This is a genomic window from Pseudomonas sp. G7(2022) (genome assembly GCF_052660475.1).
In genome coordinates this window covers 4864250-4920754 of the sequence record NZ_CP109659.1, presented here as the reverse complement: position 1 = coordinate 4920754, position 56505 = coordinate 4864250, and the positions used below count along the sequence as shown (strand labels likewise).

Sequence of the window (56505 nt, the reverse complement as noted above, 5' to 3'; positions counted from 1 at the left end):
CTGGCCGAACTGCTCGACGCACCGATGGCTCTGACCATCAACGCCAAAGGCATGCTGCCGTCCAGCCATCCACTGCTGATCGGTTCGACCCAGAGCCTGGTGGCGACCCGCGCCCTGGTGGCCGATGCCGACGTGGTGCTGGCGATCGGCACTGAACTGGCGGAAACCGACTACGACGTGACCTTCGCCGGCGGCTTCGAAATCCCCGGCAAGTTGCTGCGCGTCGATATCGATCCCGACCAGACCGTGCGCAACTACCCGCCTTACGTGGCGCTGGTGGCCGACTCGCGCAACGCCGCACAAGCGCTGCTCAGCGCGCTGTCGCACAAACCGCTGGCCGAGCGCCGCAACGACTGGGGGCAGGTCCGCGCCGCGCGTCTGCGTGAAGACCTGGCCGCAACTTGGGACGCGCCGACTCTGGCCCAGACCCGTTTCCTCGAAACCGTGCTGCACGAACTGCCGAACGCGGTGTTCGTCGGTGACTCCACGCAACCGGTGTACACCGGCAACCTGACCTTCAACCCGGAGCGTCCGCGCCGCTGGTTCAACTCGTCCACCGGTTACGGCACCCTCGGTTACGCCTTGCCGGCGGCGATTGGCGCATGGCTTGGCGGCAACCTCGAACGCGGCGCTCGTGCGCCGGTGGTGTGCCTGATCGGCGACGGCGGTCTGCAATTCACCCTGCCGGAACTGGCCAGTGCTGTGGAGGCGCGCACGCCGGTGATCATCCTGCTGTGGAATAACCAGGGTTACGAAGAGATCAAGAAATACATGGTCAACCGCGCCATCGAGCCGGTGGGCGTGGACATCTACACCCCGGACTTCATCGGTGTGGCCAAGGCACTGGGTTGTGCAGCAGAAGCGATCAGCTCGGCCGAACATCTGCGCGGTGCACTGCGCGCCGCCACCGATCGCCAGGGCCCGACCCTGATCGAAATCGACCAGACCCAATGGATGAAGGCGGTGGCCCAATGATGAATTTCCCGACCACACTCGACGGCCTGTACATCAACGGCCAATGGTCCGCCGGCCGAGAACACCTGCGCGTCATCAACCCGGCCACCGAAGCGCTGCTGACCACGGTCAATGGCGGCGACGAAAGCGCCGTCAATCAAGCGGTAACGGCAGCGACCGAAGCCTTCAAGGGCTGGTCGAAAACCACCGGTGCCGAGCGCGGCGCGATCCTGCGCAACATCGCCAACGGCGTGCGCAACGGTCGTGATCACTTGATGAAGTTGCAGTCGAGCAACAACGGCAAACCGCAGTTTGAAGCGGGCATCGATGTCGACGACGTGATCGCCACGTTCGAGTACTACGCCGAACTCGCCGAAGGCCTCGACGCCAGACTCGACAGCAACGTGCCGCTGCCCAGCGATGACTTCAGCGCACGTCTGCGCCGCGAGCCGTGCGGTGTGGTCGGGCTGATCGTGCCGTGGAATTTCCCGATGGTCACCACCGCGTGGAAACTCGCCCCGGCCTTGGCCGCCGGTTGCTGCGTGGTACTCAAACCGTCGGAAGTCACGCCGCTGCCGGAACTGGAGCTGGCGGCCATCATCGCTGAATCCGGTCTGCCAAAAGGCGTGTTCAACCTGGTGTGCGGCACCGGTCTTGCGGTCGGTGCGCCGCTGTCGGCGGACCCGCGCATCGCCAAGGTTTCCTTCACCGGCAGCAACGCCGTCGGTGTGCAAGTGATGCAACGCGCCGCTGAAACCGTGAAGGGCGTGAGCCTGGAGCTGGGCGGCAAATCCTCGCTGCTGATCCTGGAAGACGCCGACCTGGATCTGGCGGTGGAGCTGGCCTGCGGTGGCGGTTTCTTCAACGCCGGGCAGATGTGCTCGGCCACCAGCCGAGTGCTGGTTGCCGATGAAATCGCCGATGAATTCCTGATTCGCTTGAAGGCCCGCGCGGAAAAAATCCGTGTGGCCGACCCGTTCGATCCGGAAGTCGAGATGGGCGCGCTGGTCAATCAGGCGCAATACCAACGCGTGCTCGGTCATATCGACCGTGGATTGAGCGCCGGTGCCAAGTTGATCTGTGGCGGCAATCGTCCCGCCGATCTGCCGCGCGGCTATTTCTTGCAACCGACGATCTTCACCGAAGTGCCCCTCGACAGTGCGCTGTGGTGTGAAGAGATCTTCGGGCCGGTGATCTGCGTTCGCAGTTTCGCTACGCAAGCCGAGGCGATTGCCCTGGCCAACGACAGTCAGTTCGGTCTGGTCGCCAGCGTGGTCACGCGTAATGCCGAGACCGCGGATCGGGTCGCCAACGCCTTGCAGGCGGGGCTGGTGTGGCTCAACGCGCCGCAGGTGATCTTCCCGCAGACGGCGTGGGGCGGCTACAAGCAGAGCAGCATCGGCCGCGAGTTGGGGCCGTGGGGCCTGGCGGCGTTCCAGGAAATCAAGCACGTGATCCGCGCGCTCTGAATGCCCGAAAAAGGTGAGTGCATGCCTCGCAACGAGGCATGCGCCGGCGTCATGGCTTCAATGAGTTTTTATCGATAGTCAGGTGTTTTGCACGACCTCAGGATGAACCCGCAGACCACGCTCAAGCCCTTTGAAACCGGGCGCTTGAGCAATTCCGGTCACGCAGATGCAAGGGTTGCGATCAGTCTCATACTTACAAAAAAATGGGAGTCCTAAATGGGCGAGCACGATCTGAACAGGCGTCAATTCATCAAAACCGTCGGCGTGGCCTCGGTGGCTGCGGCGGCCATGAGCATGCCCTTCATCCGGGCCAGTGCCAGCGACACCCGCTTTGCCGGCAAAACCCTGCGCCTGTTGACCTGGTCCGATGACACGGGCCTCGCCGCACTGCGCAATATCGCCGCAACGTTCGAAGCCAAGACCGGCGCCAAAGTGATTGCCGACCGCACCGGCAGCACTTCGGAAATGGTCGCCAAACTCAAGGCCGGCGGTGATCGTCCGCAGTACGACATCATCACCCTGGCCGGCGTTGGCGCCGAAGGTCTGGCCGCTGCCGGGCTGCTGGAAAAACCCGATCTCAACCGCATTCCCAACCTGATCGACGTTCCGGAGAAATACCGCACCGGGGCCAACGGTCACGGCATCGGTTACCTGCTGTGGTGCAACAGTCTGGTCTACAGCACCCGCACCCAGAAGGAAGCGCCGGACAGTTACGCTGCGCTGTGGGATGCTGACCTTGCGCCGAACATTTTCCTGCCGCCGCCGAACTGGACCGAGGCGATGGACCTGATCATCATCGCCGCCAAACTGGCCGGTGGTGACGAGCACAACATCGAGCCGGGCTTCAAGAAACTCGCCGAACTGAAAGACCGCGTGGTGACCCTGGGCGAAAACCCGAACCAGATCGCCGAGCTGTTCCGCACCGGCTCCCTGGACATGGGCGGCCTCTACGCCCCGGCGTTTTTCCCCAAGCAGATCCGCGACCCGAACTATGGCCTGGGCGCCACGTTCGGCATGAAGGAAGGTTTCTACACCGACCTGATGCTCTCGGTGATGCCGAAGAACCGTCCGGGCGACACCGACCTGGCCTACGCCTTCATCGACCACTCCCTCGACCCGCTGGTGCAGGGCAAGATGGCCGAAGACATCTTCAACGGCCCGGTCAACGCCAAGGCGATCATCTCCGCCGAAGCGCGCAAGAGCCCGTTCATCCTCACCCCGGAGCAGATCGCGGAGAAGGCGATCATGCACGACAACGCCTTCCTGGCGACCGTGCATGACCAGTGGATTCGTCGCTACACGGAAATCTTTTCTTCCTGACGCCGTACTTCCAGACACCACAGAAACCTTGTGGGAGCGGGCTTGCTCGCGAATGCAATCTGTCAGTCGCTTCATGGGTTGACTGACCCGCCGCTTTCGCGAGCAGGCTCGCTCCCACAGAGGGCCAAGGTGAGCTTGAAGCCGTTGTTTTTCCATTGACGAGATCATTGCTATGGAACATCAATCCCTGACCCAACCGGTCGGCGCGGGTGACGTGCGCTCGGCGCGCGGTCTTTCGCCGACCGCCCGGGCGTGGTTTTTTCTCACGCCGTCGATGCTGTTTCTCGGCGTGCTGATTGCCGCCAGCCTGCTGGTGCTGCGCATGAGTGTCGGCACCAAGGGCGCGGAGTGGTCCGGTTTCAGCCTGGCCAGTTATGCCCAGTTGCTCGAACCCTACTACCTCAAATCGTTGCTGCTGACCTTGCGTCTGGCGCTGATCAGCGCGGTGATCGCGGTGGTGCTGGCGATCCCGGTGGCGTACACCATGTCGCGCCTGACCTCGCCATTCGTGCGGCGGATTTTTCTGGCGGCGGTGTTGTTGCCGCTGCTGGTCAACCTGCTGCTGCAAAGCTATGGCTGGCTGGTGATCCTCGGCCCCGGCGGCATGCTCAACCAGACCCTGATGGGCCTCGGTCTGATCAAGCGCCCGATCATGTTGCTGTACAACCAGAACGGCGTGCTGATGGGCCTGGTGCAGACCGCGTTCCCGCTGGCCGTGCTGCCGATTGCCAGCGCCATGCGCGGTGTCGCCCGCAGCTACGAAGAAGCTGCCGCGACGCTGGGCGCCAGTCGCTTTCAAGTGTTCCGCCAGGTGGTGTTGCCGATGAGCCTGCCGGGGATCATCACCGGCGCGACCCTGGTGTTCGCCTACAACGCCAGCAGCTTCGTGGTGCCGTTGCTGCTCGGCGGTCGGCGCGTGCCGATGCTCGCGGTGATGGTGCATGACCAGATCGCACCGCTGATGAACTGGCCCGCCGCATCCGCCGCCGGGGTGGTGCTGATCGTCACTACGCTCGCCATCATGACCTTGTCCGAATACATCACCGGCCGCCGTCGCCGTCTGCTGGAGGCTTCGCAATGAGTGCCCTGATCAAGAAGCGTCAGTCGCTGCTGCCGGGCGACACCGGCAAGTTTGCCGGCATCCTCTCCGGGATCATTTTGTTCCTGGCCGTGCTGCCGATCCTGACCATGATCGTGATGTCGTTCAGCGGTGCGTCGAACCTCGACTTCCCGCCGAGCAGCTACAGCCTGCAGTGGTACAAGGCGGCGTGGCACACCTTTGTCTCGCCGGACGCCAGCGATGTGCTGAGCCTCGGCCAGGCCATGGGTACCAGTTTGCTGGTGGCGTGCCTGACGATGATTTTCGCCACGCTGATCGCGGTGCCGGCGGCCTACGCGCTGACCCGTTGCGAGTTCCGTGGCAAGGGCGTGGCGCTGCAACTGATGTCGTTGCCGCTGGTGTTTCCGATGGTGGTGCTGGGGCTGGCCTTGCTGCTGGTGTTCGACAGCCTGCCGTTCCACATGACGACTTCGCGGCTGGTCATTGCCCACGTGATTCTCGCGCTGCCCTTCGTGGTGAAGAACTGCACGGCGGCCATGCTTTCCATCGGCAGTGAAGTCGAAGAGGCCGCGCAGATGCTCGGCGCCTCGCCGCTACGGGCCATCGTCGACGTGGTGGTGCCGTTGATGAAATCGGGGATTCTGGCGGGGATGCTGCTGGCGTTCATCGTCTCGTTCAACGAATTCACCGTGACCTATTTTCTCTACACCATCGACGTCATGACCGTGCCGATCTGGATGTACAGCCGCACCGTGTCATCGCTCGACCCTACCGTGTTCTCGTTTGCCGTGCTGATCGTGCTGATCGACTTCGTCCTGATCTGGGCGCTGGAGAAGCTGGTGGGCGAGGGTGGCGTGTCCTTTTGATTTCTTGAGGTGATTTTATGTCTGGTCTGATTCTGGAAAACGTCGAGAAACACTACGGCTCGGCCTGCGCGGTAAAAGACGTCAACCTGCATTTGCCCGAGGGCAAACTGGTGTGCTTCCTCGGCCCGTCGGGTTGCGGCAAGACCACGTTGCTGCGAATGATCGCCGGGCTGGAAACCCTCACCGGCGGCGAGATCCGCCTGGACGGCGAGGACATCGGCCACACCCCGGCGCACCTGCGCAACTTCGGCATGGTATTCCAGTCGCTGGCGCTGTTTCCGCATATGACCGTGGGCGAGAACATCGCCTACCCGCTGAAACTGCGCGGCGTGAGCAAGGCCGATCAACAGGCGCGGGTGGTGGAATTGCTGGAACTGATCCAGCTGCAACCGATGATCGACCGTCCGGTAGCGAAACTCTCCGGTGGCCAGCGTCAGCGCGTGGCGATTGCCCGGGCGATTGCCTCGCACCCGAAAATCCTTCTGCTCGACGAACCGCTGTCGGCGCTGGACGCCAAGTTGCGCGAGTCGATGCAGGTGGAAATCCGCCAGCTGCAACAACGCCTGAACATCACCACGATCATGGTGACCCACGATCAACGCGAAGCCATGACCATGGCCGACATCGTGGTGGTCCTCGGTGAGCATCGGGTGCAGCAGGTGGGTACGCCGATTGAAATCTATCGGCATCCGGCCAACGAATTCGTCGCGGACTTCATCGGTTCCGGCAACATCTTCCCGGCCACCGCGCTGGGCGATGGCAAGGTCGTGCTGCCGGGCGGCGATGCCCTGCAAGTGCCGATCTGCAGCAGCATCGTGGTCGGGCAGAAGGTGAAAATGCTGATCCGCCCCGAAGACCTTCAACTGTCGGCGCCCCAGGCCACGGCGGGCAATCGCCTGCTGGGCAAGGTGACGTTCGTTCGGGATATCGGTGCGACGATCGAGACTACGGTGGAATGTTCCGGGGTGACCTTTACGGCGCTGAGTACGCCGTGTCAGGGCATCGGGCTGGGGATCGGGCATCCGGTGTCGGTGACGTTGCCGAGTGAGGCGTGTCGGGTGTTGGGCGCCTGATCCAGATTTGATGCTGGCTCTGCCGACCTCTTCGCGGGCAAGCCCGCTCCCACAGGTTATTCGTCGTACACAAGCTTTGTAGTAGACACCAGTCACTGTGGGAGCGGGCTTGGTCCGGGCGGCGATCCGACGAAGAGGCCAGTAGCCGCGACGCAATAATCCAGATCAGACGGTCAGCCGCAACCGCGCCAGATCCCTTAGCGGCGGCGCGCCAAACAACCGGCTGTACTCACGACTGAACTGCGACGGACTTTCATACCCCACCCGATACCCCGCCGCCGAAGCCTCCAGCCCCTCAGCCAGCATCAACCGCCGCGCCTCTTGCAGGCGCAGCTGCTTCTGATACTGCAACGGACTCATCGCCGTCATCGCCTTGAAGCGGTGATGCAACGTCGAGACGCTGAGGTTCACTTCCTTCGCCAGATCATCGATGCGCAGCGGCTGTTCGAAGTTGCCGTTGAGCCATTTGATCGCCTGGCTGATGCGGTGGCTCTGGCTGTTGGCAATGGCGATTTCATACAGCCGATGGCCCTGCGGACTGCGCAACAGGCGATAGAGAATCTCCCGGCGGATCAGTGGCGCGAGCATGGCGATGTCTTTCGGTGCGTCGAGCAGGCGGGCCAGACGCAGCACCGCATCGAGCATGGCGCTGTCGATTTTCTCCACATACAGACCACGCCCGGTCGGCCGGGTCGGCACGCCCATCGGGCCGGCGTCGGCGATCAGCGCGGTGATTTCCGCCGGATCAATGTCCAGGCGCACGGCGAGGATCGGCTCTTCGGGCGAGACATTCACCACCCGACCGCTCAACGGCATCGAAACCGATACCACCAGGTAATTCAGCGGATCGTAATTGAAGAATTCGTCCGCCAGCCGTACCTCTTTGCGACCCTGGGCCATGATGCACAGCGCCGGTTGCGCGAGCACCGGGGCGAAGTCATGGGATTTTGTGTGGCGCGACATGAACAGCGAGCCGACGGCGGTGGCATAGCTGCCATCTTCGCAGGTGTTGCGGCGAATGATCGCCGCCAGTTCCTCGCGCTGCTTTTCCATGTCGGCATCGGGCGGCGTTTGAAAACGATCGAATGACGTCATGTGCGGCATCCTCGGCAAAGTCGGTGGAATGGGGCAGAGCATAAGTTTGTGCAAGCGCAAGCGGTAGACACATCCTGCGAAATGCTTGCCTGATCCTGCATTGGGTTGTTGGCTCGCCCAGCCATAGCAGGACGCAGGTCGTCAGAATTGCCCGAAACCGGTGTGACAGGACGGTGACAGCAATTCACGACTGGTTACAGGTGTGCAAGACAGTCTCGCAGGATTGTGCAATGCGACGGCAGGAATCGACTAACGGTGAGCGCTGCCCGGCCCTTAACCTTGGATCCTGTCGCAGCCCGTCCCCGGCTGCCACGCGACTCCCTGGGAGGGTTGAACATGTCCAAGCAGATTCCCGTCAGTCATATGGCCTTCGTTCGAGCGCGCGCCGGACGCTCGGCGGAACTCGGTATGCGCCTGAGCGCATTGATCGAGCCGTCTCGTGCCGCCGCCGGTTGCCTGAGCTTTTCCTTGCAGCATTCGCAGTGTGATCCCGAGCTGTGGCTGGTCTCCGGTTTCTGGAGCAACCAACAGTCGATGACCGCCTATTTCAGCAGCCCGTCGATGGAAGTCTTTGCCGAGCTGGTGCAGGACCTGGTGGTCAACAGCCTGGATTTCCACACGTTTAAAGACGTGTCGGCGGCGCAGGCGCTTGGTCAAAGTTGCGCGCCGATACACAAACTCGCCGGTTGAGGGTTTAATGGCCAGCCTATTTGACTGAGCCAGGACCTGCGACATGGCACGTAAAGAGTTCGAACACTTCGAAGCGGTATCCGCTGTAGTCCCCGTCGAGTTGGGCAGCAACAAGGGTTATCACGCGGCAATCGCGGTCAAGGCCCTGGTCGACGGCGGTGCGCCACGCTTTCACAAGCTGTTGAATGACCAGGTGTTCCCTGGCGCCATTGCCGCCGATGAAGCGGCTATCAACGAGCTGGACAAGCTCAAGGGTGTCACTGATGACGCCGAGCTGATCTGGTAATCGCGTTTACTTGACGGCGCCCGGGCGCCACATCTTGAACAATGCCTCCGGCCCCAGCTGGAAGTAGTCCGCCGGCCCGCCGCCCCGCAGAATCGGTTCTGCCGCGGCGGTGTCGTAGATCCCGTCCTTCAACAGCCATTTGGCGATATGCACGGCGACCACTTCGCCCAGCACCAGCCAGCTCGGCACGGTCTCGCCGTCGGCGCGCTGCAACTGAATGATCTGCGTGACCTTGCACTCGAAGGACACCGGGCTTTCGGCCACGCGCGGCACGGCGATCACTTTCGACGCCACCGGCGTCAGCCCTGCGAGTTCGAACTCGTTGACCTCGGGCGCGACCATCGCGCAGCTCTGGTTCATCTGCTCGGCCAGCGGTCGGGTGGCGAGGTTCCAGACGAATTCGCCGGTCTGCTCGATGTTGTTCAGGCTGTCTTTGCGACCGACGCTGGAGAACCCGATGATCGGCGGAATGTAGTTGAACGCGTTGAAAAAGCTGTAGGGCGCCAGGTTCAGCCGGCCCTCGGCATCCTGCGAAGAAATCCAGCCGATGGGACGCGGGCCGACGATGGCGTTGAACGGATCGTGAGGCAGGCCGTGGCCGTTGGCCGGTTCGTAGAAATGGATGTCATCGGGCATGGCGGGTGTTCCTGGAAACGGCTGTCAGAGAGCGGCCATAGTGCAAGGACGGGCAGCTGATTTCCAGTCCTCCAGACATGACTAAGCCCGGCCGAAGCCGGGCTGTGGTGTGTGTATCCAGCGATCAACTGATGGCTGCAGCAGTACCGGTTTTATCAAAGCCGTCGGCGGCGATGGCGTTGGCAGTGCCGGTTTTATCGAAACCATCGGCAGCCACGGCTTTGCCGACGTTGGTCTTGTCGAAACCGTCAGCAGCATAGGTGCCGGTGTGGCTGGTTTCGATGGCAGCGCTGGCGCCGGAAATGAAGTCGGCGGATTTGGTTTTGTCCGAACCGTCGGCGGCAAAGGTGTTGGCGGCCAGTACGGACAGGGTCAGGGCGAGGATCAGTTTGGTTTTCATGGTCGTTCTCCAGATTCGAAATTCGTTGGCGATGTGTTTCGCATGGGATTCATGCTACGCCAATTAAATTGATTAAAAAGCGCAAGATAATGCTAAAAACAATCGATTAACTTGATATTAAGGGCGGCGCATTCCATTCGCTTTCGTCGTCGGAGCGAGCGTCGCGCAGGTCATCGATCAGGTAGGTGCAGGATCGCTTCGGCGAATTAACCAGCGATTAATCGCCAGGAACCGCTGATCGGCCAACGAAAAAAGGGGCAGACCCGTGAAGGTCTGCCCCTTTTTTGATTCGCGTTGCCGGATCAGTCAGTGACGATGCGCGAATGTTTCTGGGTGTCTTTCATGGTGATGTACACCAGCAGGGACACCGCGATGCAGGCGGTTACGTACCAGTAGTAACCGGTTTCCATGCCGATGCTCTTGAACCACAGCGCGATGTATTCGGCGGTGCCACCGAAGATCGACACGGTCAGTGCGTACGGCAGGCCGACGCCCAGTGCGCGGATTTCGGTCGGGAACAGCTCGGCCTTCACCACGGCGTTGATCGAGGTGTAGCCGCTGACGATGATCAGTGCCGCCATGATCAGGAAGAACGCGCCCCACCAGGTCTGGATGGTGTGCAGGGTCATCAGGATCGGCACGGTGAAGATCGTCCCCAGCACGCCGAAGGCGATCAGGATCGGACGACGACCGATCTTGTCGGACAGGCCGCCGATGATCGGTTGCAGGCACATGAACAGGAACAGCGTGGCGGCGGAAATGGTGGTGGAGTCGGAGATGCTCATGCCGACGGTGTTCACCAGGTATTTCTGCATGTAGGTGGTGTAGGTGTAGAACGCCAGCGTACCGCCCATGGTCAGGCCGACCACGGTGAGCAGTTCCTTCGGATGACGGAGCAAGGTGCGCATGGCGCTTTCCTTGGACTTCTCTTTCTTGGTGAACGACTCGGTTTCTTCCATGCCACGACGCAGGTACAGCGCCACGATTGCGCACAGTGCGCCGATGGCGAACGGAATACGCCAGCCCCAGGCATACAACTGTTCGGTGGTCAGCATGTTCTGCAGCACGATCAACACGCCCAGCGCGATGAGCTGGCCGGAAATCAGGGTCACGTACTGGAAGCTGGAGAAGAAGCCGCGACGCTCCCTGGTTGCCATCTCCGACAGGTAAGTGGCGGAGGTGCCGTACTCGCCGCCGACCGACAGGCCTTGCAGCAGACGGGCGAACACCAGCAGGATCGGCGCGCCGATGCCGATGGTTTCGTAGTTCGGGCTGAGGGCGATCAGCAGGGAGCCGAAGCACATCAGGTACACCGAGGCCATCAGCGCTTTTTTACGTCCGACCTTGTCGGCGTACAGGCCCATCAGCCAGCCACCGATCGGGCGCATCAGAAAACCCACGGCGAAGATCGCGGCGGTGTTCATCAACTGGGCGGTGGTGGAACCGGCGGGGAAGAAGGTCTTGGCAAAGTACAGCGAGAAGGCGGCATAGACGTACCAGTCGTACCACTCGACCATGTTGCCGACGGAACCGCTGAAGATCGACTTGATGCGACTGGCGGTGGTTCGTTCTTTGGCCGGCACGGCTGCCGACCCCAGAGGCAGGGCGTTGGAGTTATCCATTGAAGGATCCTTCGTTTAATTGTTTTTGTGGAGCGCGTTGAGACGCAGCCTGCGAGGGCTATAGCAGGACCTGTGCCAACGGAGGGAGGGCCGGTTTAGAGGGGCTGGGAAGAATGGATGAGCGGAAATCCGCTTATGTATGAGTTGTATTGAGCGGAAATTCGCTCACCCTGGCGGATAGGTCATTGTTGTCTGTGCCGGCCTCTTCGCGGGCAAGCCCGCTCCCACAGTGGTCGGGAGTGTTCACAAATTCTGTGTTCACAAAAATCCCTGTGGGAGCGGGCTTGCCCGCGAAGGGGCCCGATCAGGCACTGTAAAAATCAACTACCCTGCACAAACATCTCCCGGGTCAAACCATGGCGCTGCATCTTTTCATTAAAGGTTCGGCGCGGCAGTTGCAGCTCTTCAAGCACGGCTTTCACATCACCCTTGTGCCGGGTCAACGCCGCCCGCAGACACTGCGCTTCAAACGCTTCCTGCTGCGCCGCCAGCGACTGGCCCGGATCGATACCCTGCACCGGTTCATCCAGCCCCAGCACCTGCCGCTCGGCCACGTTCGCCAACTCGCGCACATTGCCCGGCCAGTCGTGACTGAGCAGGTGGCTCAACTGCGCGCCACTGAGCGGCGGAAAGGTCCGGCCCAAACGCTGGGCGGCGCTCTGGGCGAAGGATTCGAACAACAACGGAATGTCTTCGCGACGATCACGCAGCGGCGGCAATCGCAGCTCAGCGACGTTCAGACGATACGCCAGGTCTTCGCGAAAACGCCCGGCCCGCGCTTCATCCAGCAAGTCGGGTTTGGTCGCCGCGACGATGCGCAAGTCCACGCGAATACTCTGATTCGACCCCAGCCGCTCCAGCTTCTGCTCCTGCAACACCCGCAGCAGTTTCACCTGCTGGGCCAGCGGCATGCTTTCGATTTCATCGAGAAACAGCGTGCCGCCATCGGCGTATTCCAGTTTGCCGATGCGCTTGCCCGAGGCGCCGGTGAACGCGCCGCTTTCATGCCCGAACAACTCGGCTTCGAACAGTTGCTCGGGGATCGCCGCGCAGTTCAGCGCCACGAACGGCTTGTCGGCGCGGGGGCCGAAGTCGTGCAGGCAACGGGCGACCAGTTCCTTGCCGCTGCCGGTTTCGCCACGGATCAGCACGTTGACCGGCAGCGTCGCCAGGTCCAGTACCTGCCGGCGCAGGGTCTGCAAACTACGGGACACACCCAGCAGTGTCGCATCCAGTCTGGCGCGGTTGTCGGCCTGTTCGTGCAGGGCGCGGTTTTCCAGCACCAGCCGACGCTTGTCCAGTGCCCGGCGCAGGCTGCCGAGCAGGGTCTCGGGGCTGAAGGGTTTTTCCAGAAAATCGTAGGCGCCGTCGCGCATGGCTTCGACCGCCATCGGCACATCGCCGTGGCCGGTCAGCAGAATTACCGGCAGGTCGGCATCGCGGCGCTGCACTTCGGCCAGCAGCTCAAGACCGCTGAGGCCGGGCATGCGCACGTCGCTGACAATCACCCCGGCAAAATGCGCCGGCAAAGCCGCCAGGCATTCCTCGGCGCGGCTGAACAGCTGCACCTCGAACCCGGACAGGCTCAGCCATTGTTCGACGGCACTGCGAATGCTGCTTTCGTCATCGACCACCATCACCGAATTGAGCATCAGATGTGCGCCTCCAGATCGATAGGCAAGGTCAGGCTGAACACCGCGCCGTTGTCGCCATTTTCGGCGCACAGGCGTCCGCCGGATTCATGAACGATGGCGAACGATACCGCCAGCCCCAGACCCAGCCCGTCACCCACCGGTTTAGTGGTGAAGAACGGATCGAATACCTGCCCCAGATGTTCTTCGGCGATGCCGCCGCCGTTGTCGATGACGCTCAGGCGCCACAGTTGCTCGTCGGTTTCCAGGCGGATTTCCAGACGCTTGCACGGTTTGCCCTGCATCGCATCGAGGGCGTTGCGCAGCAGGTTGATCAGCACCTGTTCGAGACGGATCGCATCGCCGCGCACCCACGCCGGCCGGGTCAGGTGCAGCACCAGACTGACCTGTTCGTCGCGCATTCTGGCGTCCAGCAACTGCAAGGCCTGATCGACCACCGTCGCCAGATCCAGCCGTTCGCGCAGGCCGCTGGGGCTCTTGCGGGCGAAGGTTTTCAAATGACCGGTGAGGGCCGCCATGCGCGTGAGCATGTCATCCACCGGTTTGAGCGCCTTGTAGGCGTCATCGACGCGCCCATGATCGAGCAGCAGGCGCAGGGTCGCCAGTTGCATGCGCTGGGCGGTCAGCGGCTGATTGATTTCGTGAGCCAGCGCCGCCGACATCTGCCCCAGTGCCGCGAGTTTCGCCGATTGCACCAGACCATCCTGTGCGGTACGCAAATCACGGGTGCGTTCTTCGACCAGTTGCTCAAGCTCTTCGCGGCTGCGCTGGCGCATTTTTGCCAGGCGCCAGCGCTGGTTGAGGAACAGCAACAGGAATACCAGCGCCAGCCACACCCCGGCAGCAGCGAGCCCGGCATTGCGTTGGTCTTCGAAGGACAGTTGCGGGCGACGCAGCAGGTGCAGGGTCCAGCCTTCGGCGGTCAGCGGCAGCGATTCCCACAGGTAATCCGCCGTGCCTTGCGGACCTTCGACGCGACGCAGATCACTGTTGTCATCGAAGCGACGCAGCGACAGATGTGTCAGCGGCACCAGCGACTGTTTGTCGTATTGGCGGGTGGCCTTGATCTCGCGGTAATCGGCCGGGCTCAGCGGGTGCAGCAGGCGATAACGCCAGTCCGGCTGGTTGGCGATGAAGATGATGCCCCGGGCATCGCTGACCAGCAGAGTATCGTTGCCATGGCTCCATTCGCGTTCAAGCTCCGGGAATTCGAGTTTGACCACCATCGCCCCGAGGAACTCGCCGCTGTCACCGAGCACGGCACTGGACAGGAAATAACCGGGAATCCCGCTGGTCACGCCGACCGCGTAAAAGCGCCCGGTGCCCTGAGTGCGGGTCTGGCTGAAGTAGGGGCGAAAGCCATAGTTGTGGCCGACGTAACTGCTGGGCAAGCGCCAGTTGCTGGCCGCCACTGCCAGACCCGTGTGATCGAGCAGCTCCAGGGTCGAGGACTGTGCGGCGCCGTTGATCTTTTCCAGCTTCAGATTCAGCGCAGCCTGCTGTTCGGCATCCACCTGACCGGCCAGCGCCGCACGCAATTGCGGATCCAGCGCGAGCACGGCGGGCAGGGCGCGGTAGCGGTCGATCAGGGTGTGCAGCGAGTTGGCGTACAGCGCCAGTTGCTGATTGGCCCGGGCAGCGTCTTCTTCCAGCGCCTGGCGTTCGGCGTGACGGATTGCCAGCGTTGCAGCAAGGGCGGCACCGGCGATGATCAGCAGGGTATACAACGACAGACGCAAGGTACGGGAAGTCGGCAGCATGCTGGGACGAATGGATGGCAGGACGGGGTGGCACGATAACATGCCTCCCTGTGGCGGCAGGGTTGTCGAGGCATAAATTATGTGCGTTCAGGCCACGACTTTTGGGCTGGCTCTGTGGGTTCGAACCGTATTGGCCAGACCGCGGAGCATGTTCGTGACTTTTCCCGTTTGCCGATCCAGGTTGGCCTTGATCTTGCCGCGCGTCGTCAGTTCGGGCCGCAGGTCGGTTCCGTCAGCCTGCATGACATCGTCGGCAGCGTCAGAGAGTAAGACCGTTGCCCGCTCGCACCGATCTCTCCCCAACTGCGCCCATTGGTGGCAATGGACGCGGTTTTGGCAATGGAGGGCGGGGTGACTAGCGCATCTGCATCAGGAACCATGGCGACGTAACCAGTGAATGCCGAGATTGCACGCTAACAAAGCATTTTTCTTTCGACACCTGTCAGATCTGACAGGTGCTGGTGCCGGCACTTTATGGCAGGCGAAAAAAAGGCCGGGCGATCATTGCTGACCGCCCGGCCTTTTTGCTGGCAGATGAAGCGCTTACTGCACTTCAACCGCCAGGCTTTCGCTGATCTTCTGTTGCCAGATCGCAGGACCGGTGATGTGCACCGACTCACCTTTGCTGTCCACCGCAACGGTGACCGGCATGTCCTTGACCTCGAACTCGTAGATCGCTTCCATGCCCAGCTCCGCGAACGCCAGGACCTTGGACTTCTTGATCGCCTGCGCCACCAGGTAAGCGGCACCGCCAACGGCCATCAGGTACACAGCCTTGTTGTCCTTGATCGCGTCGATGGCGGTCGGGCCGCGCTCGGACTTGCCGATCATGCCCAAGAGGCCAGTCTGCTCGAGGATCTGACGGGTGAACTTGTCCATCCGCGTGGCGGTGGTCGGGCCGGCCGGGCCAACCACTTCGTCACCGACCGGATCAACCGGGCCGACGTAGTAGATGAAGCGACCCTTGAGGTCTACCGGCAGGGTTTCACCTTTGTTCAGCATCTCGACCATGCGCTTGTGCGCGGCGTCGCGACCGGTGAGCATCTTGCCGTTGAGCAGGACGGTTTCGCCCGGCTTCCAGCTCTGCACGTCTTCCGGGGTCAGGGTGTCGAGGTTGACGCGACGGGCCGACGGGCCGGCTTCCCAGACGATTTCCGGGTAAGCGTCCAGCGGTGGCGCTTCCAGCGAAGCAGGGCCGGAACCGTCGAGCACGAAGTGCGCGTGACGGGTAGCGGCGCAGTTCGGGATCATGCACACCGGCAAGGAAGCGGCGTGGGTCGGGTAATCCATGATCTTTACGTCGAGCACGGTGGTCAGGCCACCGAGGCCCTGGGCGCCGATACCCAGCTGGTTGACCTTCTCGAACAGCTCCAGACGCATTTCTTCGATGCGGTTCTGTGGGCCACGGGCCTTGAGCTCGTGAATGTCGATGGATTCCATCAACACTTCCTTGGCCATCACGGCGGCTTTCTCGGCAGTACCGCCGATGCCGATGCCCAGCATGCCCGGTGGGCACCAGCCGGCGCCCATGGTCGGAACGGTCTTGAGTACCCAGTCGACGATCGAGTCGGACGGGTTGAGCATGGCCATTTTTGACTTGTTCTCGGAACCACCGCCCTTGGCCGCCACGTCCACTTCCACGGTGTTGCCCGGGACGATGGAGTAGTGGATGACCGCCGGGGTGTTGTCCTTGGTGTTTTTACGCGCACCGGCCGGGTCGGCGAGGATCGAGGCACGCAGGACGTTTTCCGGCAGGTTGTAGGCGCGGCGCACGCCTTCGTTGATCATGTCGTCCAGGCTCATGGTCGCGCCATCCCAACGCACGTCCATGCCCACACGCACGAACACGGTCACGATGCCGGTGTCCTGGCAGATCGGCCGGTGGCCGGTGGCGCACATGCGCGAGTTGATCAGGATCTGCGCCATCGAGTCACGGGCCGCTGGCGATTCTTCGCGCAGGTAGGCTTCGTGCATCGCCTGGATGAAGTCCACGGGGTGGTAATAGGAAATGAATTGCAGGGCGTCGGCAACGCTCTGAATCAGGTCGTCTTGCTTGATCACGGTCATGAGTCGCGCTCCTCTAAAAGACGGGAACATTCAATAAGGTGCCTGCGGCTTGGGTGCATCGGTCGGTCGCAGACACCTTTCAAGGCACGCCGGGGCTGCTGGCGCGACGCTAAAAAGGCGCGGCAGTATACCGCGCCTCGGTGGCGGGCACATCTGCCCGGAGTCATTCGTTGGTCGCATGGCTGCAGGTTTTTGACGCCAAATACCCGGCCCGAAAATCAATGGTCATTTATCGACTGGGCCACTAAAGTGGCAGCCGGTCTGTAGAGTAGGACACTCGGTCAGCCTCTTATCGCACGGTGAGTCAACGATTGACCCATAACGCCATTCAACGTCTTTTGCTTAAACGCTTTGCCCTCGCTGCAGCCACCTATGGATTGGCCTTGCTGCTGCTGTGGCTGGCGTATTTCACCGGACACTACGAAGACTCGCTGGCAGGCGTCGCTGTCGGCAGCGCCCTGGTGGTCATCAGCCAGGCGACCCTGTTCGCGGTGTTTTTCTCAGGCGCCAACCTGCGGTTTTCCGACCCGAGCCTGACCGAAGCGCAAGTGCTGCTCGGCCTCGGCTGGCAGACGTGGCTGATCGCGCATCTGCAAGAGGCCCGGGGCGAGTTCCTGGTCTTCTATGTGCTGATCCTGCTGTTCGGCCTGTTCCATCTGTCGCGGCGGGCCTTCGTGCGCTGCGCGATGCTGGTGTTCTTCAGTTTCTGCGCGATCACGCTGTGGGACGGTTATCACATGCGTCTGCACGATCCGGCGCTGTCCGCGTTGCAGGCCTGCATCCTGTTGATTGTGCTGGCGTGGCTGGTGATTTACGCGCGCTTCGTCCAGACCTCGCGACAACGCATGCGCCAGCGCCGGTTTGCCTTGCAGGCGCATCAGGACACGTTGCGCGGGATGATGCGCCAGCTCGAAGACCTGGTGGCTACCGACGAATTGACCGGGCTGTTCAACCGTCGGCATTTCCTGCGCCTGGCCACCCGCGAGTTGAATGCGATGGAGGCCGACGTGGTGCACGGTCTGGCGCTGATCGACCTCGACCACTTCAAACGCATCAACGATATTCACGGCCATGCCGCCGGCGATCAGGTCTTGCAGGCCTTCGCCGGTGTGGCCGGAGCCTGCCTGCGCGACGGCGACGTGCTGGCGCGTTATGGTGGCGAGGAATTCGTGGTGCTGCTGCCCGATTGCAACGCCGAGCGGCTGACCGCCTGTTGCGAACGCCTGCGCATCGCCTTCACCGACGTTGAACTGGTGGGCCTGAATGTGAAAAACCTGAGCTTGTCCGCCGGCATGACCCTGCTGGAACTGGGCGATGATCTGGACGACGCCTTGCAGCGCGCCGATCAGGCGCTGTACCGGGCCAAGCGCGACGGGCGCAACCGTTGCGCGGCGGCGTGGGAGAACGTCGATGCCTGAACTGCGGGTCGGTGAACGACAGTGGTCGGTGGCGGCGGGCAGCAACCTGCTCGATGCCCTCAATCAGAACGGTGTGGCGGTGCCTTACAGCTGCCGCGCCGGCAGTTGCCATGCGTGTCTGGTGCAATGCGTCCGGGGTTTGCCTGCCGACAGTCGCCCCGATGCCCTGAGCGCCGAACAGCGTGAGCAGGGCTGGCGGCTGGCCTGCCAGTGTCAGGTGATCGAAGACTTGCAGGTGCACACCTTCGACCCTGTCACCGATGGGCGCCCGGCCACGGTCGAAGCGCTGGACTGGCTCGGCGACAGCGTGTTGCGATTGCGCCTGACACCCCAGCGGCCGTTGCGCTACAGCGCTGGTCAGCATCTGGTGCTGTGGGCCGGCCACATTGCGCGGCCGTATTCGCTGGCGAGCCTGCCGGAAGAGGACCGCTTTCTCGAATTCCACCTCGATTGCCGCCAGCCCGGCGAATTCAGCGATGCTGCCCGGCGCTTGCAGATCGGCGACCCGATCCGCCTCGGCGAACTGCGCGGCGGCGCGCTGCATTACGACCCGGACTGGCACGACCGGCCGCTGTGGCTGCTCGCCGCCGGCACCGGGCTCGGCCCGTTGTTCGGCGTGTTGCGCGAAGCCTTGCGTCACGATCATCGGGGCGCCATTCGCGTTATTCATCTGGCCCATGATGCGGACGGGCATTACCTGGCCAAACCCCTTGAGGCACTGGCCGCGCAGCGGGAAAACCTCAGCGTCGAACGGTGGACGGCGGCCGAGTTGCCGGGCGCTTTGGCGCAACTGCGCCTTGTTTCCCGGCAAACCCTGGCCTTAGTCTGCGGCTCGACGGCCAGCGTCGACGCCTTTGCCAAGCGCCTGTTCCTGGCCGGACTGCCGCGCAATCAACTGCTGGCCGATGTCTTCCTGAGCCGTGGTTGAGCGCTGAATTCTCAGACGCGAGACCTGCCATGCCCGACGCCATCCTGCTGCACCGTGAACGCGGTTTGCTGACCCTGCGCTTCAACCGCCCGGACAAGAAAAACGCCCTGACCCGCGCCATGTACAGCCAGTTGGCCGACGCCCTGAAACAGGCCGACCGCGACCCGGAAATCAACGCCGTGCTGATCACCGGCAGCGCCGAGTGCTTCACCGCCGGCAACGACATCGCCGACTTCATCCAGCAACCGCCGAGCGACCTCGACAGCCCGGTGTTTCATTTCATGCTTGAACTGCTCGAATGCCGCAAACCGGTGATCGCCGCCGTGGCCGGGGCGGCGGTGGGGATTGGTACGACGCTGCTGTTGCATTGCGATCTGGTGTACGTGGCGCGGGATGCACGGTTGCGCATGCCGTTCGTCAACCTCGGGTTGTGCCCGGAATTCGGCTCCAGCCTGATCCTGCCGCGATTGCTCGGGCAGGCCAAAGCATCGGAATTGTTGCTGCTCGGTGAGGGCTTTACCGGTGAGCAAGCGGCGCAATGGGGGATCGCGACCGAGGCATTGGGCAGCGGCGAAGCCGCGTTGGCCAAGGCGCGGGAGATGGCGCTGCGGTTTGACGAGCTGCCGGCCGAGGCGGTGCGGATCAGCAAGCAGTTGATGCGCGCACCGGATCGCGAGTTGATTCGCAAGGTGATCGAGGAGGAGGGCGCACTGTTCACCCAGCGACTGCGCTCGCCGGAGGCGTTGGCGGCGTTGACCGGGTTCATCAAGCGGCATTAACGAAAAAGCCCCGCCATTCACATGGCGGGGCTTTTCGTTTTCAGCAACCGGTCACTCAGACCTGCGGGTCGCCCACGTGCAGGATCTTCATGCCGTTGGTGCCGCCGGTGGTGTGGTAGCTGTCGCCCTTGGTCAGGATGACCCAGTCGCCTTTCTCCACCACGCCGCGCTTGACCAGCTCGTCGATGGCTTTCTGGCTGACTTCGTTCGGGGCCAGCGAGGCCGGGTCGAACGGAACGGTGTACACGCCACGGAACAACGCAGCGCGGGCCTGGGCTTCGCGGTGCGGGGTGAAGCAGTAGATCGGCACCGACGAACGGATACGCGACATGATCAGCGGGGTGTAGCCGCTTTCGGTCAGCGCGATGATCGCCTTGACGCCCGGGAAGTGGTTGGCGGTGTACATGGTCGCCAGCGCGATGCTCTCGTCGCAGCGCTCGAATTCCTTGCCGATGCGGTGGCTGGAGGTCTTGCTGGTCGGGTGCTTTTCAGCGCCGACACAGATGCGCGCCATCGCCTGCACGGCTTCCAGCGGATAAGCGCCGGCAGCGGATTCGGCCGACAGCATCACGGCGTCGGTGTAGTCGAGCACGGCGTTGGCCACGTCGGACACTTCGGCACGGGTCGGCATCGGGTTCTGGATCATCGACTCCATCATCTGGGTCGCCACGATCACCGCCTTGTTGTGGCGGCGTGCGTGCAGAATGATTTTCTTCTGGATGCCCACCAGTTCGGCGTCGCCGATTTCCACACCCAGGTCACCACGGGCAACCATTACCGCGTCGGACGCCTTGATCAGACCGTCGAGGGTTTCGTCGTCGGCCACGGCTTCGGCGCGTTCGATCTTCGCCACCAGCCAGGCGGTGCCGCCGGCTTCGTCGCGCAGTTGACGGGCGTAGTTCATGTCGGCAGCGTCACGCGGGAAGGACACGGCAAGGTAGTCGACTTCCATTTCAGCGGCGAGCTTGATGTCGGCCTTGTCTTTTTCAGTCAGGGCCGGCGCGGTCAGGCCGCCGCCGCGACGGTTGATGCCTTTGTGGTCGGACAGCGGGCCGCCGATGGTCACGACGCAGTTCAGTTCGGTCGCGGTGGCGGTTTCAACGCGCATCACCACGCGGCCGTCGTCGAGCAGCAGCTCGTCGCCCACGCCGCAGTCCTTGACCAGGTCCGGGTAGTCGATGCCGACCACCTGCTGGTTGCCTTCGGTCAGCGGATGGCTGGTGGAGAAGGTGAACTTGTCACCGATCTTCAGCTCGATGCGCTTGTTGGCGAATTTGGCGATACGGATTTTCGGGCCTTGCAGGTCACCCAGCAGGGCGACGAAGCGGCCGTGCTTGGCAGCCAGGTCACGCACCAGCTTCGCGCGAGCCTTGTGCTCGTCGGGGGTGCCGTGGGAGAAGTTCAGACGGGCGACGTCCAGGCCAGCCAGAATCAGCTGTTCGAGAACTTCCGGCGAGTTACTGGCCGGGCCAAGGGTAGCGACGATTTTGGTACGACGGACGGACATGCAAAGACTCCTCAGGTTCAAGCGCTCGCAGAGGCTACTACGCTCTTTGGGTGTAGTCATTGTTCGTTTGCACTACTTATTGTTTTCTTTATTGAACGCGACAATCGGAGCAAAGGGCTCTGAAGATTTCTCGCCAGAGGTCGATAATGATCACAAGACAGGAGAATACCCCATGCGATTCGTGCCCATTGCCGCCCTTGCCCTCAGCGTCCTCGCCGTCACGGGCTGCACCCGTTGGTCGATGAACCATCATTTGAACAACGCCTACAGCGCCTACGACCGTGGCAACTGCGAGCAGGTGATGCTCGAACTGTCCAAGGTCGAACGCGCCAGCCGTGCCCGCCCTTACGTGTGGCCGGAGGTATCGATGATGCGCGGCCAGTGCCTGGAGCGGCAGAAAATGTTCGTCGATGCGGCGCAGACCTATCAGTTCATCATCGCCTCGTACCCCAATAGCGAATACGCCTACCGCGCCCGCGCGCGTCTGGAAACCCTGCAGAGCCTGGGTCACTACCCGACTCGAAGCGCTGCCGCGGTGGTACGTCCAACCCGGTTCTGATGGCGGTTGTCCTACAAAATATGGCCGGCTGTACAAGGTGAGCTATAGTCCAATGACACCGGTTTAGAGCCTGGACTCCACATCGGCGCAACACCTGCGACTGGCATGAGCATTACGTGGCGAGCGCCACACCGGAAGCGGGGAGAGCGGACCTGTCGGGCAGGTTCGTTCCGAAGCACAGTGCGGTCCGTTTACCGGGCCCTGCATGGTGATAAGTTCATGTTTACTGACCGTCGAATCGAACGGCACCAGTTGCCGTATTTTCTGCGAGTGTTCAACAGCGTCACCGACAAACCCATAGGCTTTCTGGGCAACGTCTCCGAAGACGGGCTGATGCTCATCAGCCAGTTGCCGATGATGATCGGTGCCGAATTCAAATTGCGTCTGAAGATTCCTGTAGGCGCTGACTGTCAGCAGGTGATTGATCTCAGCGCCTGCTGCCTGTGGTGCCATGAAGACGCGACGCCCCGGCATTACGACGCCGGTTTCAGCCTGTACCGGACACCACCGGAGTATGGGCAACTGGTCGAGGCGTTGAAGCAATACTTCAGTTTTCAGCCGTTGCCCGCCTCGGCCTGATTCACGTCCGCCAAAAGCATCGCGGGCAAGCCCGCTCCCACAAGGACACCACTGATCCGTGTGGGAGCGGGCTTGCCCGCGAAGGCGTCATTTCAGACAACCCATAACCTAAGGCTAGGCAATAGCAATCGCCCGCTCGTTATCCAGCGTCCTCTCTGCCAGCAACAATCCCATCTCGCTCAACTGATAGATCGCCATCGCCAGATGCCGCGGCTTGTCGTCCAGGCTGTCGGCCAGGTCCAGCAGCAGGATGCTCACCGAAGAAAAGGTTTCGTAGGTCTGGATGGCGATCGCCTCGGGGTTGATGTCCGGGTCGACCTTGAACATCTGCATGCCGCGATCCACGGAGTTGCGCGGTTTTTCGGCCTTGGGGTTCAGGTAGAAGTCGAGGGCCTTGTGGGCTGCGTCGTGAAGTTTTTTCGAATCGATTGAAGCGTAGGGGGAGACCGGATCGGGTTGATCGGTCGGGTCCTTTGGATCGGTGTCTGATGGGGGATTTGGTGTAGCTTTGAACATACCTAACTTCCTAATAAGTTGGGCTGTTACCGCTTCGCGACTAAACGAGGGGGTGGCAGCTGTAAGCAGGTTAGTCGACCGGGGAAGTAGGCTTTTTCCGGCGTGCCCGGGGGCACCCTGCTCACAGCCACCATCGAGTGCAGGGATAGGGAATACCCGACTGGACGATGCGTTTGCAAACCTATCTTACCTCGGGCGACTAAACCCGGCCGCTGATTGGCAGCGACGGGTATCAAGTTACGGGGCAACGCCAAGGTGCACAAGCCAGCGGATTCGCGCTTACACGTAGGCAAAAGCGTCACGTGTTGTAGCCTCAATTCCACCGTTTTTTTGTTCTCCACAAAAAGTGAGAGAACAACAGTTCTGCATCTCTTTTGAGGGTTTTTACACGCGGGGCAGGGCTAGCGTATTCGTAGGCAAAGGGGGGCTTTTTTGAGAGCCGAGCTGTAAGAACCCCCCCGGTTAATGATTGGTTTTAGAGAACGTGAACCGTAGAAGAAATACATCGAAAGATCTTGGACATCGGTGAGAGTCCGAAAGCTTTAGCTGGGACGGTTTCCTTTCAGCTTTGCCAAACCTTGCTTGATGAAGCCAGCGTTTTCTCCAATAGTAAAAAGTGCTTCCCGGACGTTGTTTCCGGTATCCACCATTCCCTGTGCTTCGACCAGGAGTACAAATTCCATCAGAGCGGCTTCCAAGCCGAGTTGATTCTGATACATCCTTTCCAACACGTCTGATAGAGAATATTGATCGGCCATTCTTAGTCTCCTTTTTGCAAAAAACTAAGCATAGCAGTGGCATTTGCGAGTGTTAGTTGGCTAGCGATTTCTACTCAAATGGTGAGCTGCATCAGCTGTGATGCTCCGCGGGTGAACTGAGCCAGCTTATTGTTTAGAACTTTTTGATTTTCGTAATTTTAATCTGGCCCTCCTGTGTGAATTTCACAGTGTGTTAGCAGAGTGCTCCAGATTTTTTCCAGTTCAGATACCGCGAAATTACGTCTGTGCTCAATTCACTTGGGGGGACATCTATCACTTGTACTCCTTGGGCACTCAATTTTTCATGGAGCACTGATCGGGCGTTCAGGTAATCCACTGTTGCGCAGTATTCAAGCGCTTGCTCAATCGTTTGCACCTGAGCATACCGTCTATCTTCAAGCTTGCTTTCACGCAGGCTGGCCACGAGTACTCGATGCCGGTGGCTTAGTTGTCTGACGGCGTTCAGCAATTCCTCATCATCCTTATCCCGCACATTCGTCACCAGCACCACCAGCGCCCGACGCTTTTGTCTGGCCAGTAACTGATTCACCGCAGCCGGATAGTCCGCCGAACGCCGCGTGCTATCCAGATCGTAAACACCATTGAGCAACACCTTGAGCTGCCCCGCACCTTTGACCGGTGCAATAAACCGCGGCTGATCACTGGCGAAGGTGGACAAGCCCACCGCATCCCCCTGCCGCAACGCCACATGACTCAACAGTAAACACGCATTCAACGCATGATCGAAATGCGACAGCTCCCCATCCTGACTTCGCATCTGCCGCCCGCAATCGAGCATGAAAACAATCTGTTGATCCCGCTCGTCTTCGTACTCCCGGGCAATCGGTGTGCGATGGCGGGCGGTGGCTTTCCAGTCGATCTGGCGCAGGCTGTCGCCTTCGCGAAATTCCCTTAGCTGATGAAATTCCATCCCCTGGCCACGGCGCTGGCGCTGGCGTACGCCGAGCTGGCTGAGCCAGTTGTCGACCGCCAGCAGCTGGCCGTCGTAGAGGCGGGCGAAGTCGGGGTAGACGCGGGTGTGATCAGTGATGTTCAGCAGGCGTTTGCCGGACCACAGGCCGAAGGGGCTCGGCAGGTTGAGTTCGCAGGTGTCGAAGCTGAAGTGGCCGCGCTTGAGTGGGCGCAGGCGATAGCCGATCAGGCTGCGCTGGCCAGGTTGCAACTCGGTCGAGAGCGGCAGGTTTTCGTAGCTGAGGCCGTCGGGTACATGGTCGAAGAGTTGAAGGGGCAGTGGCTGGGCGAAATCGTGTTCGACCTCCAGCCGGATTTCGCTCCAGCGACCGAGGGCCAGGCTGCCGGGCATATGCCGATGTACGCGGGGCGAGGGCAGGCGCTTGAGGCGCAGCGCGTCCAGCAGGCTCAGCGCAAACAGCGCCAGCAACAATCCCCAGTTGATCGACAACAAGCTCGATGGCACCTCGACGTCCAGCGCCTGCAACGCGCCCAGCACAATGCCGATGACCAGCAGGATCGCCAGCCAGATCAACAGCAGGCGCGAGGGTTTCACAGGCGCGGCGCCGGTACTTGGTCGAGCAGTTGCTGAAGGACTTGATCGATTTGCAGCCCTTCGATGTCCAGCTCCGGTGCAAGGCGTACCCGGTGACGCAGCACCGCCAGTGCGCAGCCCTTGATGTCGTCCGGGATCACGAATTCGCCGCCGCGCAACAGCGCGCGAGCGCGAGCGCAGCGCACCAGTGCGATGGAGGCGCGTGGCCCGGCGCCCAGACTCAGCCCCGGCCAGGTACGGGTGCTGCGGGCCAGGCGCACGGCGTAATCGAGCACCTGATCGTCCAGTGGCAGATCGCTGGCGATGCGCTGCAGGGCTTGCACGTCCTTGGCTTGCAACACGGTGCGCAGCGGTTGCACGTCGAGCATGTCGGCGCGGGTCGAGCGGCTGACCTGGCGCACCATATCCAGCTCCTGGTCGGCTTCGGGGTAATCCATGCGTACTTTGAGCATGAAACGGTCGAGCTCGGCTTCGGGCAGCGGGTAAGTGCCTTCCTGTTCGATCGGGTTCTGCGTGGCGAGCACCATGAACGGCTGGGCAATCGGCAGGGGGCGGCCTTCGAGAGTGACCTGACGTTCCTGCATCGCTTCGAGCAGAGCGGCCTGGGTCTTGGCCGGGGCGCGGTTGATTTCGTCGGCCAGCAGCAGGTTGGTGAACAGCGGGCCTTTGCGCAGTTTGAACTGCTCGGTCTGCAGGTCGTAGACCGCGTGGCCGGTGACGTCGCTGGGCATCAGGTCCGGGGTGAACTGGATGCGCGCGAACTCGCCCCCGAAGCATTTTGCCAGGGCGCGTACCAACAAGGTTTTGCCGAGGCCGGGAACGCCTTCGAGCAGCACGTGACCGCCGGCGATCAGCGCGGTCAGCACGTCGTCGATCACCGGGTTCTGGCCGATCAGCACCTTTTGCAGTTCACCGCGTACCGCTTGTGCCAACTGGCTGGCACGGTGACGTTGCTGGGCGGCGTGGCTGGGCGAGCCGGGTTCGATGTGTTCGGTCATAGCGAGTTCCTCAAGGCTTGCAGGTGGGCGACCTGACGGCAGAATTCGGCGCTGGACAGGCGCCGCTTCGGTGCCGGGCTCAGGGCCTGGCTGATGGCACGGGTCGGTTGGCGGGTCAGGCGCGACAGGGCCAGCCATTGTTCGGCGACGTTCAATTGGTCGAAACCGGGATGACGGTGACGGGCGCGGCGCAGGACGTCCTGCTGCAGGGCTTGCAGCAAGGTCTGCTGGCCGTTGTGGCGCAGGATGAAATCGGCGCTGGCGCGCAGGTGTTCCATCAACTGACGACGACCGCTCGGGGCAGGGGTCTGCACCGGCCCGTGACGCACGCCGACATGCCACAACCACAGTCCGATCAAGGCGAGCAGGGCGACGATGGCTTGTGGGAAGTAGCGCCAGAGCAGAGTCAGCAGACCGTCGTGTTCAGTGTTGTACAGCAGGGTTACGGAGGTGTCGGCGCTCAGGTACCAAAGCAGCCAGGCATTGTCGTGCTGAGCGATGGCCGGGGTTTTCCACAGTTCGGCGTCGGTTACCACGGTGACCGAGCCGACGCCGTAGGGCAGTTGCATCATGTGGGTGGCTCTGGCGCTGTTGGCCCAGGCCTGGGCGAGGTTTTTCGGGTCGTCGAGGTGGAACGCGGTGTCGAACCCGGCGTAGGCCGGCGCGTCTTCGTCTTCCAGATAGAGCTTGGTCAGGTTGGGGTAGGGATCTTCGTCGGCATCCGGCGGCGGGTCTTTGAGATCCTTGCTCAGGGACTGATGCAGTTGCACACGGTCGAGCAGCAGGTCGTTGCTCTGGCCGGTCTTTTCATCCCACAGCGACTCGGCAACGAATACCAGCCGCCCGCCGGCCCGGGCCCAGTTCAAGACTTGATCGACCTGACGCGGCGTCATTTTCGAACGATCGTTGAACAACAGCAGGGTGTGTTGGCGCGGATCGATCTCTGGCAGCACGGACAGGCTTTCGGCATGGCCGACGGTTATCCCGTGACCGCGCAGAAACATCTCCGCCGCCAGATAAGGATTGGCTTGCGCGGCGGGCGAGGGGCCGTGATCGACCACGGTCTGGTAAGGCGTGGCCTTGAGGTACAGATAAACGCCCAGCGCACTCAGCAGAGCGACGATCAGCGCGCCGGCCAGCCAGATCGTGCGCCGGTTCAACGGGCGGCTCCATGGCCGAACAGTGACCGCCAGCCATCGCACAGTTCCTGTTGCAGATGCGCCGCCGGCACGCGGTGTCCGTAGGCCATGTTCTGCCAGTGGCCGGTGAGATGACGGCTGTAGGCGAGCAGGTCCGGACGCTGCAAGTGTTCGATCCGTGCCAGTACTTCGCTTTCGGTGTCAGCGGGTTTCAGTGTCAGGTTGAAATCGTGCAGCAGGTGACTGAGCAGCGCCCGATACAGCAGACCGAGCGCCGCGCGGGGCTGGGTCTGCCAGAGCTGTTCGGCACTGGCGGCGATGTCGTCGGGCAGTGTTTCCCGGCTCAGGTCGAGACCGAAGGCTTGCTGTGGCAAGGGGCGTTTTATCCGCTTGGACAATGGCGGGCGACGACTGACGAACGTCTGCAGAAACTCGCGATAGCGCCAGATCAACCCGCCGAGTGCTCCGATCACCACGGCCCACAGCAACACTTCAATCGCCTTGGCCAACCCGTTGAGGTGTTGACCGTTGAGCCAGCCGAGCAGGGTTTTCAGCCATTGCGGCGCCTTGCCGTCCTTGGCTTTTTCGGCGGTGGCGGGATCTTCGCCAAAGCGATAGCGGGTGACGGTTTCCTTGTTCTTGAACGGCGGTTGTTCGAGCAAGGCGTTGATGCTGTCGCGAGACGCCTGGCTGGTCAGTGGCTGATTCAAAAGCCGGGGCGCATCCGGAGCGGTGGCGGGGTCGGCGGCCCATGCCGAGGGGACTCCCGGCAGCAACAGGCAAACCACCAGCAGCACACCGAGCGCGCTGCTGTTCAGGCGCTGGCGCAGGCGGCGGAACACCAGTTCGATGTCCCACGCTTCGAGGATGGTGCGCCGGTTGAGGTAGAGGCTGAAACCGCAGGCGACGTAGATCGGTTCCCAGATCACCAGTACCAGAGCGTAGAGGGCATTGGTCAAGTGCTCGAGCCAGCGCCATTGGTGATCGGCGGCGAAGATCAGGCTTTGCCAGTCCCAGTCGGTTTCGACCTGTTGTGGCAGGAGTAAATAGAACAGCACCATCAGGCCAATCCACAGCGCCGTTTCCAGATGGACGCCGATGATCGTCAGCCACTGGGCCGCGCCGGCGTTGCGTTGCAGCAGCACCCGCACACGCTGCTGTCGTGCGAGGCCGCCCAGGCCCTCGAGTTGCACCACCGGCATCAGGAAGCTGCGACTCAAGCTCAGGCGTCGCCAGGTCAGGCTGGCCAGCAGTTGCGGTTTGAGCAAGTGCGGCCATTGGCGTAACGCCTGTTGCAAAGTGGGTGTTTCGCCGAACAGGGCTTTGGAGAGGATGTACAGCGGCAAGCGCTCATAGGCCGGTTTCAGCCACCAGAAGATGAGCACCGCGAGCGACGGAGAATCCCAGAACAACAGGCTCAGGACCGCAAACAATGGCAGGGTGACGATGGCCCAGCTGGTCATCAGCAAGCGCCGATGCTGCTGGCTCATGCGCACGCCCAGGTCCATGGCTTCCCAGGTGCTGCGTGGGCGGATCACCACCGTCGCGTCACTCAGGCGCATGGCGGCTCCTTCCGGCGAACAGCAGATAAATCGCCACGCAGAGCCAGAGTCCCGCGCCGACCAGGTATTTGGTCTGCGACGTGACCCCGGTGCGTGATGACCAGTACGCCTCGATGAACGCGGCGATCAGCAGGAACAGCATCACCCCGCAGATCAGCAAGACACTCTGGCGCGCCGCGTGTCTCAAGGCCTCACCGCGAGTCAGGCGTCCCGGTGCAATCAGTGTCCAACCCAGTTTCAACCCCGCTGCGCCGGCCAGGACAATCGCGCTGAGTTCAAATGCGCCGTGACCGATCACGAAAGGCCAGAAGGTCTGACCGAAGCCGATTTCACTCAGGTGCCCGGCCACTGCACCGATGGTCAGGCCGTTGTAGAACAGGAAAAACGCACTGCCCAGACCCAGCAGCAAACCGCTGGCGAAGGTCTGAAAGGCGATGCCGATGTTGTGCATGATGTAGTAGCCGAACATCACCCAGTTTTCACTGGCGGCGCGCTCGGCCGAGCGCCCGAGGTGGCCGGCGACCGGATCGTACATGCTCTGCATCTCGCGGACCTGCTCGGCGGGGATCATGTTGTAGATCAATTCGGGATTCAGATACACCAGTACCCCGAAACTGGCCAGGCTGCCGAAGAACAGCAGCCCGGCCACGAGCACGAAAGGCCATTGCGCCCGTACCAGCCGCGGGAATCCGGCGAGGATGAAACTCAGCAGGCTGGCACCGAGCTGTCGGCGATGACGGTAAAGCTGTTGATGACCGCGCAGCACGAGTTGTTGCAAGGAGTCGACGAGAAAGCTGCTGTAGCCACGCTCCTGCGCCAGAGCCAGATGTTGGCAGAGTCGGCGATAGGCCTTGGGAAATTCGGCCACCTGCGAAGTGTCCTTGCCTCGTTCCAGTCGTTCGAGAGCGAGTGTAAAGCGCTCCCATTCGGCCTTGTGGCGGCTTTCGAAAAGGCTTTGTTTCATGTCGGCCCCATCAGGCCACGGGCGATGCTGTTGAGTTCGCCTACGGCTTTGGGGGCGCTGATGCGCAGCGGCTGGGCCAGCAATGCGGCGAGCTCGTTGACCCGCGCGGTCGACAGTTCCCCCTGGCGTTCGGCGAAGGCGAGCAGGGCGCGTTGTTCAGTCAGGGTCAGCGGGATCGGCGAGCGGCGTGGTTCGGCATCGGGTAACTGCGGGTGCCTGAGCGGGCGTTCGCTGTAGATCACCAGCGTGCCGGCAGCGATGTCGCCGAGGCGTTTGAAGGTCGGGTGTTGCAGGCAACTGATCGCGCCGAGGAAGTAGCCGAATGGCATCAGGTCGACAAAACGCAGCAGGTTGCGCAACAGGGAGGCCGACCAGCCGACCGGCGTGCCGTCGTCGTGCACCACCCGCAGGCCCATCCATTGTTTACCCGGTGAGCGGCCCTGACGCAGTACTTCGAACAGCACCATGTACCACCAGCTCACCACAAACAGCAGCAATGAGCCGAGGCCGATGCCGAGTTTGCCGAGCAGCGCCAGCAACATCAGCAGCAGGCCCAGGATCAGCCCGCGCAACCCCAGATCAATGGTAAACGCCACGGCACGCACCATCAGACCGGCGGGACGCAGCGGCAGGTCGATGCCTTCCGGCGTTTCAACCTGGTGCCGCGTTTCCAGTGGCGGGGCCAGCGGTGCTTTCCTTGGCGGTGCTGTGGTCTCGAGCATGGGCTACCTGATGTTGCCGGATCGGGATGCGAGTGAATCCGATGCTAGCAGTCTCTCGGGGGGAAACGACATCACTATGTCATACACATCTTTCAACCAAAGGTGACTGAATGATGCGGTGCTGGCCGCGACGGCGGTCGAACGCCTAGACTTTGCCGATCTTCAGTTCAGGAACCGCCCGTGACTTCCATCTTCTGGTACGACTACGAAACCACCGGCATCAATCCCCGATGCGACCGTCCGTTGCAGGTGGCCGGGATCCGCACCGACCACGAACTCAACGAAATCGACGAACCGGTCAATCTTTACTGCCAGCCCAGCGAAGACATCCTGCCGCACCCGGCGGCGTGCGCGATCACCGGCATCACTCCGAGCCGCCTCGCCGAGCAAGGTTTGAGCGAAGCCGACTTCATGACCCGGGTCCATGCCCAGCTCGCCGCCCCCGGCACCTGCGGCGCGGGGTACAACACCCTGCGCTTCGATGACGAGATGACCCGCTACAGCCTGTACCGCAACTTTTTCGATCCTTACGCCCGTGAATGGCAGGGCGGCAACAGTCGCTGGGACCTGATCGATGTGGTGCGCGCCGCTTATGCGTTGCGTCCCGACGGGCTGGTCTGGCCAACCGATGACGAAGGCCGGGTGACGCTCAAGCTCGAACGCCTGACCGCTGCCAATGGCATTGATCACGGCAACGCCCACGAGGCGCTGTCGGACGTGCGCGCCACCATCGCCCTGGCCCGGTTGATCCGCGAGAAACAGCCCCGGTTGTATGACTGGCTGTTCCAGCTGCGCAGCAAGCAGAAGGTCATGGACCAGATTCGCCTGTTGCAGCCGATGGTGCACATTTCCGGACGCTTTTCGGCGGCCCGCAGTTTTGTCGGTGTGGTGCTGCCGCTGGCCTGGCATCCGCGCAACAAGAATGCGTTGATCGTCTGTGATCTGCATCTGGACCCGCAGGGCCTGCTGGATCTGGATGCACAGGCCTTGCGCCAGCGCCTGTATACCCGTCGCGACGATCTGGCCGAGGGTGAGCTGCCGGTGCCGCTCAAGCTGATTCACATCAACAAGTGCCCGGTGGTGGCGCCGTTGTCGGTGCTGAGACCTGAAGATCAGCAGCGTCTGGGGCTGGACATGGCGCTTTATCAGGCGCGCGCATTGCGACTAAGTGACGCACAACAAGTTTGGAAAGATAAAGTCTCGGCGATTTATGCCAGCGAAGATTTCACCCCGAGTGAAGATCCGGAACAACAGTTGTACGACGGATTTATCGGTGATCGAGACCGGCGACTATGTGAGCAAGTGAGGACGGCAGATCCTGCACAATTGGCGCGAGAGCAATGGCCGTTCGATGACGAACGCTTGCCCGAATTGTTGTTTCGATATCGAGCGCGTAACTTTCCGGATACGTTGAGTTTCGAAGAGCAAGAACGCTGGCAAATCTTTTGTCGGCAACGCTTGTCCGAGCCGGAGTGGGGTGCCCCTAATACCTTGCAATCTTTTGCCGAGGCCATGGAGCAATGGCTGCTTAGTGCTGCGCCGATGCAGGCCCAGGTGTTGATTGAATGGCAGAACTATGTCCAGGCATTACGCAAACGTTTGAATCTTTGAAATCGAACATGTCCGTCGCCTGAATGACGGGCATAAAAAAACGCCAGCGGATGCTGGCGTTTTTTTATGTCGCGCAGGGGGCTGCGACGGGGGTTGCGGCTTAGCCCAGCAGGGTAGCCCAGCCTTCAACCACGTCACCGCCCCACTTGGCTTTCCACTCTTTCAGAGTTTTGTGGTTGCCACCTTTGGTTTCGATGACTTCGCCGTTGTGCGGGTTTTTGTATTGTTTAACTTTGCGAGCACGCTTGGTGCCGGTAGTTTTGGCTGCGCCGCCACGTGGTGCTTTGGTTTTGGATTCTGGATCCAGCAGCGCGATGATGTCGCGCAGGGATTTGGAATATTCGCCCATCAGTGTGCGCAGTTTGCCTTCAAATTCCAGCTCGGCTTGCAGTTTGTCGTCTTGCGACAGGTTCTTCAAACGAGCTTGCAGCTCTTTGATAGCTTCTTCGGTGGCACGGTATTCGTTGATCAAGGACATGATTACTACCTTATGTGGGAGTGCGCGATGGCAGGGGACAGTGCCGCAATAATAGTCAGGCTGTTTCATCAAGTAAACATTTAACCGGGGTTTTTATTTGAATTAGTTACGTTGAAAAGCCCTGAATTGAATGTTCAGTTAAATATTGTGATGGAGTCTTCACAGATATTCACACAGGACTGTTCATGCATGGCTATTGCTGCGCCATCATTCTGGCGTTTGCCAGCGTCAAAAAATCTGTGACGGACTGCCGCGAGGTTCCGGGGGGCATCAATACTGCAGTTTTCCCGCGCAGTCGCTAGAATGGCCGCCTTTGCGAAGTTCTGGAGTTTCCCCCTCATGCGCACTTTTCGGCTGGTGATTTCTTGCCCGGACCGCGTTGGCATCGTTGCCAAAGTCAGTAATTTTCTGGCGGCCCACAATGGCTGGATCACCGAAGCGAGCCACCACTCGGACAATCAGGTCGGCTGGTTCTTCATGCGTCACGAAATCCGTGCCGATTCCCTGCCTTTCGGTATCGAGGTATTGCGCGAGAAGTTTGCGCCGATCGCCGAAGAGTTCTCGATGGACTGGCGCATCACCGACACCGAGCAGAAGAAGCGCGTGGTGCTGATGGCCAGCCGTGAATCCCACTGCCTGGCCGACCTGTTGCACCGTTGGCACAGCGATGAACTCGATTGCGAGATCTCCTGCGTGATTTCCAACCACGATGACCTGCGCAGCATGGTCGAGTGGCACGGCATTCCTTATTACCACGTCCCGGTCAATCCGCAGGACAAGCAGCCGGCCTTCGACGAAGTGTCGCGCCTGGTCAAGCAGCATGACGCCGAAGTGGTGGTGCTGGCGCGCTACATGCAGATCCTGCCGCCGGACATGTGCCGCGAATACGCTCACAAGGTCATCAACATTCACCACAGCTTCCTGCCGTCGTTCGTCGGTGCCAAGCCGTATCACCAGGCCTCGCTGCGCGGCGTGAAGCTGATCGGCGCAACCTGCCACTACGTGACCGAAGAGCTGGATGCCGGCCCGATCATCGAGCAGGACGTGGTGCGTGTCAGCCACAGCGACAGCATTGAAGACATGGTGCGTTTCGGCCGTGACGTCGAGAAGATGGTGCTGGCCCGTGGCCTGCGCTATCACCTGGAAGACCGCGTGTTGGTGCACGGCAACAAGACCGTGGTGTTCTGATCGAAGCTTTCGGTTGAAAAACAAAGGGCCTGGGCGTTCAATCGCCTCAGGCCCTTTTTTTTGCCTTGTTGCAGCCTTGTGAGGAAGCGTTCATGAGCGATCCACTGGACAAAGCCACTTCCAAAGCCCCCGCCACCCTTGGCGAAGGCTGCCTGAGTCGCTATGACCCGGATGACCTGAGCCCGGAGGACGGCACGGAGTTTCCCGGTGCTGCCGAACTGTGGGAGCAACTCAAGGACGAAGAGGACGACCTCAAGAAGCCTGTCTGACGCTCAGCAATTTTTTCAGCAACGGTCTGCCCAGCATCAACAGAAACACCGGGCCACCCACCAGCAGGTAGAAGTAATACGTCACCACCCGCCAGATCAGGATCGCCGCCGCCGCGGTCGATTTGCCGACCATCGGCGCCAGCAGCGCCGCCGAGGTCAATTCCGCCGCACCGGCACCGCCCGGCAGCAGGCTGAACTGCCCCGCACCCAGCGAAAGCATCTGAATCAGAAACGTCCAGGCCCACTGCACATCCGCCCCCAGCCCGCGCAGCGCCAGATACAGCACGCTGTAACGCAGCGACCAATGCACGCAGGTCAGGACGAACACCTTGATCAATGTCTGCCACGGCAATTTCAGCGCATCGGTGAATGCGGCCAGAAAGTGCAGCAACTGCCGCGCCCAGCGCCGTCGGGTACGCGGTTCGACGTTCATCCCGGCCAGCAGGCGTCCGCTCAGGCGAATCAATCGACGGTGATAGCGCGCGACCAGCACGCAACTGAACAGTCCGCCGGTCAACGACAGGGCACTGACGATCAGCAGCCATTCCATACGGTCGCTGAGATGCTGGAACAACGCGTAGATCAGGATCCCGCTCAGGGCGCAGAGAAAAAACAGCAGATCGCTCAACTGATCCATCGCAAACACGGCGCTGCCCCGGGCCGGGCGCACGCCGCTGCGCGCCAGCAGCGCCATGATCGTCAACGGCCCTCCGCTGCCGCCGGGCGTGGCGCACCAGGCGAATTCGGCGGCCATGACTACCCCAAGGCTTTTGACGGGCGTGACCCGGTCACGCTGATCGCCGAGCAACAGCCGCAGGCGCAGGGTGTTGATGCCCCAGCACAGCAGCACCATGGCGAACATGATCAGCAGCCAATTGAGCGGGAAAGCTTGAAGACGCTCCCAAGTCTCGCCGCCACCAAGCAGCACAGGAACCGCCACGGCCACCAGCAGGCCGATCAGCAACAGAATGCCGCGACTCAAGCGGCACGCTCGGCTTGAGTGCGCTGGCGCGTCAGCCAGTCGATTTTGGTCATGGGCACGCGTCCGTCCGCCAACAGTCGTTCAAGGGTGCGCCACCAGTAATCCCGGGAAAACCGATGGCGCATGTCCACCGGGTGCAAGCCTAGACGAATCACCGGCGCCTGACGCCAGCGCTGCTCACGCTGTTCGCTGATGACCTTCGACATGCCGCGACGCCAGGCGCTGCGTGCGCTCCAGACCAGTCCCGGGGCTTCGACCGCAGTGAAATCCGGCAAGTGATAAAGATGCTGCGGATCGCTGGTGTAGCGCAGCGGCAGTTCGCGCAGTGCCAGGCGCGTGCCGGCGCTCATCAGCCAGGCCGGGGCGACGAAACCGTGCAGCGGCCAGTCGTGGCGCCGAAACAGATCGATGCCGGGGTGCAGGCGGGCGAGGGCGGCTTCACGGGACAGTTGATAAAACTCGCCTTCATGGGTGTAGACCCGGCGCATGAACCAGTCGCGCGCCGTTCGCGGGCCGGGTTCGGTGTCTTCATGAAAGTGGCCGTGCAAGGCCAGTTCATCGCCGCGTGCGACGCGCTCGTCGAGCATTCGACAGAACGCCGGGTGAGCCTCAAGGGCATCGTGTCGATGGAAGTCCGGGACCACCAGCCACGTCATCGGTACGTTGCCCAACCGGTCAACGGCGTCGACGAATCCTCGATAATCGGCCCACGTGGAGGGGGCCACGTCATGCAGCACCAGCATCACCGCCGGGCGCTCGTGAGATTCAGCCATTGGCCACCCACGGAGCTGAATCGCCGAGTACGGCGTGGTAGTGGCCCAGCAGGCTGTCGACCACGGTGTCCCAGGCGTAATTGCGCTCGACATGTTGGCGCGCCTGTTGACCAAGTGAGCCAGTCCCGCGGCTGAACAGCTCACGCACGGCATTGGCCATGGCTTGCGCATTGTTCGGCGCACAAAGCAGGCCGCAGGATTCGCTGACGATCTCCTCGAACGCCCCGGCCGCCACCGCCACCACCGGAATGCCGCAGGCCATGGCCTCCAGAATCACCAGGCCGAAGGTTTCCTGATCGCCGGCATGGATCAGCGCGTCGGCACTGGCCATCAGGCGTGCGACCTGTGCGGCCGGGCAGAAGCGGTCGATCACGCTGACGTTGGCCGGGACGGACGCCGGCATCGACGAGCCGACCAGCAGCAAGTGATAACGCGGGCCCAGACGCTTCATGCAATCGAGCAGCACCGGCAGGTTTTTCTCTTTGGAGCCCCGACCGGCGAAGATCAACAGGCGCGTGTCCTCGGCGATCCCCAGTTCGCTGCGCAACGCGGCGTCGCGGGCATCGGGGTGGAAGGTCTGCAGGTCAACGCCCAGCGGCTGCACGAAGACGTTGCGCACCCCCAGCCCGCTGAGCTTGTCGGCCATGACCTGGCTGGGCGCCAGCACCCGGTCGAAATTACCGTACAACTTGCGCACATACGCATCGATATTCGGCGTGACCCAGTGGCCCATTCGGTTGCCCACCAACAGCGGCAGGTCGGAGTGATAGAAACCGATCACCGGCACATCCAGTTGCCGACGCGCATCGAGCGCGGCCCAGGCGGTGAGGTACGGATCGCCGACTTCGATCAGATCCGGTTGCAAGTCCTGCAGGACGTTTCGCCACGGGGCCAGGCGCAGGGGAAAACGATAGCCTTTGCCGAAGGGCAGGGCGGGGGCGGGAACCGTGTAAACGCCATCATGCTCGCCGTAACGCGCGCCGGGGATCAGCAGGCTGTGGCGGATCCCGGGCTTCACGCCCAGACGACGGTGCTTGGCGTCCAGATAGGTGCGCACGCCGCCGCTGGCCGGGGCGTAGAACATGGTGATGTCGGCGATATGCACAGTAAACGACCCTCCGCGTTGATCTCCCTAGGTTGACCCTTATCAAGAATAGATGTTCGGTCGGGGTTTCGCGGTGGGGGGCAGGGCTGGTTTCGGAGGGATTGTTGGCCGTCTTCGTCGGATGGTAACGAACGACGAAGACGACCGGCAGAGCGGCTTTAAATGCGGAAGCTGCCAACCAGATGCTTCAATCGCGAAGCCTGCTGCTCAAGATCCGAGCAGGCACGCAAGGTTGCCTGGAGGTTCTCGACGCCTTCCTGGTTCAGGGTATTGATCTCGGTAATGTCCACGTTGATCGACTCGACCACGGCGGTCTGTTCCTCGGTCGCGGTGGCCACCGACTGGTTCATCCCGTCGATTTCGCCGATACGCTGGGTCACGCTGTTCAGGCGCTCGCCGGCCAGGTTGGCGATTTCCACGCTGTCCTGGCTGTGGCGCTGGCTGTCGCTCATGGTGCTGACCGATTCGCGGGCGCCGACTTGCAGCTCCTCGATCATGGTCTGCACCTGTTGCGCCGATTCCTGGGTGCGGTGGGCAAGGTTGCGTACTTCATCCGCTACCACGGCAAATCCACGGCCGGCTTCACCGGCACGCGCAGCCTCGATGGCGGCGTTGAGCGCCAGCAGGTTGGTCTGCTGGGAAATGCTGGTGATCACTTCCAGGATCTGGCCGATGTTCACGGTCTTGCTGTTCAGCGACTCGATGTTGCTGCTGGACGCACTGAGCATGCTCGACAACTGATTCATTGCCTTGATGCTGCGATCCACCACTTGCTGGCCGTCTTCGGCCAGGCCACGGGCGTCGCTGGCCTGGGTCGAGGCTTGTGCGGCGTTGCGGGCGATTTCCTGGGCGGCGGCACCGAGCTGATTGATCGCGGCAGCCACGCTGTTGGTGCGCGAGGCTTGCTGGTCGGAGTTGTACATCGACGAGTTGGACGCCGCGACCACGCGCAGGGCGACTTCGTTGACTTGCCCGGTGGCGGACGACACTTCGCGGATCGAGCCGTGAATCCGCTCGACGAAGCGGTTGAATGCCGTGCCGAGCACGCCGAATTCGTCCTGGTTCTGAATGGTCAGACGTTTGGTCAGGTCACCTTCGCCGTCGGCGATGTCTTCCATGGCGCGGGTCATGACGTGCAGCGGCTGAATCAGGATGCGGATCAGCATGCCGAGCAGGGCGATGATGATCGCCACCGCAATCACGGTCGCGATCACGGCCGAGGTGCGGAACTGGCTGAGCATCGAGAACGCTTTGTCCTTGTCGACTGACAGGCCGATGTACCAGTTCACCGACGGCAGGCCCTTGATCGGGGCAAACGTGACGATGCGGGTCTTGCCGTCGACAGTGATTTCACTGAAATCGCTGCTGATGCGCGGGGTGTCCTGCGGATAGGCTTCTTTGAGCGATTTCATCACCAGGGCCTTGTCCGGGTGCACAAGGATCTTGCCGTCGGCGCTGACCAGGAACGCATAGCCCATGCCGGAGAAGTCCCGGGCGCTGAGGGTGTCGATCAGGGTTTGCAGGCTCAGGTCACCGCCCACCACGCCGACGCTCTGGCCGGCCTTTTTCGCGGCGGTGGCGATGGAAATGATGGTCTGGCCGGTGGCGGCGTCGATGTACGGTTCGGTCAGGGTCGAGGTGCTGCTGCTTTCGGCACCCTTATACCAGGGGCGGACCCGCGGATCGAAACCGTCCGGCATTTTCGCATCCGGACGGATGGTGAAGTGCCCGGTGGCGTCGCCGAGGTAGGACGCCATGAACGTCGATGTCAGGGCTTTCTGTTCCAGCAGGCTGGCGACGGCGGCCGGCTCGGGATTGATGGCGATGTTCTGTGCGGCGTTCTCGATCAGCAGGATGCGCCCGGTGAGCCAGGTCTGGATGTTGTCGGCGGTGACTTCGCCCATCTCGTTGAGGTAGTTGTTCAGGTCGTCGCGGATTGCATTGCGCTGCAGCCAGTCGTTGTACAGCGTGAACGAGGCAAAGGCGGCAATGACGATGAGGGCGGCGGCAAGCAGGATTTTATGGCTGAAGCGTAGATTTTTGTTCATGGCTTGGGGTTCCGCTAAGGTCTTAATGTCCAGGGCGTGCTTTTATAAAGGCGCGCAAAATGGGCAGGTGTGAACGCTGAGTGATATTTCCGTCTCTCCTTAGGGAAATCACGGACCTGACTTTTGATCGGGTCTCTCACTCCTTTCTATCGGCCATGCTCGACAAAGATTAACTATTGGGTGACCAAATGCCTGACTCTTCGCAACTCGTAATCGGCGCCGATCTCGCCGGGCAACCGATCGCCCAGGCGATGCGCCTGGCCAACCGTCACGGACTGGTGGCCGGGGCGACCGGCACCGGCAAGACCGTCACTTTGCAGAGGCTGGCCGAAGCTTTCAGCGACGCCGGCGTCGCGGTGTTCGCCGCCGACATCAAAGGTGACCTGTGCGGCCTCGGCGCTGCCGGCAACCCTCAGGGCAAGGTCGCCGAGCGCATCGCCGGGATGCCGTGGCTCAACTACAAACCTCAGGCTTATCCCGTGACCTTGTGGGACATTCACGGGGAGTCCGGTCATCCGCTGCGCACCACGCTGAGTGAAATGGGGCCGTTATTGATCGGTGCGTTGCTGGAGCTGACCGACAGCCAGCAGTCGGCGTTGTACGCGGCGTTCAAGGTCGCCGACCGTGAAGGCCTGTTGCTGCTGGACCTGAAAGACCTGAAGGCACTGCTCAATCACCTCAAGGACAATCCGCAGTTGCTGGGCGAAGACGCGGCGCTGTTCACCACCGGTTCCAGCCAGGCGCTATTGCGGCGTCTGGCGGTCCTTGAACAGCAAGGGGCCGAAGCCTTGTTCGGCGAACCGGGGCTGCAACTGGAAGACATCCTGCAACCGGCCGCCGACGGTCGCGGACGCATTCATTTACTGGATGCCAGTCGTCTGGTACATGAAGCGCCGAAGGTCTACGCGACGTTTCTGCTGTGGCTGCTCGCCGAGCTGTTCGAGCAACTGCCGGAGCGGGGCGATGCCGACAAACCGCTGCTGGCGCTGTTCTTCGATGAAGCGCACTTGCTGTTCGGCGATACGCCCAAGGCCTTGCAGGAGCGTCTGGAACAAGTGGTGCGGCTGATCCGCTCCAAGGGCGTCGGGGTGTATTTCGTCACCCAGTCGCCGGGCGACCTGCCGGACAACGTGCTGGCACAGCTGGGCTTGCGGGTTCAGCACGGTCTACGGGCGTTCACCGCCAAAGAGCAGAAATCCCTGCGTGCGGTGGCGGATGGTTTCCGGTCGAATGTGGCGTTCGATACGTTATCGGTATTGACCGAACTCGGGATTGGCGAGGCGCTCGTCGGCACCTTGCAGGAAAAGGGCACCCCGGAAATGGTTCAGCGTGTGCTGGTGGCACCGCCGCAGTCGCGGATCGGGCCTTTGACCGAGACCGAACGCACGGTGCTGATTGCCGGCTCGCCGTTCAAGGGCCGTTATGACAAGCCGATCGACCGCGAGTCGGCTTATGAAATCCTCACCGGGCGCAAGAACCTGGGGCCTGAAGCCGAGGCAATACCTGGCAAGCCGGCAGCCGAGGAGCCAAGTCTGGCGGACAAGGCCGGGGAATTCCTCGGGACTGCCGCGGGTCAGGCTTTGAAGTCGGCGATGCGTCAAGCGGCGAACCAGTTGGGACGTCAGTTGGTGCGGGGATTGATGGGGTCGTTGCTCGGTGGCAGCAAGCGCCGCTAAGAACTGTGACGGGCGCGCCAGGGTCAGGATTTGGCCTTGGCGTGCGCTGCCAGACGCTCCAGCGCCGCCCGCAGGTTCGGATCGCTGATCCCGTCGGCGGTCGATTGAATGGTCGCCGCGGCATCCGTCGACAGGTCCATCGTGTGCCCGGATGGCCTGGACTGGATGACGGGAGGTCGCACCGAGAACTTGATCCGCGTCAGACCGGCGAATTCGTCGAACATCTGCAGTTGCCGCAGCAGGCGCTTTTGCTGATAGCGCAGGCGAGTGGCCCAATGGCCGTCGGTGACCACCAGCGACAGTTCGCCTTCGCGCCACTTGGCCACATGGCAGTGCTCGCGGGCGGCGGGTTGCAGCTGGCTGTCGAGCAGACGCTGCAGGTGTGCCAGGCGTTGAGCATGGCCGAGGATGGCTTTCAACGGCCTGGCTTCGCGTAGCAGAACGGCGGGCGCTCTGGCGGTAAGAGGGCGAAATGCCATGATCCAACACCTGAAGTAGCAAAGGCGCCATGGTAGCAGATGGACCCCATTTCACTCGCCCATTGCTTTTGTCCCTGCTTTACCCATTAAATCAACGACTAACTTCTGTTGCCAACGGCTTGAAGTTGAGCAAAACGCCCCTATTTTAAGTGAGCCCCGTCAAAGCGCAGTGCCAGCATCGTGGAATATCCCCACTTTCCTCACCACCGTTTCCGGGTAGAATGCTCGTTCGCATGCGGCCATGAGGGCTGCACGGGCGACTCACGGGGCCGCCCTCCATCCCTTTAGTGTGGAAGATCCTGCCGATATGTTTGCGCCTTTGTTAAAGAAACTTTTTGGAAGCAAGAACGAGCGTGAAGTCAAACGCATGCTCAAGACGGTGCAGCTCGTCAATGCCTTCGAAGAGAAGATGGTCGCCCTCTCGGACGATCAACTGCGCGCCAAGACCGCAGAGTTCAAAGACCGCATTGCCAAAGGGGAGACCCTCGACAAGCTGTTGCCGGAAGCTTTTGCGGTCGCCCGCGAAGCCGGCAAGCGGGTCATGGGCATGCGCCACTTCGACGTCCAGCTGATTGGCGGCATGACCTTGCACGAAGGCAAGATTGCCGAAATGCGCACCGGTGAAGGCAAGACCCTGGTGGGTACCCTGGGCGTTTACCTCAACGCGCTGTCCGGCAAGGGCGTGCACGTTGTGACCGTGAACGATTACCTGGCCCGCCGCGACGCCAACTGGATGCGTCCGCTGTATGAATTCCTCGGTCTGAGCGTCGGCATCGTGACGCCTTTCCAGCCGCCGGAAGAAAAGCGCGCCGCCTACGCCGCCGACATCACCTACGGCACCAACAACGAATTCGGGTTCGACTACCTGCGCGACAACATGGCGTTCAGCATGGAAGAGAAATTCCAGCGCGAACTCAATTTTGCCGTGATCGACGAAGTCGACTCCATCCTCATCGACGAAGCGCGTACCCCGCTGATCATTTCCGGTCAGGCCGAGGACAGCTCCAAGCTGTACATCGAGATCAACAAGCTGATCCCGAAACTCAAGCTGCATGTCGAAGAAGTCGAAGGCGAAGTCACCCAGGAAGGCCATTACACCGTTGACGAGAAGACCCGTCAGGTCGAACTCAACGAAGCCGGTCACCAGTTCATCGAAGACCAGCTGACCAGCATCGGCCTGCTGGCCGAAGGCGAGAGCCTGTACTCGGCGCACAACCTGAGCCTGCTGACCCACGTTTACGCCGGTCTGCGTGCGCACAAGCTGTTCCATCGCAATGTTGAATACATCGTGCAGGACGGCCAGGTCGTGCTGGTCGACGAACACACCGGCCGTACCATGCCCGGCCGTCGTCTGTCCGAAGGCCTGCACCAGGCTATCGAGGCCAAGGAAAACCTGAACATCCAGGCCGAGAGCCAGACCCTGGCATCGACCACGTTCCAGAACTACTTCCGTCTGTACGACAAGTTGTCCGGCATGACCGGTACCGCCGACACCGAAGCGTTCGAGTTCCATCAGATCTATGGTCTGCAGGTCATCGTGATTCCGACCAACAAGCCGTTGGCCCGTAAGGACTACAACGACCTGGTGTTCCTGACCGCCGAAGAGAAATACGCGGCGATCGTCAATGACATCAAGGAAAGCATGGCTGCCGGCCGTCCGGTGCTGGTGGGTACTGCAACCATCGAAACCTCCGAGCACATGTCCGCACTGCTCGTGAAGGAAGGCATCGAACACAAGGTCCTGAACGCCAAGTTCCACGAAAAAGAAGCCGAGATCATCGCGCAGGCCGGCCGTCCGGGCGCCCTGACCATCGCGACCAACATGGCCGGTCGCGGTACCGACATCCTGTTGGGCGGCAACTGGGAAGTTGAAGTCGCATCGCTGGAAAACCCGACCCCGGAGCAGATCGCGCAGATCAAGGCCGACTGGCAGAAGCGTCACCAGCAGGTGCTGGAGTCCGGCGGTCTGCAGGTGATCGCGTCCGAGCGTCACGAATCCCGTCGTATCGACAACCAGTTGCGTGGCCGTGCCGGCCGTCAGGGCGACGCCGGTTCCAGCCGCTTCTACCTGTCGCTGGAAGACAGCCTGATGCGCATCTTCGCCTCCGACCGGGTGAAGAACTTCATGAAGGCCCTGGGCATGCAGCCTGGCGAAGCGATCGAGCACCGCATGGTGACCAACGCCATCGAAAAGGCCCAGCGCAAGGTTGAAGGTCGCAACTTCGACATTCGTAAACAGCTGCTGGAGTTCGACGACGTCAACAATGAACAGCGTAAAGTGATCTATCACATGCGCAACACGTTGCTGGCTGCGGACAACATCGGCGAAACCATCGCTGACTTCCGTCAGGACGTCCTGAACGCCACCGTCAGCGCGCACATTCCGCCACAATCGCTGCCCGAGCAGTGGGACGTGGCCGGTCTGGAAGCCGCGATTGCCAGCGACTTCGGCGTGAAGCTGCCGATCCAGCAATGGCTCGACGAAGACGATCACCTGTACGAAGAAACCCTGCGCGAGAAGCTGATGAACGAGCTGATCGCCGCGTACAACGAGAAAGAAGACCAGGCCGGTGCCGACGCACTGCGCTCCTTCGAGAAACAAATCGTGCTGCGCGTGCTGGACGACCTGTGGAAAGACCACTTGTCGACCATGGATCACCTGCGTCACGGCATCCACCTGCGTGGTTATGCGCAGAAGAACCCGAAACAGGAATACAAGCGCGAGTCCTTCACGCTGTTCTCCGAGCTGCTGGATTCGATCAAGCGCGACTCGATTCGTGTGCTGTCGCACGTTCAGGTTCGCCGCGAAGATCCGGCCGAAGAAGAACAACGCCTGCGTCAGGAAGCCGAAGCACTGGCTGCTCGCATGCAGTTCGAACACGCCGAGGCGCCAGGTCTGGAGCAGCCGGAAGCACTGGTCGGTGAAGAGGTCGATGTGGCGCTGGCCACCGCGCCGGTTCGCAACGAGCAGAAACTGGGCCGCAACGAGCTGTGCTACTGCGGTTCGGGCAAGAAATTCAAGCATTGCCACGGGCAGATCCAGTAAACCCCGTTTCAATCGCTGAAATACCCGCGCCGCGACCGGCACCAGCCGTCGCGGCGTTTTGCCATTTACACCACCGTCACTACGCTTGGCGGTGCTGACATCATTGAGTAAGGAGCGCATTCATGGCTGTTGGTCTTGGTCCTTTGCCAACGTTGCACCCGGTCGCCGGTTTTGAACTCGGTATCGCTTCGGCCGGCATCAAGCGCCCGGGGCGCAAGGATGTCGTCGTGATGCGCTGTGCCGAAGGTTCTACCGTGGCGGGCGTGTTCACGTTGAACGCTTTCTGTGCAGCGCCGGTGATCCTGGCCAAGAAACGCGTGCAGAACGCTGTGCGCTACCTGTTGACCAACACCGGCAACGCCAACGCGGGCACCGGCGAGCCGGGCCTGGCCGCCGCCGAGCGTACGACCGCGAAGCTGGCCGAGCTGACCGGCGTCGATGCCAGCCAGATTCTGCCGTACTCCACCGGCGTGATCGGCGAGCCGCTGCCGGTCGAGAAGATCGAAGGCGCCTTGCAGGCCGCGCTGGACGATCTGTCGGAAAACAACTGGGAAGCCGCCGCCACCGGCATCATGACCACCGACACGCTGCCAAAAGGCGCCAGCCGCCAGTTCCAGCATGACGGCGTGACCATCACCGTCACCGGCATCAGCAAAGGCGCGGGCATGATCCGTCCGAACATGGCGACCATGCTCGGTTACATTGCCACCGACGCCAAAGTCTCCCGCGACGTGTTGCACAACCTGATGCTGGACGGCGCCAACAAGTCGTTCAACCGCATCACCATCGACGGCGACACCTCGACCAACGACTGCTGCATGCTGATTGCTACCGGCAAGGCTGCGCTGCCGGAAATCACCCGTGCCGAAGGCGAGCTGTTCACCAAGCTGAAACAGGCCGTGTTCGAGGTGTGCATGGACGTGGCTCAGGCCATCGTGCGTGACGGCGAAGGCGCGACCAAGTTCGTGACCGTTGAAGTCAACGGTGGCGGCAATCACCAGGAATGCCTGGACGTCGGTTATACCGTGGCGCACTCGCCGCTGATCAAGACTGCACTGTTTGCCTCCGACCCGAACTGGGGCCGTATCCTCGCCGCCGTGGGCCGTGCAGGTGTACCGGATCTGGACGTGAGCAAGATCGACGTGTTCCTCGGCGATGTGTGCATCGCCAGCCGTGGCGCCCGCGCCGCGACCTACACCGAAGCCCAGGGCTCGGCGGTGATGCAGCAGGAAGAAATCACTATCCGTATCGAACTGGGTCGCGGCGATTGCAGCGAAACCATCTGGACCACCGACCTGTCCCACGAATACGTGAAGATCAACGCCGAATACCGCACCTGATCCCTGCCGAAGAGGGAGGTCTGCGGACCTCCTTTTCTTCTGTCCCATGAAAGGACCCGAACATGAGCCTTCACCTGATCATCGGCGACAAACTGCTTTCCTCCTGGTCCCTGCGCGCGGCACTGGCGCTTGAGCTGACCGGCGCGCCCTACACCGAAGAACTGATCAAGCTCGGCAAACCCGACACCCGCGAGCGGTTGCTCAAGCATTCGCCTACCGGCAAGGTGCCGTTGCTGAAAACCGCCCGTGGCACCGTCGCCGACTCGCTGGCAATTGCCGAATACCTGGCCGAACAGTTTCCTTCCGAGCAACTCTGGCCGACCGACATCGCCGCTCGTGCTCAGGCGCGCTCTGCCTGTGCGCAGATGCACAGCGGCTTCTTTGCCATGCGCAATCACATGCCGTTCAACCTGAGCCACGACGCACCGCTCAATCCGGTGCCGCCGGAAGTGAAGGTCGATGTCGAGCGGATGCTCGCGCTGTGGGCCGAATGCCGGGCGGCGGCGACCGAGGCCGGGCCGTTCCTGTTTGGTCGGGTGTCGCTGGCTGATGCGTTCTTCGCACCGATTGCCGTGCGTCTGCGTACCTATCAGGTGAAGCTGCCGGCCGAAGATGAAGCCTATGTTGAAACCGTCTACCAATGGCCGGCCTTCAAAGCCTGGCAAAAGGCCGGACTGGAGGAGTTGCAGTCGTGAAACGTGTACACGTCGCTGCTGCCGTCATTCGTGACGACAGCGGCAAAATTCTCATCGCCCGCCGTGCTGACACCCAGCATCAGGGGGGGCTGTGGGAATTTCCCGGTGGCAAGGTCGAGGCCGATGAGTCGGTGGAAACCGCGCTGGCCCGTGAGCTGCAGGAAGAACTGGGCATTGTCGTCGGCGCCGCCCGCCCGCTGATCAAGGTTCGCCACGATTACCCGGACAAACAGGTGTTGCTGGATGTCTGGGAAGTCTCGAGCTTCACCGGCGAACCCCACGGCGCCGAAGGCCAGCCATTGGCCTGGGTGTCGGCCAGGGAACTGACGAATTACGAATTCCCGGCGGCCAACCAGCCGATCGTCGCGGCAGCGCGTCTGCCCGCTGAATACCTGATAACCCCGCAAGATCTGGAAACCCCGGCGTTGCTGCGTGGTATCCAGAAAGCGATTGCCGGTGGCATCAAGCTGATCCAGCTGCGAGCACCCAATGGCTATGATCCGAAGTACCGCGATCTGGCGGTGGACGCGGTCGGCCTTTGTGCCGGCAAGGCGCAGTTGATGATCAAGGGGCCGTTCGAGTGGCTGGGGGATTTCCCGTCCGCCGGTTGGCACATCACCTCGGCGCAACTGCGCAAGTACGCGGCCGCAGGGCGTCCGCTACCGGCGGAGCGCTGGCTGGCGGCGTCCTGCCACAATGTTGAAGAGCTCGCGCTGGCCGAGCAGATGGGCGTGGATTTCGTCACCCTGTCGCCGGTGCAGCCGACCCTGACTCACCCGGACGCGCAACCGTTGGGCTGGGAGCAGGCATCGACGTTGATCGAGGGCTTCAGCAAACCGGTATTCCTGCTGGGTGGAGTCGGCCCGGCCGAGCGCGAGAAAGCGTGGAGTGCCGGGGCGCAGGGTGTGGCGGGGATTCGGGCGTTCTGGCCAGAAGCTTGATTTAGCATTGACGCATCTGGCCCCTTCGCGAGCAGGCTCGCTCCCACATTTGATTGCATTCCAACTATAGGAATACATTCCCTGTGGGAGCGAGCCTGCTCGCGAAGGCGTCCTGATCGGCGCTACACCTCTGAAGGTTTCGCCGCCGGTTGCCACAGAATCTCGGCAATACCCTGGCGTCGCGCAATCAACCTGGCCGCGACAAACAACAGATCCGACAAGCGATTGATATAAGCCAGGCCAACCCCGGCCAACGGCTCGATCGCATTCAAATGCTGACAACGACGCTCGGCACTGCGCGCCAGGCTGCGGCAAACATGCGCCTGGGCAATCAGCATCGAGCCGCCAGGCAGAATGAAGTTCTCCAGCGGCCCCAACTCTTCGTTCCACACATCGATGGCCGCTTCCAGTCGCTCGATTTCTGCTGTGTTCAGCGCCTGATATTCCGGCATTGCCAGCTCGCCACCCAGATCAAACAGTCGGTGCTGACAAGGCGCCAGAACTTCGATCAACTCGTTGAGCCCGGGGTAGTCTTCGCGCTCGGCAATCAATCCGGCCAGCAGCACGCCGACCTGACTGTTCAGGGTGTCGACCTCGCCAATTGCCTCGATCCGCGGATGATCCTTGGGTACGCGGCGGCCGTCGCCAAGTCCGGTTTCGCCTTTGTCGCCGGTGCGGGTGTAAATCTTCGACAAGCGAAAGCCCATGGTTTACCTCGGTAGTTGATTGGTTTCTGCAGCGATGGGTGCCGGTTGCACGAGCGGCAGGCGCAGGGTGAAGCAAGTGCCTTGCCCGGGTGTGGACTGCACTTCCATCTGCCCTTTGTGGTTGTTGGTGATGATGAAGTACGACACCGACAGGCCGAGCCCGGTGCCCTGGCCGATTTCCTTGGTGGTGAAGAACGGCTCGAACGTCCGTTTGCGCACGTTCTCGCTCATGCCGATGCCATTGTCTTCGACCTGAATCTCGGCCCATGGCGGATTGAGTCGGGTGCGCAGAATGATCCGCCCTGGTTCGCTGTCGTCTTCGCGCTGGTGAATCGCTTGCGCGGCGTTTTTCAGCAGGTTGAGCAGCACCTGCTCAAGTTCATTGGCGGTGCCTGGCACAGGGCCCAGTGCCGGGTCGAACTGACGGATGATCGCCTGCCCCTTGAAATCGAAGCCGATGGCCAGGTCGAAATCGTTGCCGGCGATTTCCACGGCCTGATCGATCAGTGCCGGCAGGTCGCATGGCGCCATCTGACGGGTGCTGCGACGGCTGAAACTGAGCATGTGGGTGACGATCTTTGCTGCCCGGGCCCCGGCCTGTTGAATGCCGTCGAGCAGTTGCGGGACTTCCCGGCCTTGCAGGTAGCGGTTCACGGTCTCCAGCTCGATACCCAGTTGCTCGGCCTGTTCGAGGTTCTTCGGCAGGTCGGGCGACAGGCGCCGACGAATGTTTTGCACGTTATGCAGGATCGCGCCCAGCGGGTTGTTGATTTCGTGGGCCATGCCGGCAGCGAGACCGCCAACCGAGAGCATTTTCTCCGACTGCACCATCATTTCTTCCAGGGACAGGCGCTGGGTGATGTCGTCGATCCGGATCACCACACCACGCCCGGCACCGCCCATCAGCGGGTAGAAGGTCAGGGCGTAGTGCTTGGGCTCGTCGTCCTTGAACCACGTCACTCGCTCGATCTTCGCCACCGTGTGTTGTTCGACGGTCTGCTTGAGTTGCGGCAGAAACGGCTTGAGCGGTTCGAAGGCAAGGAAGATCGGCTGGTTCAGCGCTTCGTCCAGCCGCGTTCCGGAGAGGGCGCTGGCCTCCTGGTTCCACTGGGTGACGTAGAGCTGCTCGTCGAGGGCAATCAGCGCCGAGGGCATGGAGTCGATGATGCTGTTGAGGTAGTTCTGGAAGCCCGTGAGCTTTTTCTCGATCTTGCTGCGCACCTGGACTTCCAGCTCCAGCTTACGGTTGGTGTGGCGGGTTTCTTCGGCCAGGCCCTGTGCCTGATCGTAGGCGGCTTGCGAGTCATCGCGGGCGCGCTTGAGCTGCTGCTCGCGGGCCTCGATGCGTGAAAGCATGGTGTTGAACGCCTCGGCCAGGCTGCCGATTTCGTCGTGGTTGCCACGGGAAGCGCGCAGGGCATAGTTCTCCTCGCGGGTGACCTGGCGGGACAGCTCTTCGAGTTCGTGGATGGGTCGAGTGATCAGGCGCTTGATTTGCCGGGCAATCACCAGCCACAGCAGGACGCTGAAAATCAGGATTCCCAGACTCGCCGTCAGGGTGCCGGTGTAGAACGCCATCGGCAGTTCGCTGCTGGCCACCAGCAGCAGATGACCCGGCGCAGTGCCGGGGCGGGGCAGGGTGATCAGTTGATTGCTGCGAAACTCGGTCAGTTGCCAGGCTTCGATGTGCCGGTAGCGTTCCGGCAGGTTGAGTTTGTCGCCGCGTTGTACCTGCGCAATACGATCACCCTTGCCGTCATACAGGGCAGCGGCTCGCAGCGGCGAGTAGCTGTCGAGCTCCTTGAGCAGGCGTTCGGCGTTCTGCGGTGATTGCAGCGCTTCGGCGATCAGGCTCGGGTTCGCGACCAGCCGGCCAATGGTCTGCAGCGCCTGCGGCGCCATGCTCTCCTGGGAAATGTAATAGGCCGCGCTGATGAAGGTCAGGTTGGCGACCAGTAACACGGTGGTCAACAGCACCAGCAGGGCGGCCAGCAGTTTCTGGCCGACCGGCAGGTTTTCGAGGCGCTGGCGCAATGGCATCGGGGTTATCGCAGCAAAGGAACAAGTGGGCAGCGTAGCCGCTGCTCAGTCGACGGGCAATCCGAGACTGTACAGATGGGCTGTCAGCCGTTGCTGCAATTGTTGTAGATGCGGCAGGTTCAATTGATGGCGTTGCGCGACTTTGCAGGCATGGCCCAACAGATAGCTGATTTCGGTACGGCGCTTGTTGGCCACGTCCTGATACATGGAGGAGAAATTGGCCGCTGTGGCCAGAATGACCCGCTCGACTTCCAGTTGCAGATTGTCTGCTGCCGCCGGCTGACCGCAGCGTTCCAGCAGCTCGGTCAACTCGGCGCAGAGTGTGGCGACTTCGCAGTGGTGTTGCTGCAAACCGCCGTTGCGACAGTCATGCAACACGGTCAGCGGATTGATCGCGCAGTTGAGCGCCAGTTTTCGCCACAGACGAGTGAGGATGTCGGCGGTCCATTCGTGGGGGATTTTTGCGGCTTCCAGATCGTCGAGCCAGAGGGGCGCCACGGGATGGCTGACGTCGCCGAGCCAGGTGTAGCCGTGACCGGCGAACACCACGCGCCAGTCACCGTCACGAAATGCGCCTTCGGTGCTCGATGCACTGATGCAGCGTGCCTGCGGGACTTGTGCGGCGACCGCTTCCTGGCTGCCGAGGCCGTTTTGCAGAAGAATCAGTTCTGCGTCTGGCGCCAGACGATGAGCGACACCGGCCACGGCGCTTTGGGCGTCATAGGCCTTGCACGCCACCAGCAAACGACGGATCGGTTCGGGGCTGTCCGGCGTTTCGGCGGGGATGGCATAACGGCTGGCCACGCCTTGTTCCACCAGCGTCAGGCCGCCCGCCGTCGCATAGTCATGCAAACGGTCGATATCGCGCAGGATCAACCGGACAGGCAATCCGGCCCGGGCCAGACGTGTGGCCCAGAGCGTGCCGAGGCTTCCGGCGCCCAGCACATGCCAGGGGGTGGACATCAGTTTTTCACTCGGTAAGGTACAGGCATGCAAGGCTCGCCGTGTCGGTGGGAAAAGACCCGTTATAATGAGCCCGACTTTAACCGCAAGCCAAGCGCGCCGCGTCCTGAACGAGCGCGCCTTTTTATTGGAGAGATTACATGCCGTCGTTCGACGTGGTATCCGAACTGGACAAACACGAACTCACCAACGCGGTCGAGAACGCCGTGAAGGAACTCGATCGTCGTTATGACCTGAAAGGCAAGGGCAGCTTCGAATTCAAGGAAAAGGACCTGACCGTCCACCTGACCGCTGAAGCCGATTTCCAGCTGGAAGCGATGATCGAGATCCTCAAGCTGGCCCTGGTCAAGCGCAAGATCGACGTGCAGTGCCTCGAAGTCAAAGACTCCTTCGCCTCGGGCAAGCTGATGAAGCAGGATGCCGTCCTCAAGGAAGGCATCGACAAGGAACTGGCGAAGAAGATCGTCGGCCACATCAAGGAAGCCAAGCTCAAGGTACAGGCCGCCATTCAGGGCGAGCAGGTGCGTGTGACCGGCAAGAAGCGTGATGACCTGCAGGAAGCCATTGCGGCGCTGCGTGCCAAGGAATTCGGCATGCCACTTCAGTTCAACAACTTCCGCGACTGAGCCACCTCGGTCGGGAACCTCTCGGCGTTTTCAGCGTCCGAGGGCCAAGCAGCGGCAGAAACGATTGAGCCCCAATGGCCTCGGTCTTTCTGCCGTTGATATTTCATAGCCCGGGTAGCCGGAAATCAGGAGATAAAAGATGGATTTGAATGCTGAGGTGGACCACCTGGTCAAGGCGTCCCAGGCGTGGATTCCGATGATCATGGAATACGGCAGCCGTGTTCTGCTGGCGGTGATTACCCTGGCGATCGGCTGGTGGCTGATCAACAAGGTCACGCAAAAGCTCAGTGGCTTGCTGGCTCTGCGCAATGCCGACCTGGCGCTGCAAGGTTTTATCAGCAGCCTGGCCAACATCATTCTCAAGGTGCTGCTGATCGTCAGTGTGGCGTCGATGATCGGCGTCGAGACCACTTCGTTTGTCGCGGCAATCGGTGCGGCGGGTCTGGCCATCGGTCTGGCATTGCAGGGCAGCCTGGCGAACTTCGCCGGCGGCGTGCTGATTCTGCTGTTCCGTCCTTTCCGTATCGGTGACTGGATCGAAGCGCAAGGCGTGGCGGGTACTGTCGACAGCATCCAGATTTTCCACACCGTACTGCGTACCGGCGACAACAAGACCATCATCGTGCCGAACGGCAATCTGTCGAATGGCATCATTACCAACACCAACCGTCAGCCAACCCGCAAGGTGGTGTTTGACGTGGGTGTCGATTACGAAGCCGATCTGCAAAAGGCCCGTCAGGTGCTGTTGGATCTGGCCAAGGATGATCGCGTTCTGCAGGATCCGGCGCCGCAGGCGGTCATTTCTACTCTGGGAGACAGTTCGATCACTGTTTCGCTGCGTGTGTGGGTTAAAACTGCGGACTATTGGGATGTGATGTTCATGTTTAACGAACAGTCCCGTGATCGTTTAAAGACTGCCGGCATTGACATTCCGTTTCCACAGCGAGTGATTCGTGTGGTTCAGGAATCGGCGGTGTAATGATAGGTTGCTAATTAATTGCCTGACTTGTTGGTCAGGCATTTATTACAAGTGACAGATAACAAAAAAGGCCCATCCGAAGATGGGCCTTTTTCATTCAACCAAACTAACCACTGACGATTACAAGATGTTCAGTGGGTACTCGGTGATCAGGCGGAACTCTTTAACGTCGCCTTCGCCTTCATCAGCGTTAGCAACGTGCCACGCTTGACGAATACGGAAGGACAGGTCTTTTGCCGGACCGCTTTGAACCACATACTTGGCTTCAAAGTTGGTTTCGTGGTGCTTGCCATCTTCACCGTAGAGACCGGCGTAAGCGCTACCCGCTGGAGTGTGGGTGCCGTCGATATCCCAGCCTTTGACGTAACGAACCATGAAGCTCAGGCCAGGCACGCCGTACTCGGCCATTTTCAGGTCGTAACGGGCTTGCAGGGATTTCTCGCCTGCACCGTTAAAGTCGGAGTACTGGATGGAGTTGGCGAGGAAGATCGAGTCGCCACCACGGTTGTTCTTGCCCACGCCGATGTAGTCGAACGGGGTGTCGCCGTTGACCTTCTGGAAGGCCAGGGTGAAGGTGTGCGCTTTCAGGAACGACAGCGCGGTTGCCAGCGAGAAGGCGGTGTTGCTGATTTCGCCTGCTTTGGCGCTACCGGTGTCGGTGGTGCGGTAGATGTTGAAATCAGTGTTCAACGAAGTGTCACCACCGAATGGCGTGGTGAGGTTCACGTTCGCGTAGTACTGGTTCCAGATGTCTTCCAGCTTGGCGCCGTACAGGGATGCAGTCAGGTTGTCAGTGATGCCGTATTTACCACCGAAGTAGTCGATGTTTTTGGCTTCTACGCCTGCGTAGGTGGCGTAAAGGCCGCCTTCACGAGCGTTTTTGTCCTGGCTGGTAGCCGAGTAGAAGTGACCGGCTTCGAGATCGAGGTCTTTGATTTCACTGCTCTGCAGCTGGAAGCCGCTGGCAGTTTGCGGCAGAACGCGGGAACCACCGACAGCGAACACTGGAGCAGTGCTTGGCTGCTGGTCGCCGATTTTCAGCTCGGTTTTGGAGATGCGGAATTTGATGGCTGCGCCGGCTTTGCCTTGGCTGTCATCAACGTCATGGGCATAGCCGTTGGCTTTGACGGTATTGCTGCGGCTCATGTTACCGGTACCGGAAGTACCGTCACCGCCATCCAGTTTGACCGCCAGGTAACCGAATGCATCGATACCGACGCCTACGGTGCCTTGGGTGTAACCGGAAGTGAAGTTGCCGAGGAAACCCTGGGTCCAGTCTTTCTGGTCGTGGCCGCCGTTCTTGTTGTCGCGGTTGAAGTAGTAGTTCTTCAACGTCTCGGTCAGTTTCGCGTCTTCGACAAAGCCTTTGGCTTCAGACTGGTCACTAACAAAAGGTGCGGCCGTAGCCAATTGAGTACTGGCGGCTGCTGAAACTGCCAGTGCGATCATGCTCCACTTCATCACGCGCATCGTGATTTGCTCCTTTGGTTTTAGAAGAGTACTGCCGTCCCACCTGTTTTATTATCTGGGCGGCTCTTTCTTTTTGTGTCGGCGCAAACTTATATCACGCCGACAATGTTGGCGATACTTGCGCATACAACCTTTCACGTTCTTTACGACGCTGTCGCAAATGGCTTGGTCGATGTCGCAAATTCACAGTACCCATGCAGCCGGGCTGACAACTTTATCGCTGTTTCTGGGCCTTTCTGCATCGGTAAAAAAGAGTCCCTGGCAAAACACTTGAATCTCCATCGGGCAACCCTGCCACTGTTTTTCTTGGGCCTGGCACTTCCACTTCCCGTGGTGTGCTCATAGTCCATTTGAGTATGAATGCAACAAGCGTGCACAAACCGCAAAATGAATGCGGATATTTTTTTCCTTACCCGCCTGTTGCTGTAAAAACCTTGTAATCCCTGGGGCTCAGGCACGTTTTCGATGGGGGTTGACGCGCTTTCTCGCTTGGTGCTGTCACACCTGTTTTCAACCCGCGACAATCAAAAACGTTACCGGTTCACCCTGTCAGTGAGTATTTGGCGGATACCTAAGCCATTGAGCGTAGACGCGCTGTACGGTTTTGGTGCAAATATTTTTTCTGGCTGTACCGAATTCAAACACTTGAGCCCTGTCATGACCCTGAACACAGGGGGGAGCCATGATACATTTCCGCGCGTTACCTGGGGCGGTGGGTCTTGTGCTGGTGCGCGATCTCCAGAAATGCTCCATGTCGGGGCGTTGCTTCGTCGTGAAGGGCCGGGCAATCGAAGGTATGCTGCCGTCCTGTCGTTTAGTGCGCCGTCCCCTCGGGAGGCCCACTAAGCTGAATAATGTCGATCAGCCGGGAGTGCACCCAGTGTTTGCTTTAGATCCACGACTTCAACAGGACACCCTGACCATCGGTGACTTCCCGCTCTGCCGGTTGCTGCTGTCCAATGACGCCAACTACCCCTGGTTCATCCTGGTGCCTCGTCGCGACGATATCAGCGAGTTGTTTCAATTGGATGTCGCAGACCAGCAGCGCCTCTGGCAGGAAACCACCGCGCTGGCCGAACTGCTCAAGGACTCGTTCGATGCCGACAAAATGAACGTTGCCACCCTGGGCAACGTCGTCAGTCAGCTTCACATGCATGTGATCGTGCGTAAGCGTGATGATGCCGCATGGCCGGCGCCGGTCTGGGGCAAGCGTCCTGCTACGCCTTATGGTGCCGGGCAGGTGGCCGCGATCCGCGAGCGACTGCGCCTGGTGCTGGACGAAGATTTCAAGTTTCTGGAGGGCTGAACATGAGCCTGGAACAACGCGTTAACGATCTGGAAAGCCGCCTGGCCTTTCAGGATGACACCATTCAGGCGCTGAACGACGTGCTGGTGACTCAGCAGAATGTGGTGGAGCGTCTGCAGTTGCAGATGGCCGCACTGCTCAAGCGCCAGGAAGAAATGGTCGGCCAGTTCGGATCCTTTGAAGAAGACGCGCCGCCGCCGCCGCACTACTGAGTTTGCGTATTTTGTAAGGGCAATAAAAAACCGCGGACAGCCAGGCTGTTCGCGGTTTTTTCGTTCTGGATCAGCGACGCGGCAGGGCGGCGATCACATCCTCGGCTTGCAGGCCTTTGTCACGGTTCATTACCGAGAACTCCACACGCTGGCCTTCGACCAGGACGCGGTGGCCTTCGCCACGAATGGCGCGAAAGTGCACGAAAATATCATCGCCGGAGTCCCGGGAGATAAAGCCGAAGCCCTTGGAAGTGTTGAACCACTTGACGGTACCGGTATCGCGGTTGCTCATGTCGTAGCTGGTCGGCGCGGCAGCCGGAGATGACCTGTAGAAGCTGACGGCCAGGTGCAGGACCACGGCAACCAGAGCGATCGCCAGGCTGAACAGTACCGCAGGCTGGCCGGCGATGACCGGCATCGGTGCGATCAGGGTCAGGGTTTGCAGCACGACGGTGAGCACCAGCAGGGCGCTGACAAGGTTTTGCAAATGCTGGCGCGGGCCTTTGTTCCAGTAAGGGATCACCGGGGCAATGACCAGGTTCAGCAGGCCGAAAAAGGCCAGGTAAAGTGCATCGGGTTGTTGCAGGTAAGGAACGGCTTCGGATTTCAAGCTGGGTATGAACGACAGCAGCAACGCCGCTGCGCCCATTAGCAGGTGGACGAT

At 61.2% G+C, this 56505-nt stretch carries 52 protein-coding genes and 1 pseudogene (2 of these 53 only partly in view); 25 read left to right on the top strand and 28 right to left on the bottom strand.

The features are described from left to right. From NE357_RS22530 to NE357_RS22505, 6 genes are all read left to right on the top strand, one after another. On the top strand, positions 1-975 hold the 3' portion of the coding sequence (locus tag NE357_RS22530) for a 5-guanidino-2-oxopentanoate decarboxylase (protein ID WP_169431667.1). The gene continues 663 nt to the left of window position 1, outside the view; 975 of the gene's 1638 nt are visible here — the last part of the coding sequence; its start codon lies beyond the left edge, outside the window; it ends in the stop codon at positions 973-975. Next, positions 975-2423, top strand: coding sequence for an aldehyde dehydrogenase family protein (locus NE357_RS22525; RefSeq protein ID WP_169431666.1), 1449 nt, complete (start codon positions 975-977; stop codon positions 2421-2423). The genes NE357_RS22530 and NE357_RS22525 overlap by 1 nt, the downstream gene beginning before the upstream one ends. Before the next feature lie 216 nt (positions 2424-2639). Beyond that, the gene (locus NE357_RS22520) at positions 2640-3743 is read left to right on the top strand and encodes an ABC transporter substrate-binding protein (protein ID WP_011335694.1); all 1104 of its coding nucleotides are present in this window, start codon (positions 2640-2642) and stop codon (positions 3741-3743) included. 172 nt (positions 3744-3915) lie between these two features. Then, on the top strand, positions 3916-4824 hold the full coding sequence (locus NE357_RS22515; protein WP_169431665.1) for an ABC transporter permease: 909 nt from the start codon (positions 3916-3918) through the stop codon (positions 4822-4824). Further along, positions 4821-5669, top strand: a complete 849-nt coding sequence (locus NE357_RS22510; protein WP_064599073.1) for an ABC transporter permease — start codon at positions 4821-4823, stop codon at positions 5667-5669. Before NE357_RS22515 ends, NE357_RS22510 begins: the two co-directional genes overlap by 4 nt. A gap of 17 nt (positions 5670-5686) precedes the next feature. Continuing rightward, positions 5687-6742, top strand: a complete 1056-nt coding sequence (locus NE357_RS22505; protein ID WP_085709574.1) for an ABC transporter ATP-binding protein — start codon at positions 5687-5689, stop codon at positions 6740-6742. 165 nt (positions 6743-6907) lie between these two features. Here NE357_RS22505 and NE357_RS22500 read toward each other — a convergent pair whose 3' ends face one another. After that, positions 6908-7837, bottom strand: a complete 930-nt coding sequence (locus NE357_RS22500) for an AraC family transcriptional regulator (protein WP_169431664.1) — start codon at positions 7835-7837, stop codon at positions 6908-6910. A gap of 336 nt (positions 7838-8173) precedes the next feature. On the opposite strand from NE357_RS22500, the gene NE357_RS22495 reads away from it, so the two are divergent. Together NE357_RS22495 and NE357_RS22490 are read left to right on the top strand one after the other, a co-directional pair. Beyond that, the gene (locus NE357_RS22495) at positions 8174-8527 is read left to right on the top strand and encodes a putative quinol monooxygenase (protein ID WP_119427821.1); all 354 of its coding nucleotides are present in this window, start codon (positions 8174-8176) and stop codon (positions 8525-8527) included. Between the two features lie 43 nt (positions 8528-8570). Continuing rightward, positions 8571-8813: a hypothetical protein gene (locus tag NE357_RS22490; RefSeq protein ID WP_096818378.1), complete on the top strand. Its 243-nt coding sequence runs from the start codon at positions 8571-8573 to the stop codon at positions 8811-8813. A gap of 6 nt (positions 8814-8819) precedes the next feature. Here the strand turns inward: NE357_RS22490 and NE357_RS22485 are convergent, their stop codons facing one another. The 6 genes from NE357_RS22485 to NE357_RS22460 form a co-directional block, all read right to left on the bottom strand. Continuing rightward, the gene (locus NE357_RS22485) at positions 8820-9449 is read right to left on the bottom strand and encodes a flavin reductase family protein (RefSeq protein WP_169431663.1); all 630 of its coding nucleotides are present in this window, start codon (positions 9447-9449) and stop codon (positions 8820-8822) included. Between the two features lie 124 nt (positions 9450-9573). Beyond that, positions 9574-9849, bottom strand: a complete 276-nt coding sequence (locus NE357_RS22480; protein WP_074688408.1) for a hypothetical protein — start codon at positions 9847-9849, stop codon at positions 9574-9576. A gap of 302 nt (positions 9850-10151) precedes the next feature. Continuing rightward, entirely contained in the window at positions 10152-11471 is a 1320-nt protein-coding gene (locus tag NE357_RS22475) for an MFS transporter (RefSeq protein WP_169431662.1), read from the bottom strand. 320 nt (positions 11472-11791) lie between these two features. After that, the gene (locus NE357_RS22470; protein ID WP_169431661.1) at positions 11792-13123 is read right to left on the bottom strand and encodes a sigma-54-dependent transcriptional regulator; all 1332 of its coding nucleotides are present in this window, start codon (positions 13121-13123) and stop codon (positions 11792-11794) included. Next, a complete protein-coding gene (locus NE357_RS22465) occupies positions 13123-14883 on the bottom strand; it encodes a sensor histidine kinase (RefSeq protein ID WP_169431660.1) in 1761 nt (586 codons plus the stop codon). The genes NE357_RS22470 and NE357_RS22465 overlap by 1 nt, the downstream gene beginning before the upstream one ends. 543 nt (positions 14884-15426) lie before the next feature. Further along, a complete protein-coding gene (locus tag NE357_RS22460) occupies positions 15427-16950 on the bottom strand; it encodes a fumarate hydratase (RefSeq protein ID WP_007960181.1) in 1524 nt (507 codons plus the stop codon). 311 nt (positions 16951-17261) lie between these two features. Here NE357_RS22460 and NE357_RS22455 point away from each other — a divergent pair, with 311 nt between their 5' ends. Genes NE357_RS22455 through NE357_RS22445 form a run of 3 tightly spaced genes read left to right on the top strand, consistent with a single transcriptional unit; the run spans position 17262 to position 20075 of the window. Beyond that, positions 17262-18368: a GGDEF domain-containing protein gene (locus NE357_RS22455; RefSeq protein WP_169431659.1), complete on the top strand. Its 1107-nt coding sequence runs from the start codon at positions 17262-17264 to the stop codon at positions 18366-18368. Beyond that, positions 18361-19296: an iron-sulfur-binding ferredoxin reductase gene (locus NE357_RS22450; protein WP_169431658.1), complete on the top strand. Its 936-nt coding sequence runs from the start codon at positions 18361-18363 to the stop codon at positions 19294-19296. Before NE357_RS22455 ends, NE357_RS22450 begins: the two co-directional genes overlap by 8 nt. Positions 19297-19325: 29 nt before the next feature. Next, complete coding sequence (locus tag NE357_RS22445; RefSeq protein WP_169431657.1) at positions 19326-20075, top strand: enoyl-CoA hydratase-related protein; 750 nt, start codon at positions 19326-19328, stop codon at positions 20073-20075. 55 nt (positions 20076-20130) lie between these two features. Here NE357_RS22445 and pyk read toward each other — a convergent pair whose 3' ends face one another. Continuing rightward, positions 20131-21582 carry a pyruvate kinase gene (gene pyk, locus NE357_RS22440; RefSeq protein WP_169431656.1) on the bottom strand — a complete coding sequence of 484 codons (1452 nt, stop codon included), beginning with the start codon at positions 21580-21582 and terminating at the stop codon, positions 20131-20133. Positions 21583-21754: 172 nt separating this feature from the next. Here pyk and NE357_RS22435 point away from each other — a divergent pair, with 172 nt between their 5' ends. Continuing rightward, positions 21755-22141, top strand: a complete 387-nt coding sequence (locus NE357_RS22435) for a tetratricopeptide repeat protein (protein ID WP_007951249.1) — start codon at positions 21755-21757, stop codon at positions 22139-22141. Between the two features lie 219 nt (positions 22142-22360). Beyond that, the gene (locus tag NE357_RS22430; RefSeq protein WP_169431655.1) at positions 22361-22720 is read left to right on the top strand and encodes a PilZ domain-containing protein; all 360 of its coding nucleotides are present in this window, start codon (positions 22361-22363) and stop codon (positions 22718-22720) included. 114 nt (positions 22721-22834) lie between these two features. On the opposite strand, the gene NE357_RS22425 is transcribed toward NE357_RS22430, so the two are convergent. The 8 genes from NE357_RS22425 to NE357_RS22390 form a co-directional block, all read right to left on the bottom strand. Beyond that, positions 22835-23236 (bottom strand): DUF6124 family protein, encoded by a 402-nt coding sequence (locus tag NE357_RS22425; RefSeq protein ID WP_169431654.1) that lies wholly within the window; start codon positions 23234-23236, stop codon positions 22835-22837. 542 nt (positions 23237-23778) lie between these two features. Then, positions 23779-23994: a hypothetical protein gene (locus tag NE357_RS22420; protein WP_169431653.1), complete on the bottom strand. Its 216-nt coding sequence runs from the start codon at positions 23992-23994 to the stop codon at positions 23779-23781. Positions 23995-24187: 193 nt separating this feature from the next. Beyond that, the gene (locus NE357_RS22415; RefSeq protein WP_169431652.1) at positions 24188-25522 is read right to left on the bottom strand and encodes a DUF58 domain-containing protein; all 1335 of its coding nucleotides are present in this window, start codon (positions 25520-25522) and stop codon (positions 24188-24190) included. After that, positions 25519-26520: an AAA family ATPase gene (locus NE357_RS22410; RefSeq protein ID WP_169431651.1), complete on the bottom strand. Its 1002-nt coding sequence runs from the start codon at positions 26518-26520 to the stop codon at positions 25519-25521. The genes NE357_RS22415 and NE357_RS22410 overlap by 4 nt, the downstream gene beginning before the upstream one ends. Continuing rightward, the gene (locus NE357_RS22405; RefSeq protein ID WP_169431650.1) at positions 26517-27680 is read right to left on the bottom strand and encodes a DUF4350 domain-containing protein; all 1164 of its coding nucleotides are present in this window, start codon (positions 27678-27680) and stop codon (positions 26517-26519) included. Before NE357_RS22405 ends, NE357_RS22410 begins: the two co-directional genes overlap by 4 nt. Continuing rightward, on the bottom strand, positions 27677-29221 hold the full coding sequence (locus tag NE357_RS22400) for a DUF4129 domain-containing protein (protein ID WP_169431649.1): 1545 nt from the start codon (positions 29219-29221) through the stop codon (positions 27677-27679). Before NE357_RS22400 ends, NE357_RS22405 begins: the two co-directional genes overlap by 4 nt. After that, positions 29208-30185, bottom strand: coding sequence for a stage II sporulation protein M (locus NE357_RS22395; RefSeq protein ID WP_169431648.1), 978 nt, complete (start codon positions 30183-30185; stop codon positions 29208-29210). Before NE357_RS22395 ends, NE357_RS22400 begins: the two co-directional genes overlap by 14 nt. After that, positions 30182-30907, bottom strand: coding sequence for an RDD family protein (locus NE357_RS22390; protein WP_169431647.1), 726 nt, complete (start codon positions 30905-30907; stop codon positions 30182-30184). The genes NE357_RS22395 and NE357_RS22390 overlap by 4 nt, the downstream gene beginning before the upstream one ends. A 180-nt stretch (positions 30908-31087) precedes the next feature. Between NE357_RS22390 and sbcB the strand changes: the two genes are divergently transcribed. Further along, positions 31088-32518 carry an exodeoxyribonuclease I gene (gene sbcB / locus NE357_RS22385; RefSeq protein ID WP_169431646.1) on the top strand — a complete coding sequence of 477 codons (1431 nt, stop codon included), beginning with the start codon at positions 31088-31090 and terminating at the stop codon, positions 32516-32518. Positions 32519-32618: 100 nt separating this feature from the next. Here the strand turns inward: sbcB and mvaT are convergent, their stop codons facing one another. Next, positions 32619-32996 carry a histone-like nucleoid-structuring protein MvaT gene (gene mvaT, locus NE357_RS22380; protein WP_007951234.1) on the bottom strand — a complete coding sequence of 126 codons (378 nt, stop codon included), beginning with the start codon at positions 32994-32996 and terminating at the stop codon, positions 32619-32621. A 339-nt stretch (positions 32997-33335) separates the two neighbouring features. Here mvaT and purU point away from each other — a divergent pair, with 339 nt between their 5' ends. Together purU and NE357_RS22370 are read left to right on the top strand one after the other, a co-directional pair. Then, positions 33336-34184 (top strand): formyltetrahydrofolate deformylase, encoded by an 849-nt coding sequence (purU, locus tag NE357_RS22375; protein WP_007912774.1) that lies wholly within the window; start codon positions 33336-33338, stop codon positions 34182-34184. A gap of 92 nt (positions 34185-34276) precedes the next feature. Continuing rightward, a complete protein-coding gene (locus tag NE357_RS22370; RefSeq protein ID WP_007951232.1) occupies positions 34277-34453 on the top strand; it encodes a hypothetical protein in 177 nt (58 codons plus the stop codon). Here the strand turns inward: NE357_RS22370 and NE357_RS22365 are convergent. From NE357_RS22365 to NE357_RS22345, 5 genes and pseudogenes are all read right to left on the bottom strand, one after another. Beyond that, positions 34437-35435 (bottom strand): lysylphosphatidylglycerol synthase transmembrane domain-containing protein, encoded by a 999-nt coding sequence (locus NE357_RS22365; RefSeq protein WP_169431645.1) that lies wholly within the window; start codon positions 35433-35435, stop codon positions 34437-34439. The genes NE357_RS22370 and NE357_RS22365 overlap by 17 nt on opposite strands. Continuing rightward, a complete protein-coding gene (locus NE357_RS22360; RefSeq protein WP_169431644.1) occupies positions 35432-36208 on the bottom strand; it encodes a DUF2334 domain-containing protein in 777 nt (258 codons plus the stop codon). Before NE357_RS22360 ends, NE357_RS22365 begins: the two co-directional genes overlap by 4 nt. Then, entirely contained in the window at positions 36201-37313 is a 1113-nt protein-coding gene (locus NE357_RS22355; RefSeq protein WP_169431643.1) for a glycosyltransferase family 4 protein, read from the bottom strand. The genes NE357_RS22360 and NE357_RS22355 overlap by 8 nt, the downstream gene beginning before the upstream one ends. Before the next feature lie 158 nt (positions 37314-37471). Next, a complete protein-coding gene (locus NE357_RS22350) occupies positions 37472-38236 on the bottom strand; it encodes a methyl-accepting chemotaxis protein (protein ID WP_423815185.1) in 765 nt (254 codons plus the stop codon). 141 nt (positions 38237-38377) lie between these two features. Next, positions 38378-39217, bottom strand: a pseudogene (locus tag NE357_RS22345) (HAMP domain-containing protein); the annotation flags it as partial. Between the two features lie 332 nt (positions 39218-39549). Here NE357_RS22345 and NE357_RS22340 point away from each other — a divergent pair. After that, positions 39550-41037, top strand: coding sequence for a helicase HerA-like domain-containing protein (locus NE357_RS22340; protein WP_169431641.1), 1488 nt, complete (start codon positions 39550-39552; stop codon positions 41035-41037). 23 nt (positions 41038-41060) lie between these two features. Here the strand turns inward: NE357_RS22340 and NE357_RS22335 are convergent, their stop codons facing one another. Continuing rightward, on the bottom strand, positions 41061-41516 hold the full coding sequence (locus NE357_RS22335) for a DUF721 domain-containing protein (protein WP_169431640.1): 456 nt from the start codon (positions 41514-41516) through the stop codon (positions 41061-41063). A gap of 307 nt (positions 41517-41823) precedes the next feature. Here NE357_RS22335 and secA point away from each other — a divergent pair, with 307 nt between their 5' ends. The 4 genes from secA to NE357_RS22315 all read left to right on the top strand — a co-directional run bounded on the left by secA (position 41824) and on the right by NE357_RS22315 (position 47538). Further along, positions 41824-44562, top strand: coding sequence for a preprotein translocase subunit SecA (gene secA / locus NE357_RS22330; protein WP_169431639.1), 2739 nt, complete (start codon positions 41824-41826; stop codon positions 44560-44562). A gap of 122 nt (positions 44563-44684) precedes the next feature. Further along, complete coding sequence (gene argJ / locus NE357_RS22325; RefSeq protein ID WP_169431638.1) at positions 44685-45902, top strand: bifunctional glutamate N-acetyltransferase/amino-acid acetyltransferase ArgJ; 1218 nt, start codon at positions 44685-44687, stop codon at positions 45900-45902. A 62-nt stretch (positions 45903-45964) separates the two neighbouring features. Further along, positions 45965-46597, top strand: a complete 633-nt coding sequence (locus NE357_RS22320; protein ID WP_169431637.1) for a glutathione S-transferase family protein — start codon at positions 45965-45967, stop codon at positions 46595-46597. Continuing rightward, on the top strand, positions 46594-47538 hold the full coding sequence (locus NE357_RS22315; protein WP_169431636.1) for a Nudix family hydrolase: 945 nt from the start codon (positions 46594-46596) through the stop codon (positions 47536-47538). The genes NE357_RS22320 and NE357_RS22315 overlap by 4 nt, the downstream gene beginning before the upstream one ends. 122 nt (positions 47539-47660) lie before the next feature. On the opposite strand, the gene NE357_RS22310 is transcribed toward NE357_RS22315, so the two are convergent. Genes NE357_RS22310 through NE357_RS22300 form a run of 3 tightly spaced genes read right to left on the bottom strand, consistent with a single transcriptional unit; the run spans position 47661 to position 51248 of the window. Further along, positions 47661-48245: a cob(I)yrinic acid a,c-diamide adenosyltransferase gene (locus tag NE357_RS22310; protein WP_169431635.1), complete on the bottom strand. Its 585-nt coding sequence runs from the start codon at positions 48243-48245 to the stop codon at positions 47661-47663. Positions 48246-48248: 3 nt separating this feature from the next. After that, positions 48249-50285 carry a sensor histidine kinase gene (locus NE357_RS22305; protein WP_169431634.1) on the bottom strand — a complete coding sequence of 679 codons (2037 nt, stop codon included), beginning with the start codon at positions 50283-50285 and terminating at the stop codon, positions 48249-48251. Positions 50286-50330: 45 nt separating this feature from the next. Next, positions 50331-51248, bottom strand: a complete 918-nt coding sequence (locus NE357_RS22300) for a putative 2-dehydropantoate 2-reductase (protein ID WP_169431633.1) — start codon at positions 51246-51248, stop codon at positions 50331-50333. A 140-nt stretch (positions 51249-51388) separates the two neighbouring features. Here NE357_RS22300 and NE357_RS22295 point away from each other — a divergent pair, with 140 nt between their 5' ends. Further along, entirely contained in the window at positions 51389-51874 is a 486-nt protein-coding gene (locus tag NE357_RS22295) for a YajQ family cyclic di-GMP-binding protein (protein ID WP_007951218.1), read from the top strand. Positions 51875-52013: 139 nt separating this feature from the next. Further along, the gene (locus tag NE357_RS22290) at positions 52014-52853 is read left to right on the top strand and encodes a mechanosensitive ion channel family protein (RefSeq protein ID WP_169431632.1); all 840 of its coding nucleotides are present in this window, start codon (positions 52014-52016) and stop codon (positions 52851-52853) included. 120 nt (positions 52854-52973) lie between these two features. Here the strand turns inward: NE357_RS22290 and NE357_RS22285 are convergent, their stop codons facing one another. Beyond that, complete coding sequence (locus NE357_RS22285) at positions 52974-54323, bottom strand: OprD family porin (protein WP_169431631.1); 1350 nt, start codon at positions 54321-54323, stop codon at positions 52974-52976. Positions 54324-55203: 880 nt separating this feature from the next. Here NE357_RS22285 and NE357_RS22280 point away from each other — a divergent pair. Beyond that, a complete protein-coding gene (locus NE357_RS22280) occupies positions 55204-55629 on the top strand; it encodes an HIT family protein (protein WP_169431630.1) in 426 nt (141 codons plus the stop codon). Positions 55630-55631: 2 nt separating this feature from the next. Continuing rightward, complete coding sequence (locus NE357_RS22275; protein ID WP_169431629.1) at positions 55632-55841, top strand: SlyX family protein; 210 nt, start codon at positions 55632-55634, stop codon at positions 55839-55841. A 70-nt stretch (positions 55842-55911) separates the two neighbouring features. Here NE357_RS22275 and NE357_RS22270 read toward each other — a convergent pair whose 3' ends face one another. Further along, on the bottom strand, positions 55912-56505 hold the 3' portion of the coding sequence (locus NE357_RS22270; RefSeq protein ID WP_169431628.1) for a cold-shock protein. It continues 9 nt past the right edge of the window; only the last 594 of its 603 coding nucleotides appear in the window; the start codon falls outside the window, past its right edge — the gene reads right to left on this strand; it ends in the stop codon at positions 55912-55914.

What these genes read in the sequence shown, in the direction of transcription:
- NE357_RS22400 (WP_169431649.1), bottom strand. Translation starts at nt 29,221, where the DNA reads ATGCGCCTGAGTGACGCGACGGTGGTGATCCGCCCACGCAGCACCTGG.
- NE357_RS22510 (WP_064599073.1), top strand. Translation starts at nt 4,821, where the DNA reads ATGAGTGCCCTGATCAAGAAGCGTCAGTCGCTGCTGCCGGGCGACACC.
- NE357_RS22445 (WP_169431657.1), top strand. Translation starts at nt 19,326, where the DNA reads ATGCCCGACGCCATCCTGCTGCACCGTGAACGCGGTTTGCTGACCCTG.
- mvaT (WP_007951234.1), bottom strand. Translation starts at nt 32,996, where the DNA reads ATGTCCTTGATCAACGAATACCGTGCCACCGAAGAAGCTATCAAAGAG.
- NE357_RS22360 (WP_169431644.1), bottom strand. Translation starts at nt 36,208, where the DNA reads ATGGCTGAATCTCACGAGCGCCCGGCGGTGATGCTGGTGCTGCATGAC.
- NE357_RS22505 (WP_085709574.1), top strand. Translation starts at nt 5,687, where the DNA reads ATGTCTGGTCTGATTCTGGAAAACGTCGAGAAACACTACGGCTCGGCC.
- argJ (WP_169431638.1), top strand. Translation starts at nt 44,685, where the DNA reads ATGGCTGTTGGTCTTGGTCCTTTGCCAACGTTGCACCCGGTCGCCGGT.
- NE357_RS22290 (WP_169431632.1), top strand. Translation starts at nt 52,014, where the DNA reads ATGGATTTGAATGCTGAGGTGGACCACCTGGTCAAGGCGTCCCAGGCG.
- NE357_RS22465 (WP_169431660.1), bottom strand. Translation starts at nt 14,883, where the DNA reads ATGCTGCCGACTTCCCGTACCTTGCGTCTGTCGTTGTATACCCTGCTG.
- NE357_RS22390 (WP_169431647.1), bottom strand. Translation starts at nt 30,907, where the DNA reads ATGCTCGAGACCACAGCACCGCCAAGGAAAGCACCGCTGGCCCCGCCA.
- NE357_RS22450 (WP_169431658.1), top strand. Translation starts at nt 18,361, where the DNA reads ATGCCTGAACTGCGGGTCGGTGAACGACAGTGGTCGGTGGCGGCGGGC.
- NE357_RS22335 (WP_169431640.1), bottom strand. Translation starts at nt 41,516, where the DNA reads ATGGCATTTCGCCCTCTTACCGCCAGAGCGCCCGCCGTTCTGCTACGC.
- NE357_RS22275 (WP_169431629.1), top strand. Translation starts at nt 55,632, where the DNA reads ATGAGCCTGGAACAACGCGTTAACGATCTGGAAAGCCGCCTGGCCTTT.
- NE357_RS22520 (WP_011335694.1), top strand. Translation starts at nt 2,640, where the DNA reads ATGGGCGAGCACGATCTGAACAGGCGTCAATTCATCAAAACCGTCGGC.
- NE357_RS22350 (WP_423815185.1), bottom strand. Translation starts at nt 38,236, where the DNA reads ATGTACAACTCCGACCAGCAAGCCTCGCGCACCAACAGCGTGGCTGCC.
- pyk (WP_169431656.1), bottom strand. Translation starts at nt 21,582, where the DNA reads ATGTCCGTCCGTCGTACCAAAATCGTCGCTACCCTTGGCCCGGCCAGT.
- NE357_RS22475 (WP_169431662.1), bottom strand. Translation starts at nt 11,471, where the DNA reads ATGGATAACTCCAACGCCCTGCCTCTGGGGTCGGCAGCCGTGCCGGCC.
- NE357_RS22310 (WP_169431635.1), bottom strand. Translation starts at nt 48,245, where the DNA reads ATGGGCTTTCGCTTGTCGAAGATTTACACCCGCACCGGCGACAAAGGC.
- NE357_RS22300 (WP_169431633.1), bottom strand. Translation starts at nt 51,248, where the DNA reads ATGTCCACCCCCTGGCATGTGCTGGGCGCCGGAAGCCTCGGCACGCTC.
- NE357_RS22485 (WP_169431663.1), bottom strand. Translation starts at nt 9,449, where the DNA reads ATGCCCGATGACATCCATTTCTACGAACCGGCCAACGGCCACGGCCTG.
- NE357_RS22420 (WP_169431653.1), bottom strand. Translation starts at nt 23,994, where the DNA reads ATGGCCGATCAATATTCTCTATCAGACGTGTTGGAAAGGATGTATCAG.
- NE357_RS22340 (WP_169431641.1), top strand. Translation starts at nt 39,550, where the DNA reads ATGCCTGACTCTTCGCAACTCGTAATCGGCGCCGATCTCGCCGGGCAA.
- NE357_RS22460 (WP_007960181.1), bottom strand. Translation starts at nt 16,950, where the DNA reads ATGACCGTGATCAAGCAAGACGACCTGATTCAGAGCGTTGCCGACGCC.
- NE357_RS22470 (WP_169431661.1), bottom strand. Translation starts at nt 13,123, where the DNA reads ATGCTCAATTCGGTGATGGTGGTCGATGACGAAAGCAGCATTCGCAGT.
- NE357_RS22285 (WP_169431631.1), bottom strand. Translation starts at nt 54,323, where the DNA reads ATGCGCGTGATGAAGTGGAGCATGATCGCACTGGCAGTTTCAGCAGCC.
- NE357_RS22395 (WP_169431648.1), bottom strand. Translation starts at nt 30,185, where the DNA reads ATGAAACAAAGCCTTTTCGAAAGCCGCCACAAGGCCGAATGGGAGCGC.
- NE357_RS22430 (WP_169431655.1), top strand. Translation starts at nt 22,361, where the DNA reads ATGTTTACTGACCGTCGAATCGAACGGCACCAGTTGCCGTATTTTCTG.
- NE357_RS22305 (WP_169431634.1), bottom strand. Translation starts at nt 50,285, where the DNA reads ATGCCATTGCGCCAGCGCCTCGAAAACCTGCCGGTCGGCCAGAAACTG.
- NE357_RS22295 (WP_007951218.1), top strand. Translation starts at nt 51,389, where the DNA reads ATGCCGTCGTTCGACGTGGTATCCGAACTGGACAAACACGAACTCACC.
- NE357_RS22525 (WP_169431666.1), top strand. Translation starts at nt 975, where the DNA reads ATGAATTTCCCGACCACACTCGACGGCCTGTACATCAACGGCCAATGG.
- NE357_RS22410 (WP_169431651.1), bottom strand. Translation starts at nt 26,520, where the DNA reads ATGACCGAACACATCGAACCCGGCTCGCCCAGCCACGCCGCCCAGCAA.
- NE357_RS22425 (WP_169431654.1), bottom strand. Translation starts at nt 23,236, where the DNA reads ATGTTCAAAGCTACACCAAATCCCCCATCAGACACCGATCCAAAGGAC.
- NE357_RS22495 (WP_119427821.1), top strand. Translation starts at nt 8,174, where the DNA reads ATGTCCAAGCAGATTCCCGTCAGTCATATGGCCTTCGTTCGAGCGCGC.
- secA (WP_169431639.1), top strand. Translation starts at nt 41,824, where the DNA reads ATGTTTGCGCCTTTGTTAAAGAAACTTTTTGGAAGCAAGAACGAGCGT.
- NE357_RS22500 (WP_169431664.1), bottom strand. Translation starts at nt 7,837, where the DNA reads ATGACGTCATTCGATCGTTTTCAAACGCCGCCCGATGCCGACATGGAA.
- NE357_RS22515 (WP_169431665.1), top strand. Translation starts at nt 3,916, where the DNA reads ATGGAACATCAATCCCTGACCCAACCGGTCGGCGCGGGTGACGTGCGC.
- NE357_RS22320 (WP_169431637.1), top strand. Translation starts at nt 45,965, where the DNA reads ATGAGCCTTCACCTGATCATCGGCGACAAACTGCTTTCCTCCTGGTCC.
- purU (WP_007912774.1), top strand. Translation starts at nt 33,336, where the DNA reads ATGCGCACTTTTCGGCTGGTGATTTCTTGCCCGGACCGCGTTGGCATC.
- NE357_RS22435 (WP_007951249.1), top strand. Translation starts at nt 21,755, where the DNA reads ATGCGATTCGTGCCCATTGCCGCCCTTGCCCTCAGCGTCCTCGCCGTC.
- NE357_RS22480 (WP_074688408.1), bottom strand. Translation starts at nt 9,849, where the DNA reads ATGAAAACCAAACTGATCCTCGCCCTGACCCTGTCCGTACTGGCCGCC.
- NE357_RS22370 (WP_007951232.1), top strand. Translation starts at nt 34,277, where the DNA reads ATGAGCGATCCACTGGACAAAGCCACTTCCAAAGCCCCCGCCACCCTT.
- NE357_RS22490 (WP_096818378.1), top strand. Translation starts at nt 8,571, where the DNA reads ATGGCACGTAAAGAGTTCGAACACTTCGAAGCGGTATCCGCTGTAGTC.